Here is a 57,671-nt window from a genome sequence, read left to right on the forward strand (position 1 = left end):
AAAAAAGTTTGGTCGCAAAGACTAGCTTTGCTGACCTGCGAAGTTAAAAATGGTCGGCTTAGCTCTAGCGAAGTAAATATTTAAGCAAGAAGGGTTATTATTAGAATACTAGTTATTTCTTATAATGATTTATAAATATTTATCGTGAAATTTAATATCAAATTCCAGTATAAATATAATCACTCATAACCGGCGTTAAACCAGCATTTTTAATGGCTGTTTTCATCTGATTTACATCTCTATTATCGCTGATTTCAAACTGACCATCGCCTTTATCTTCATCATCTTTGCCGCCGTGTTCGCCGATACCGACACTTACTCCAGCTGATACTTTAGTAATGCCAAGAGCCATAGCATTATCCCTAAAATACGCACTCTCACGACTACTAAGCGTGATATTAGCATATGGTAAAAATAGTCTATAAGCAGCGATTACTTGGAGCAAGGCACGCTCGGTTACATCTTTTGTATTGATTTTGTTATTATTTATAATCGGTCTTAGGCGTGGGACGGAGATAGAGATCTCTGCGTGTGGGTATTTGGATTGGATTAATGAGGCGTGAAGGGCAGTTGCCATAGCATCTTTACGCCAATCATCAATCCCAAGAAGTGCCGCAAATGCCACTCCACGCATACCGCCTATTAATGCTCTTTCTTGAGCGTTAAATCTATATGGAAAGACCCTTTTATTGCCGTAGAGATGAATTTTGCCATATTTTATAGGATTATAGGTCTCTTGGAAAACTGTGACAAAATCCACGCCGTTATCGTGTAAAATTGCGTATTCATCACTATTTAATGGGTAAATTTCAACCCCAACTATATCAAAATACTCTTTGGCTAATCTACAAGCGTTTGCGATATAATTTAGCGGTGTTTTGGTTTGGGATTCGCCAGTTAATATAAGTATCTCTTTTAATCCAGTTTTGGCGATATTTTTTAGCTCTTTAATGATGTCATTCTCATCTAATTGAGCCCTTTTGATATCATTACCCACCTTAAAACCGCAATAAACGCAGTTATTATCGCAGTGATTGGCTATGTATTGTGGGGTAAAAAGGTATATATTTTTACCAAAATATCGCTCTTTTATAGCCTTAGATTTTGCTACCATCTCTTCAAGGAAATTCGCAGCTACAGGGCTTAATAGAGCTTGGAGATCTCTTAAATTTAGATTATCTTTATCTAGGGCTTTTTGGACATCAAAAGCGTTAAATTCATCGAAATTTACATTTTTGTGCGCATTTAAAACTTTTAGCATTATATCGCTATCAATTCGCTCTTGCGATGGTAGATACTCCATTGGGTCTGTTTTTTGTATAAATTTCATCTATTATCCCAAAAATCCAGTCAGTGGCGAGCTAGCTTGAGCGGTATTTAAAACTCTTCCAAATCCGGCTAAATAGGCATCTCTACCGGCTTTGACGGCATTTTTAAACGCTCTTGCCATAGATCTTATATCCTTAGCAGTGGCAATAGCGGTATTTACCATCACAGCAGCACACCCCATCTCCATAGCCTCACACGCTTGACTAGGGCGACCAATCCCCGCATCTACGATTATAGGTAGGTCTATTTCATCTATTAAAATTTGAATCATATCTTTATTGCTTAGACCCTTATTTGACCCAATTGGTGCAGCTAGTGGCATAATGGCAGCCGCTCCGGCATTTGCCATATCACGAGCAACGACAAGATCTGGCATCATATAAGCAAGCGGGATAAATCCATCACTAGCTAAAAGCTCTATGGCTTTTAGTGTTTGATAGTTATCTGGTAGTAGAAATTTGCTATCTTTAATTACTTCTATTTTTATCATATCTCCACACCCAAGCTCTCTGCCTAAACGGGCGATTCTTAGGGCTTCACTAGCGTCCCTTGCACCGCTTGTATTTGGTAGTAGGGTGATATTTTTGGGGATAAATTTAGTTATGCTTATATCGCTATCTTTATTTACTCTACGAATTGCTAGGGTGATGATTTGAGCGTCTGCTTCTTCTATACAAGCGGTAATTAGCTCTGGGTCAAACTTCCCACTACCCATAATAAATCTAGAATCAAATAGCCTTCCACCTAAATTTAACTTATCCATTATCTACTACTCTCTTTATTAAAATATCCAAAATTTGATTTGCTTGTTGCATAGCGCAAATTCCAACTCTAGGTGCCATTAGCCCATTACCTATACTAGCAGCGCTTTTTAGATCTCCGCAAATATAGAGATTTTTTGCCATTTGAATTGTCTTTATCTCATCACTTCTGCCATATCCTGCCATACCGCTTGCTGCTACTATTGTTTTGTTTTTAAGATTATTTATTAGCATGGCTTTGGATTTTGGATTATCGAAGCATTCAGCTACTATATCATAGTTTTGAAATACCAAATTTACATTATTTTCATCTAGCCTTATAGTCTCTATCTCTACGCTAACAAATGGATTAATCTTAGCGATTATATCTGCTAGGGCTGTGGTTTTGTATTTACCAATATCATCAATGAAATATTGTTGGCGATTTAAATTTGATGGATCAATGGTATCAAAATCAACTAATTTTAAAGAGCTTACCCCAACCCTAGCTAAAGCTATAGCCACGCTACTGCCAAGCCCCCCAAGCCCAGCTACTCCTACTTTGGCATTTTGCAATGCTATATTTACCTCAGGGCTATTTCTAGCTGCCATCATCTCTTTTAAACACTCTTTTGATGGGAATTCACCTTTGTTTATAAAGACTACACTATCGCCATCATTTAGCTCTAAATCATCATTAGTAGCAAAGCCTTTATATATGGTTATTACGCTATCATCAAAGCCAAGCTCGGTGCGTAGTTTAGAAAGGGTGTTTGAATTTACATCTTTTATGATTGAATTTACTTTTATCTTTTTCATAAGCGTGATTATAGCCTAAAAAGGCAAAATAGCTATTAAATGCGTATTAAAATTTTGTAAAATTTAAACTAATGATTATAAAAATTTGGCTAAAATTTCAGCCTTATATGGATTTAAGGCTAAAAATATGTTTGATACGATATTTAGAGAGTATGATATACGAGGGATCTATCCAAAAGATTTGAATGAAAAAAGCGTAAAAGCTATTGGTATATGCCTTGGGCGAGTGATGAAAAGTCGCGGGGTAAAGAGCGTAAGCGTTGGATATGATGCTAGGGTTTCGGCTAATGCGTTGTTTGGCCATTTAGTAAGTGGATTTAACGCGGCTAAAATAGAAGTTTATGATATAGGAATGTTGCCTACGCCAGTTGGGTATTTTAGCGTTTTTACAGATAAATTTGATGCTAATGTGATGATTACAGGTAGTCATAATCCAAAAGAGTATAATGGATTTAAGATCACAATTAAAAAAGATAGCTATTTTGGCGATGATTTACAATCTTTAAAAAATGAAGTGAATAAATTTATAGCTAGTGGCGAGGTGGTTGAAGATAATTTTAAGGCTACTAAATTTGATATTTTAAGCTCATATGTGGATTTTTATGCTAAGGAATTTTCCCACCTTAAAGGACTAAAGACAAAGATTATTTGCGATGCTGGAAATGGCGTGGCTGGTATAACTCTAAAGCCGATTGCTAAAGCACTTGGCTTGGAATTTAATCTACTATATCCAGAGCCTAATGGGGAGTTTCCAAATCATCATCCAGATCCAAGCGAAGAGGAGAATATAAAAGAGCTAAAACAGGCTTTAAAAAATGGCTATGATATTGGATTTGGCTTTGATGGGGACGCTGATAGGATCGCAGTTTTAACTCCAAAACGCACTATAAAAGGCGATGAGTTAGCATATTTATATGCTAAAAATATGAAAAATCCTAGAGTCTTAGGCGAGGTCAAATGTAGCCAAAATATGTATGATGAGATAGATAAAATCGGCAAAAGCTTTATGGGAAAAACTGGTCATAGCAATATCAAAAAAGCGATGAAAGAGCTAAATATCGATATGGCAGCTGAGGTTAGCGGACATATATTTTTTAAAGAGAGATTTTTTGGTTTTGATGATGCTGTGTATGCTATGATAAGGGTGCTTGAGCTAATAGCAAATGGATTTGATCTAGATGCTGAGCTAGATAGATTGCCTAAATTATACTCAACTGATGAGATGAAGATAAAAACAGATGATAGTAGTAAATTTAAGATTATAGAGGCTTTAAAAGTTGAGCTAAATAGAGATGGTAATGGACTTCCAAAGATTATTGATATTATAGATATAGATGGAGTTAGGATTAAATTTCAAAATGGCTGGGGACTAGTAAGGGCGTCTAATACAACTCCAGTTATTGTAACTAGATTTGAGGCAAATTCGCTAAAAAATATGCAAGAAATTCAAGATGGCGTGATCGCTTTGGTAAATAAAATTATGGTAGATTGTAATGCGTAAGGCCTTGTGTATCATTAGCGGTGGCATGGATAGTGCGGTGGCGGCTGCTACTGCTAAGAGCGATGGGTATGAGATCGTAGGGTTGCATTTTGATTACTCTCAAAGGACAATGCAAAAAGAGCGTGAGTGCTTTGAGAAAATTTGCGATGATTTGGGGGTTATTGATAGATTTGTGATTAATGCGGATTTTATAGCTGATGTAGGTGGCAATGCTTTAACTGATAGAAGCGTTGAAATACCAAAAAATTCGCTAAATTCTACTGATATGCCAGTTACTTATGTGCCTTTTAGAAATGGAGTATTTTTATCTATCGCAGCTAGCGTGGCTCAAGTGCAAAAATGCGAGGCTATATATATAGGATTAGTTGAAGCTGATGGGAGTGGCTATCCTGATTGCAAGCTTGAGTTTTTAGAAGCTATGAATAAAGCGGTGAATTTAGGCACTAATTGCGAATTTATTTTCAAAGCGCCGCTAATTGGCTTATCAAAAGCACAGATTGTAGCTAAGGCTTATAAATTAGGCGTTGATCTATCTAATACTTGGAGCTGCTATGAGAGTGGAGATTTGGCTTGTGGAGAGTGCGATAGCTGTCTGCTAAGGCTTAAGGGATTTAAAGAGAGTAATTTAAACGACTCTATAGAGTATAAAAAAAATTAAATTTAAGGATTAAAATATGTATCGTTTTGCACCATCGCCAACTGGAGATATGCATATTGGGAATTTAAGAGTTGCGATATTAAACTATATATCTTCACTTCAAGATAAAAGTGGCTTTATACTTCGTATAGAAGATACTGATAAACAAAGAAATATAGATGGTAAAGACAAAGAGATAATGGAGCTTTTAAAGAAATTTGGAATTAAGTGGGATACTCTTTATTATCAAAGTAAAAATCTCAAATTTCATCAAGAATTTGCCTCTAAGCTTTTGATAGATAAGAAAGCTTTTTTATGCTTTTGCGATGATGAGACATTGGATAAAAAAAGACAAGAAGCAGTAGAAAATGGGGTGGCATATAGATATGATGGGAGTTGTGAAAACTTAAGCGATGAAGAGATTTTAAATAATCCACGCCCAGCAGCCATAAGGCTAAAATCGCCTAAAACTACACAAAAATTTGTTGATAAGATTAAAGGCGAGATAGTATTTGAGCCTGAAAATATCGATAGTTTCGTGCTTTTAAGAGCGGATAAGACGCCAACATATAACTTTGCTTGTGCGATTGATGATATGCTTGAGGGTGTAACGATGATTATTAGAGGTGAAGATCATGTAAGCAATACTCCAAAGCAAAATTTGATTAGAGAAGCATTAGGATATACTCAAGAGATAAGCTACGCCCACTTGCCTATAATATTAAATAGTGAAGGCAAAAAGATGAGTAAAAGGGATAATAGCTCTTCTGTTAATTACCTTTTAAAGAAGGGTTATATGCCTGAGGCGATAGCAAATTATCTTATATTAATAGGTAATAAAACTCCATGTGAAATTTTCACTTTAGAGCAAGCAGCTAGTTGGTTTGATATAACTAATATTTCACACTCGCCAGCTAAATTTAGCGAAGAGAAACTAGCTCAAATAAATAGAGAACATATCAAACTTGCTAGTGATGATAGGCTAGTTGAGCTTGGATTTAGCTCGCCTGATTTGGCTAGATTTTATACTCAAGAAAGTAGCCTAATCCCTGAAATAATGGCTAAAATTGACGCTATGAATTTAGCAAAGATAATCCCACCGCAGTGGCAAAAAGAGGCAGATGAGATACGCAAAGTTATATTAAATATGCAAATTCCAAATAGCTTTGATGAGTTTAAAATTGTTATCTCTGATGAGACAAATTTAAAAGGCAAATCGCTATTTATGCCTCTTAGGCTACTTTTAACAGGCGCTCAGCACGGTCCTGAGCTTAAAGATCTATACCCATTAATCAAATCAGATATTAAGGAGATTGTAGCCAAATGAATGTTTTAACATATTTTATTATCTCTGTAGTTGATATTTTAGATATAGTTATTAAGGCCTATATGTTTGTCATTATCGCAGCAGCCCTTATAAGCTGGGTTAGACCTGATCCTTTTAATCCAATTGTCCAGCTACTATATCGCCTTAGCGCTCCAGCTTATGGGCTTATTAGAAAGCTTAAAATTCCAACGGCTTTTGGTGGAATCGATATAGCACCAATTATTATCTTGCTTAGTTTGGAGTTTATAAGTAGATTTGTATTAGGATATATTCGTGTTGTTGCTTATCAAATTTAGTCTATTTTTACTCTTTTTGGCTATGCCACTTTGGGCTGGAGTGCCAAGCTATGAGAAGTTAAAATCCTCTCCAAAAGGATTAGCAAAAGACTATTATATATATAGATTTGCTAAAGAGAGTAAGGCTAGTAAGGCTGAGCTAAAAAAGCTTAGAACGCAAATTTACCGCTATCAAGGTAGCATTAAGACACTATTTGATAATAAATTAGGTGCTATACAAAAAAGTATAAATAACTGCTCTAAATATAATCTATCAAATATCGATAAAGCCGATGAAATGTGCCAAAATATGCTCCTTAGTATTAATTTTGTCAAATCCCTAAATCCTACACAAAGAGCTGATTTATTTGAAAGATTAAAGATGGCAAATTCGAAATTTTTAAATTTCGTCCAAGGATTTAGCAAGGATGACCCACTAGCATACTATATTAAGATTGGTGATACTACTGGATATTTTAAATACTATTTTAACGCCAAGGATAAAGATGAATTTCTAAATAGATATAAATTGAGCCAAAAATTAATCGCAAATAGCATAAATCATTGGCAGTTTAAATCAATAGTTCAAGAATCTATAATTGGCAAGAAAAATGAAAAATTTAGAAGAGTATTACTAGAGGCTAATCCAAATTCTCTTAGTGGGGATATGGCGTTTTTGTTTGGATTAAATGCTATATTACTTTATGAAGATGAGAAGGCGGTTAAATTTTTTGAAGTGGCAGCTAAGAGATCAAAATTTGCTAGTAATAAAGATAATGCTAATTTTTGGATATATTTAATCACAAAAGATAAGGAGCTATTAAAAAGCATAGCAAATAGTGCTGATATAAATATTTATAGCCTTTTTGCTAGGGAATTTAGTAGCGATGAAAAGATCAAAATCGCAGTGCCAAAACCATCCACTAAAGAGCTATTAAAATATGATTACACAGATCCATTTACATGGCAAAGGACTAGAGAAAAAGTGGCAAATATGCCTAGCTCAGAGCTGATCTCATATGCTTCAAGATTTTATACTCAAAGCACCCTTGGAGAGTATAGCTATATAATGGAGCGAGCACATAATCATAAAATTCACTTCTATCCAATGCCATTTATGGAGTATATCGGCACTGATGATGTAAAGCGTCAAGCGTTGATTTTGGCTCTTGCTAGGCAAGAGAGTAGATTTGTCCCTAGTGCTATATCTACCTCATATGCACTTGGTATGATGCAGTTTATGCCATTTTTGGCTATAGACATTGCAGCTAAGCTTGGTATGAGCGGATTTGATATAGATGATATGTTTAAGCCGCAAATTGCCTATAAATTTGCTAATTTCCACTTAGATTACCTAGAGAAATATCTATACAATCCGCTATTTATAGCATATGCTTATAATGGCGGGATTGGCTTTACTAAGCGTATGTTGCTTCGTGGAGATCTATTTAATCGCAAGGGTGAGTATAGCAAATATGAGCCGTTTTTATCTATGGATTTAGTCCCATATGCTGAGAGTAGAATATATGGCAAGAAGGTCTTAGCAAACTATATAATCTACCTAGCAGCCTTAGGTAAAAGCACTAAAATATCGCACTTTTTTGACGCTACTTTGATTCCAGAGTTAAGCGATGGATTTAGGGATAAGCTAAGCTTTTAAACTTGCCTTATTTGGTATTCCAATAAAGCGATCTAGCTATTTTTTGAAATTTGAGCCTAGCTGTAGAGTTGTCATCTAGGGATATTTCTAGATTTAAAATATCTATATTTTGAGATGGGGTTGTGATTTTATAGTGATTGCTCCAAGGTAAATTTATAGATGTTAGATTAGTTAGGTTATCATCTGCGTTTAATTTTTGGAATTTTGAATTTACCGCATTGATATTTATATAATTTGGCGATATATTGGTTGGGTAGATAGAGAGGATAAACACCTCACTCCCTTCAAAATCACTTACAAACTCGCCTTGATATATAGGATTTAGGTATGTAACTACTAGCAAAATTCCATCTTTATCATACTTTTGCGTGTAGGCTAAAAGCTCATTTTTAAGATTTGCTTGTGAGTGTAAAGAGCTCTTGCCCCAGCACCCAGCAAAAACTAAAGCTATAAAAATTAGAGATAAATTTTTAATCATATTTTGCCTTTTTATTAAATTATACCATTTATATTTTTAATCTTTAAATTGTATTATATATATTTTACTAAAATATATTTTGAATTTATCTAAAAATTTACTTTTAAAAATCAATAATAATTTAAGTTGAATTTAGATATATTTTTTATCTAAAATATTTATGTCTTAAAAATATAATAATATGGAGAAAAATATGGAAAATTTATATGATGTAGTAGTCATCGGTGGTGGGCCATTTGGTATAGCTTCAGTAGTTGAGGCTAAAAGAGCAGGATTTGCTAATGTTTTATTACTAGAAAAAGGGGATAACCACTCTCAAACAATTCGCAAATTCTACAAAGATGGCAAACGGGTAGATAAGGTCTATAAAGGTCTTGATAGTGAGACAAAGGGTAGTGTGGAGTTCTTTGATGGGACTAAGGAGAGCACGCTAAACTATTTTGATAAACTCTTAGATGAAGGTGAGATTGAAGCTATATTTAACGCTGAGGTTGAAGGGGTTAAAAGAGATGGTGAAAATTTGGCAGTTACTACGGCAAAAGGCGTATTTAAGGCTAAAAATGTGATGATAGGTATAGGTAGAATGGGTAAGCCAAATAAGCCAGATTATAAAATTCCACCATCACTAATCCAAGTTGTAAATTATAATCTAAATAGCTGTAATTGCGGCGAAAAGATTATCGTAGTAGGTGGGGGAAACTCAGCAGCTGAGTATGCTGTGGATTTAAGCGGCTGTAATGATGTAACTCTAAATTATAGACGCCCGACTTTTACAAGATTAAACGATATAAATTTAGCCGCAGTAGAAGATAGTGCTAGAGATGGCAAATTGACCTTAAAATTAGGCGTAGATATTACTGGAATAGAAAATGATAATGGTAAGGTGTCAGTAAGCTATAGTGATGGAAGTGTCGTGGTTTATGATAGGATTATATATGCAATTGGTGGCTCAACTCCGGTTGATTTCTTACAAAAATGCGGCATAGAGTTAGATAACGATACCAAACCAGTTGTAGATGAGAATTTACAAACAAATGTCAAAGGACTGTATGTAGGTGGCGATATAGCTAGTAAAAATGGTGCTAGTATCGTCTCAGCACTAAATAATGCGCATAAAATTATCAATTATATAGTAAATAATAAGGCGTAGTAGTGAGTAAAATTTGGTATTTTCTAGTTGGTGCGTTGCTGGTTGGATGTGGTGATGAAAGGGCAATTAGCTTTAGTGATTTAAACTCTAGCGAGCAAGATAAATATATTTTAAAATCTAAATATGAGGCACTTTCTGATTATTTTTCGTGGTTGGAGCTTCGTGATTTTAATATTCAAAGTGATATGCTAGAGATACCAAATGATATAGATACCCTTAAAAAGAATTTAGAAGTCGCCATAACGGATAATAGAGTCTTGCTTAGTGATAATGCTCAGTTAGTTAGGCAAAATTTGGAATTAGCCAAAGAGATAGAGAGCCAAAAAATAGCTATATCAAATGCCAATGAGAGCTCTAAAAATGCCTATAATGAGGCGATTAAGTCATCTCAAGCTCAGCACTATGATAATATAGCTGAGCTAACAAAGAGAATTAATGAGCTTGAAGTTGATAGTGTTGAGAGCATTAAGAGATATGAGCAAAAGATAGTAGATTTAGAAAACAATATCGATAAGCTAAAATTGGAGTTAGAAAAAACCAAAACTATAGCTGATGAGAGGGTTAAAAATAGTGCTAATAAAGCTACTCAAGAGAGTATAAATCTACAAAATATCAATAAAAAATTAAGCGATGAATTAAATGCTTTAAAGGCTCAAAACTCTAAATTTAATGCTGAATTTAGTAGTAATTTAAATGCTAAAGATAAGGAGATAGAGAGCTTAAAATCTCAAATAAATAGTAAAAATGATGAGCTAAGCAAATTAATGCACTCTCAAACCTTAGCATTAATAGAGTTGCAAAACAAGAGTGCTAAGAATGTAGATGAGCTAAAATCAGAGATTGATAGACAAAGAAATGAGTATTTTGCCGAAATAAATAGCAAAAATGATCAGATAAAAAAGCTAAATTTAACTATTCAAAATTTAAATAATCAAAGAGATAAAGAGATAAAAAATATCGAAAATCAGATATTAAACAACTATAAAAAGAGTCAAGAAAATAGGGATAAACAGCTTAAAGATAGGTATGAAAACAGCCTAAAAGAGCAAAATATGACTATAGCTGGGCTTAATGCTAAATTAATAAATCAAGAGATAAATTATAAAAAAGAGTTAAAAAATAGAGAAAAAGAGTATAAAGACTCTATTTTGGATTTAAGAAAAATGGTTGAATTTAGTGCTATTGACGCAAATAAAAGTATGCAAAAAATCAGCAATCTACAAAGAGATGGGGCTATTAAAGATAAAGAGATAAAGGAGTTAAAAGATCAAATTTTAACTCTAAAAAGCGATATGAATAATAGCAAAAAGTTGGCAAATTATGAGCTATTAAATTCCAAAATCACAGAATTAGAAGTTCAAAATAGCCAGTTAAATTCCAAAATATTTGCCATAATCCAAAGTGCCAAAGAGGGCTTAGAATCAACTAAACAAACATACATAAAAGAGTTAGAAAACCAAAAAAAATATTATGAAGAGATGATAAAAAATATCAAAACCCAAGAGATAAATAGAGATAGCAATGGATCAGCTTGAGCTTTATCAGCTTAAAGATGGGTATAGATATAATAGCGATACTCTATTTTTATATGATTTTATAGGTAATAAACTAAAGGGCGAGATCTTAGATGTTGGTTGTGGATGTGGTATCTTAGGGTTTTTGGTTGCTCGTGATAATAAAATAAGCTTAAGTGGGATTGATATTGAGCCTTTAAATATTGAGATTAGTAGGCATAACTCTAGGATAAATGGTATTAAAGCAAATTTTATAGTTGGCGATTTTGCCGAGTTTAGAAGTGAGGTTAAATTTGATTTTATCATATCTAATCCCCCATTTTATCACGCAAATGTGATTAAGAGTCAAAATAGCCATATAGCAAGATCTAGATACTCAAATTCTCTTAACTTGGAGCAATTTTTGGCTAGTTGTAATCGCAATTTAAAGCCAAAAGGGGTTTTATATTTTTGTTATGATGCTAAGCAGATTAGAGAGATTTTTGCTCTATTTGATAAATTTAAGATGAATGCTACTAAGCTTAAATTTATCCATTCTAAGCATAATCAAAGTGCCAAATTAGTGCTAATTGAGAGTAAAAAAAGTAGCCGCTCTATGTGCGAGGTGGTGCCACCTTTGGTTGTTTTTGATAAAGATGAGTTTAGCATAGGGGCAAAAGAGATTTTTAAAAAAGCAAATACTATAAGCAAGGTTTATGAGTGATAAAGCAAGATGGGTTTGATTATGAGTTTAATCCTAGCAAGTGCGATGAGTGTGGTGGCAGGTGCTGTACTGGAGAGAGTGGATATATATGGATTGATGAGGGCGAGATAGATGAGCTTGGTAGATATTTAGGGTATAAATCAGAGCTGGTTAAAGAGATATTTTTAGAGAAATTTGGCAATAGATATAGCATTAAAGAAAAGCCATACCAAAATGGCTTTGCTTGTATGTTTTTTGATGAAAAAAACAAAAATTGCTCCATATATGAGTATCGGCCAAAGCAGTGTAGGAGCTTCCCATTTTGGGAGCATTTTAAGAGTAATTTTAAAGAGCTGGAGATGGAATGTATTGGCGTAAAGCGATTGTAGCTTTAGCATTTGTATTGTATGGTTGTGGCGGTATAGAGCCAAATTTTGGTCCTATTTATCAAGCTAAGCCAAATGGTGATTTGGATATAATGAATGCTTATTTTATGATAGAAAATGGCGATACAAGCAAAGCTAGTGAGATATTTTATACTCTTTATAAAAATAGCGGTAATGAGCTATTTTTAAAAGAAGCAGCTAGATTGGCTTTGAGTGCTAGATCAAATTTATTATATCAGATAATGGGTGAATTAAATGGAAATGACGCTCAAACTTTAAGGCTAAAGATTAGCTATGCTATATTAATTTATGAGCTAGATGAGGCTAAAAAATTAGCTTTAAAGCTCATAAAAATGGATAAAAGTAGCCAAAATTATATATTATTAGCCAATATATATGCTTTTGAAGATGATATAAATAAATCAATTGAGTTATACAAAAAAGCTTATGAAATCGATAAAAGCGAAGATAATATGATACGAGTTATCACTATTTTTAATGATTTTTTAGGCGATAGCAAGAGTGCTATAAGGATAGCTGATGATTGGGTTAGGCAAAATGGCTGTTCTAGTAGGGCTTGTTATATTTTATTAGATTTATACTCAAATTCATCTGATTTTGATAATATTGTGCGAATATATGAGAAGTTGTATTTAGAAAATGAATCTACTCAATATTTAGTAAATGCCCTTGAAGTGCATCTTTATCAAGGGGATTATCAAGGGGCTAAGAGATTGCTTAAAAAGTATGAATTTAACGATGATTTGCTATCTCAAATTTACGCTCAACTTGGTGAGTATAATGAGGCTTATGAGGTTGCTAAAAGGCTATTTGAGCTTACAAATAGTGTTGAATATAAAGCCAAAATGGCAATATATAAGTATGAATTAAGCAAAACAAAAGAGCTAAAGCTTATAATTAATCTCTTTGAAGAGTCCGTTTATAAGCTTGAAAATCCCGTGTATTATAACTATTATGGCTACTTGCTAATAGATCATAATATTGATGTGAAAAAGGGATTAGAGCTAGTTTTAAAGGCTCATTTTCTTGATTTTAAATCTGCTTATATTATAGACTCTGTGGCGTGGGGGTATTATAAGCTTGGGAATTGCGATATGGCTATGGAGTGGATAGAGAAAATCGGCGCTAAAGATTTAGAGCAAGGGGAGTTTAAAATTCATTATGATAAGATTAAAAAGTGTATAAAAGGCAAAAGATGATATTAAAGCAAATTATAGATAAAACCAAATTTGAGCTTCAAAACCAAAAACAAAAGCTCCCTTTTGATATTTTACAAAGAGCCATAAGTTACTCACGCACTCCGCTAGATCCATTTAAAATGCTTAAAGATGGGATAAATATCATAGCTGAGGTTAAAAAGGCAAGCCCTAGCAAAGGGGTTATAAGAGATGATTTTGATCCGTTAAAAATAGCCTTAGAGTATGAAAGAGCCGGAGCGTGGGCGATAAGCGTTTTAACTGAGCCATACTATTTTTTAGGAAGTATTGAGTATTTGGGATTGGTGCGTAGATTTGTGAATTTACCTTTGCTTAGAAAAGATTTTATCATAGATAAATATCAGATCGCTCAAGCTAGAATTTATGGTGCTGATATGATTTTATTAATCGCTAAGGCTTTGGATATAAAGAGTTTAAAAGAGCTATCAGATTATGCTAATGAGCTAAATTTAACAGTATTGATGGAGATTCATGACGAAGAAGATTTAGAAAAAGCTCTACAAACTAATGCTAAGCTAATAGGGATAAATCATAGAAATTTAGAGACATTTAAGATGGATATGGAGCTTAGCTTAAGGCTAAAAGAGCAGATTAAAGATGATAGGATTGTGGTGGCTGAGAGTGGATTATACTCATATGAGCAAATTTTAAATTTAAATCAAAATGGCATTAAAGGCTTTTTAATTGGTGAGCATTTTATGCGTCAAGATGATATTTATCAAGCTGTAATGGATATAAGGGGCGCTAGATGAGAGATGAATTTGCCCCTTGGAGGGCGCAGTATTTTGCCCGTCCAAAAGATAGCCAGTGCGTATTTTGCAAGATTGCTAGTGAGAATAGAGATAGTGAGAATTTTGTGCTATTTAGGGCTAAAAACTGTTTTGGTGTGATGAATAGATACCCATATACTTTGGGTGAGTTTATGGTAATTCCTTATAAGCATATAGATAATATCGAGAGCTTAGATACTCAAATTTGGCTAGAGATGAGCCAAATAGTCCAAATCGGCGTAGCGGTTTTAAAAAGAGTTTTAAATGCTAGTGGCGTTAATATCGGTATGAATTTAGGAGCAGCCGCTGGTGCTGGTATAGCTGAGCATATACATTATCATCTTGTGCCAAGGTGGGAGAGGGATACAAATTTCATAACAACCATAGGATATACTAGAGTTCATGGCGTTCCATTTATGGAGCAATTTGAGAGTTTAAGAGATGAATTTAAAAGGCTAAGTAGTGAAAATTCTATTTTCTCCAAGTGAGAGTAAAAAGCCAACCCCAAATCCACTTGATCTTGCTTCATTATCGATAAATTGCGATAGAGATGAGATTTTAAAGAGTTATTATGATATATTAAATAGTGGTGATGAGACTACTTTAAGCAAGATATTTGGGGTAAAAAGCAGCAAAGATATTGCTAATATAGTAGATCTATCTAGTAAAAAACTCTATCACAAAGCTATACAAATGTATGATGGCGTGGCATATGATGCTTTGGATTATCTAAATTTAGATGAAAAATCAGCTAAATATATAGATGAGAATTTATTGATATTTTCTAATTTATATGGTGTTTTAAGAGCTGGGGATTATGCTAGGTTTTATAAGCTAAAGCAAGGTCAGATGGTTGCTAATATAGATAGCATAAAATATTATAAAGGTCGCCTTGATAGGGCTTTAGATGAGTTTTTAGATGGTGATGATATAGTGGATCTTAGGGCTGGATATTATGATAAATTTTACACTATTAAATCTCCATATATGACTATGAAATTTCTAAAAAGTGGTAGAGTTGTTAGCCATTTTGCTAAGTATTATAGGGGGCTTGTTTTGCGTCATTTGGCACTAAATGGGGCTGGTAGCTTTAATGATTTGATGCAGATTAAATTCCCAAATCTAAGCTTAGTTAGCATTATAAAAACTAAATTAAAAAGTGAATTAATCTTTGAAATTAATAGCGATTAGATCAAAATTATTCAAAATAGGGTATAATTTTAGTTTAAGGAGATATTTATGAAAATTTTATATAGTAATCAAGCAAATTTTAAAGATGAATTTGACGCATTAGTAAATCGCTCAAATATGGATATACAAGGCGTAATGCCTATTGTAAATGGTATTATTGATGATATTAAAAAGCATGGAGATGAGGCTTTAAAAGAGCAAATCGCTAAATTTGATAGGTGGGAAGTAAATAATAATCTAGCTATAACTACTGATGAGATGAAAAGTGCTTATGAGGCTTTAGATAGTGAGTTAAAAAGTGCTTTAGAAATAGCGTATAAAAGAGTTAAGAGCTATCACCAAAAGCAAGTAGAAAAATCTTGGATAGATTTTGAGCCTAGTGGCGCACTACTTGGTCAAAAGGTCACCCCAGTAGATAGAGCAGGGCTATATATCCCAGGTGGCAAAGCAGCCTATCCTAGCTCTTTAATAATGAACGCAGTCCCAGCAATAGTAGCTGGAGTTAAAGATATAGTAGTTTGTACTCCAGCTGTTGGCGGGGTGGTAAATTCACTACTACTTGGGGCTATGCATCTTTTAGGTATTAAAGAGGCTTATAAAGTAGGCGGTGCTAGTGCGATTGCTACTATGGCGTATGGGACTAATAGCATTAAAAAAGTAGATGTAATTACTGGGCCAGGAAATATCTATGTAGCAACGGCTAAAAAGATGGTTTATGGCGATGTAAATATAGATATGATAGCAGGACCAAGCGAAATAGGCGTAATAGCCGATGATAGTGCTAATCCTACTCACATAGCCATTGATTTGCTAAGTCAAGCTGAGCATGATGAGATAGCAAGTAGCTTTTTAATTACTTTTAGTGATGAGTTTGCCACTAAGGTTAATAGCCAAATTCAAAGATTATTGCCAAATTTAAAAAGATATGAAATAGCAAAAGCAAGTATAGAAAATAAAGCCGCCATAATCGTAGCTCGTGATATGAATGAGTGCGTGGAGCTGATGAATGAGCTAGCTGTGGAGCATTTAGAGATAGCGTGTGATAATGCGTATGAGTATCTACCACGAATCAAGCACGCTGGGGCGATATTTTTAGGTCATTATACTCCTGAGGCTATAGGGGATTATCTAGCTGGGCCAAATCACACGCTACCAACAGGCGGTAGCGCTAGATTTTTCTCCCCTTTAAGCGTGAGTAATTTTATCAAAAAAAGCTCTATAATCTCTATGAATAAATGTGCTATTAGTGAGCTTAGCAAGGCTTGTATGGCTCTAGCTGATGCTGAGGGGCTAGAGGCTCATAAGCTTTCAGTTGAGTTTAGAATTTGATTTTATCTATCATGCGTGGCTTGGATATTGATATAGTCATGCTTGATAGCTCCACCATCTAGCCAGTAGTGATTTTTCTCTATGGCTAGTATCTTTAGACCAGCTTTTTGCATAAGCTCTTTAATCATATCTAGATTATAAAATGTAAAAATCAACCCCTTATGGGTATGCTCTGTAATCTCATATAAATTCTCGCCAATTAGCTTTGCATCGCTCTTTAGGCTATCATCTGTGGATATGAAATTTATTAATATTTTGCCATTTGGATTTAGATGGGATTTTAGTGATTTTAATAGATTTAAAGCGATATTTGGAGTATATAAATAGGCTATCTCCCAAGCTACTATCGCATCAACTTTAATATCTTTTAAAATTTCATTAATATCTCTATTTTTATTGCTATATAGCTCTAGTGTGCCACCACGACTATTTATGATATGCTCTAATCTTGATTTGGCTAAATCAAGTGGTTTTTGGTTAAGATCAACTCCTATTAATTTAGTAGCCCCAGCCTTGCTAAAGCACTCTAAATGCCTACCATTAGCACAGCCAAAATCTAGCACACTTTTAAATTTATTCTTAAAGGCAAAACGAACAACAAACTCACTAGGGTAAATTCTATCTCCGCTTAATACCAAATCCTCCCATAATTCAAAGTGCTCTTTATAGTCATTTACGCTATTTATCATTAAATTTCCTTTATACTTTCTTAGCTTCTATAATATGCCATGAGTTTATAATCTTGCCATTATCAGTAGTAAATCTCTCGCTATCTATGCTTATAATCTCTAAATTCGCACTCTTATAAATTGCCTTTATATCATCTAAATTTGGGATATAGTATAGCATTCCTTTGTGGCTATCTCTTTGTATTATGAATGTATCTTTTTGTATCTCTTTGCCATCGCCATATAAGGAGTCATCTTGCGCTCTCCAGTTAGCTATCACCTTGCCATTTGGCTTTAATATTTTAGCAAATTGCTTAAAAATATCGCTTATGGCGTAATAGGCATTAGTAAGGGTTATCCCCCAGCAAACCACGCAATCTAAATTATCTCTTTGGATTAGATCTTTTAAATTTGAGTTTTGATTGTTTTGATATAGTTTAATGCTATATTTTTGACATCTATTTTTTGCTACTTCTATTGCGGTGCTATTATAATCCACTCCTATAATATCTTTAATCCCAGCCCTAGCTATCATTTCTAAGTGTCTTCCATCACCGCAGCCAAAATCCAATATACTATTAAAATCTCTTTTATTAGCATAGATATAGCGAGTCAAATACTCATTTGGGTATAGTAGCATTGAGTTAGATATATGTTGCTCCCATAATTTATATGAGTGCTCTTGAGCTTTTATTATCTCATCCATCTATTTTCCTTTTAAAATTTGATATTAATTTTTGTGTGTTTATAAGTGATTGTTCCTTTGAGTTGGTTTGTATTATCGCATAGCCTCTATCCATTATGGTAGAGCCATCTATAACTTTTGGTAGTGTCGAATTAATTTCGCACCTATAATCTACAATCCCTAAGCTATCTTTAAGCAAGTCAAAATCAGCCGCTATCCAGTCGCCTTCAAAATCAAAATAGCGTATTATTGTATTTTTTCTAAATTTTGGTTTGAAGTTATATGGTAGATTTAGGCTCTTGTTTATCCACTCTTTTGTAGGATTTATCCCAGTTGTAATCTCTATAAATCTGCTTAGATAATGCCCGCTTGGGCGAGTAGATAGCTCAATTATAAATGGCTTACCATCTTTAGTGATGATAATATCAGCGTGTATTAAGGCACTATCTATATTTAATTTATTTATAATCTCTTGCATATACTCACTTACGCTAGGGATCTCATCTGTGCTGATATAGGCTATAGCTTGTCTATATGGTATAGGCGTTATGAGCTTTTCTCTTAGTAAAATGTGATTAAATTTACCATCCATTACGGCTGCGTCGATACCATACTCTACGCCATCTATAAACTCCTCTATCAAAAAATCCTCTTGTTTGAATTTCTCATTTTTTAAAATATTTTTAAGTTGATTTTTTGTAGAAATAACCAAGGTATCTCTACTACCGCTACCAAATCTTGGTTTTATAATAATGGGAAATTTAAACTCATTTAGATCTAAATCAGGCTTAAATAGGGAGAAATTAATCTCTCTTAAATTTCTCATATTTAAGCTTACCCCCCCCCAATTTTTAGGCGAGTTAAGGGCGTTAGCAAATTTGAGTTTATCAGTACATATATCGGCTATATCGTAGCTAAAGCCACTTAAATTATAGTAATCATTTAACGCTCCAATGCTAATTAGACAGCGACCAATTAGCGTTGGCAAGATTAAATTTGGGATAAATCCATCGCTATTTAGCTTAGAGATTATAAGTTTTGGCTGTGATATATCAACTATATAGGAAATATCAGCTTCTCTAAGCCCCAAAGCAGACGCATCTCCATCAAATGCTATGACCTTTAGACCAAGTTTTTTGGCATATCTTATAGCTATTAAACTCTCACTACCAGCTCCAATTGCTAAAGCGATTTTGCTTTTATCCACATTTTGCCTTAAATTTTTGTTGAATTATAGCTAAAATCGGTTAAATTTAGAATTCTTACGCATTAATTAGCTATTTTTTACTATATTTTATTGTAAATTTAAGTGATATTAAATGTAGTAAATTTCTAGTTTTGATAATATTAGTAATGATTATCAAAATTTATAATAAATTAATATTTCTTTTGTTATTATTTTGCTTTTAATAATTATTATTAAGGATAAACTTATGTTTAACAGACTTTTTTTGTAGCTGTAGCTACTGCTTTAGGGGGGGGGGAGCACTACAAGCTAATGATGTGGCAGTGCTGGATAAATCTGTAGTTTCAGATAGCGGATTTGCTCAAAGCATCAAAGACGCCCCAGCTACAATTAGCATTATAGGTGGCGATGAAATTCAAAATCGCCCCATAAGAGACCTAGGTGATATCGTCCAAGATATCCCAGGCGTTAGCACCGAGATTAGCAAAACCGGCTCTTCAGCTATAAAAATGCGTGGTATGGCTAGTAAATATACCCTGATATTAGTAGATGGCAAACGCATCAATATGGATGCGGCTTTTGATGGCAATGGATTTGACTCTACTAGTGGATTTTTACCTCCGGTTTCTATGATAGAAAAAGTTGAGATAATCCGTGGCCCAGCATCGCTCATATATGGTTCAGATGCGATGGGTGGGGTTATCAATATAATTACTAAAAAAAGCGCCGATAAAGCATCAGCGACAATCTCTTTAGAGTCAAGACTCCAAGAGCACCACGATACTTGGGGTAATATGTATGGATTAAATGGTAATGTATTTGCTCCGCTTGGCAATGGCGTTACTCTTAGTTTGCGTGGGAAGTATTATGATAGTGATAAAAATGAATTCCTTAAAAAAGATATCCCAGGATATACCGAAGCTCGCCCAAGTAACAATCCATATACCTCTCACAGCCCAACTGCGTATGTAAATTACTCATTAGGTGGTAAGATCAATTATGATATTGATGGGGCAAATTCGATATATTTAGATAGCGAATATGGATTTCAACGCTTAGGGACGCTAAATACTAGTAGCTCTCAAGTAACAGCAGTAAGAGAGTATCACAAATACGATAACTCAATTGGGCATAGCGGTGAATACTCATGGGGTAAGACAAACTCATATATCCAATACGCCCTAACAGAAAGAATACCACACATAATAGCAAATGTCGGCGATGAAAAGGGCAATAAAAACAGAGCAAATAGGGTAAAATATGATAATCTAATTTTTAGTAATCAAAATATGCTAGATTTTGATTATGGCTCTTATGGCTCATTGATTTTGAATTTTGGTCCATATCTATCATTTGAAAGCTTAAATAATCACCAAACAAATTATAGTGCCAATCAATACACAATTGCCGGATATGCTGAGGGTGAATATCTATTTAACGAGTATATTAGCTCTACTTTAGGCGGTAGGGTAAATCACATAGAGACTTATGGGACATTTTTTAACCCAAGATTTTATCTAAATTTATATCCAACTCAAGATTTGACATTTAAATTTGGTATTAGTAGTGGTCTTAAAGCGCCAGATTTAGGTAGTAGATATGATGGATATTATAGCTCTCGTGACACCGCAGATCAATACGGCAATAATGGATTAGATGTAGAAAGAACCCTAAGCTATGAGATAAGCACCATATATGAGTGGATATGGGCTGATATCAGCGCAACTGCGTTTTATACGCAATTTAGCGATGCTATCTCAACTCAAACTTATCAGAGCGGTCAGCAATTGCCAAATGGATATGGAGATTGTGGCGCCTATGGTGGGACTGCTTGCTCAATATATGAAAATGTCGATAAGGCTATATCAAAAGGCTTTGAGCTAGGTATCCAGTCTAAGGCGCTTTTTGAAAATATAATTCCAAGGGGAATTTACGCTGATTTCTCATATGGATATACTAAAACAGAGAAAAAAAGCGGACAAGATAAGGGCAAAGCTCTAAATGATATCCCACTTCACAATCTATCTACTAAGCTATCTTATAAAGCCAAAAGTTGGGATACATACCTTAGATGGAGTGCAAAGCTAAAAACTCCAACAGATAACGCAAATATCGCTAACTCTGGCGTGGGGGATTATTATAAAGATATGCATGTGGTTGATTTGGGGGTAAATTATAAATTTAGCAATGGAATTACCATTGGTGCGGTTATTAATAACTTGCTTGATGAGAATTTTGTAGATTATGTTACATATACTAGCGGTAGAGGACTATCATACACAAATCAATATCAAAGAATAATTCCTGGTAGAAATTTCTGGCTAAATGTTAGAGCTGATTTTTAATTAAGGCAAATTTTAATACTTTAGTAGTAGAATTCGTTAAATAACAAAATAAAGGAGTATGAGATGAAGATAAATGACTACTCAAATAGTATGCAAAATTACTATCTAAATAACGCTCAAAATAGTGCAAATAAGGCTTTAGATAATATCTCTGCAAATCGTGCTATAAGCGGTAGTGATAGTGCTAATATGGTTATAGCAAATGCACTTTTAAGCAATGCAAATGCCATCTCTCAAGGCGTTAGCAATGCAAATGACGCAATTGGGGTATTGCAGATTGCTGATGGTGCGTTGCAAAATTTAACAAGTGGTGCTGATAGATTAAACGAGCTTTCAATTCGCTCAACTAGTCTAGCAATGGATAGCAATGCAAGATCGGCCATCACAAGTGAGGCTGAAGCACTAAAAACATCTATGCAAGATACCTTAAATTCAACTAGCTTTAATGGCAATAATATCTTTGGTTCAACTTTAAATTTTCAAACTGGAAGTTCTGAGACTAGAATTTCGTTAAACGCTCCAAATATCAGCTCAATCGATATTAATTCTCAAGATAGCATAGCTGCTTTTAGAGATAGCGTTAATGCTATGAGAGCTGATATCGGTAGCACTCAACAAGGGCTTTTAAGCAATATCAACTCTTCTATCACAGCAGCAAATTCAGCCAAAGCTAGTGAATCACAGCTACAAAATAACGATATAGTAAAAAATTTAAGTGATTTAAATAACGCAAATTTACAGCTCAATAGCACGACTTTGGCGGCTGCTCACAATATGAGTTTATTAGCTCAACAAGTTTCATCGCTACTAAGATAAGCAAGATAGCCATTTTGGCTATCTTATATCATATATTCTATATTTTCTATTTCACCATTAATTAGCTTATATATTACAGATTTTAGCTCAAAATATTTTGGAGTATTTGGGGTAAATTTGGGATTTTTAATCTCTTTTATTATCTTGCCATTATGTAAAACGACAATCTTATCACCCAAAAGTATAGCCTCATCTATATCGTGAGTTACAAATATTACTTGCTTGTTTTTAGTTAGATCCTTAAGCTCATTTTGTAAATTTGCTCTAACTACTGGATCTAAAGCACTAAATGGCTCATCTAAAAATAGCACTTGCGGATCTAATGCTAAAGCCCTAGCTATAGCTACTCTTTGGCATTGACCGCCACTTAGTGAGTGGGGATATTTTTTAGATATATTTCCCAACCCAACTAGGCTAAGATACTTTTTAGATATATTTTCTAGCTTATTTTTATCCTTTATCCCAGAGCATTTTAGAGCAAATTTGATATTGTCTTCTGCGTTTAGCCACGGCATTAGCGAGTAGTGTTGCATTATGATTTGTCTATCTTTAGAGCTTGGGATTTGATTTTTAAACTCAGAATTATCAAATTTAATACTCCCACTATCAAAACTCTCAAGTGAGCTTAATATCTTTAAAATTGTGCTTTTGCCACTTCCACTAGCCCCTAAAAGAACGCAAAACTCACCATCATCAACACGCAAATTTATATCATGAAGAACGCAAATATCTTTAAAAGATTTTTTTAAATTACTAATTTCTATCATAGCCATACTTCCTTGATACTACTTTTTCTATATAGCCAAATATAGCATTTATCGCCATTCCTATAACGCCAATTGTGATGATAGTAGCTATTAAAATATCAATTCTAAGCTGATTTCTACTATCTATGATGATATATCCAAGCCCAGTTTGAGCCCCTAGCATTTCGCCAACGACTAAATTTATCCACGCTAGAGCTGCTGCTAATCTAAGGCTAGATATAAGGGATAAAAAGCTAGATGGAAATATCACGCTTTTTAAAATTTGCCACCTTGATGCGCCAAAGTTTTTAGCCACTATAATCAGCTCACTAGGAACATCTTTAATGGCTTTTGTAGAGAGCAAAACCATAGGGAAAAAGACAGAGTAGGCTATGATAAATATAGTTGGCAAATCTCCAATCCCAAAGATGATTAATATCATAGGAACCCACGCTATAGGAGAAATGGGACGCAAAAGGTTAAATAATGGATCAAATGCCTTAGCGAATTTGGGATTAAACCCAAATATAAAGCCAATTAAAATACCAAAACCCACACCAAATATTAGCCCCAAAACATATCTATATAAAGAGTCGATTATCCCTATTGGAAGGCTATTATTAGCTATTATTAGCCTAAATGCCTCTATAGTTTGAGCTGGTGATGCGACAAGATCTGAGCTTAAAAAATGCCACAACAATATCACTATAATCAAAACTAATATTTGATAGATATATCTCATATTTGCTCCACCAAATAGCTATCTATATCTAGATTTTTTAGCCCATCATTAGCTAAATTTTGTGATATTAAAAACTCTTTTAAGGCTATTAAATCCTCTTTTTTAACCATTAAATCATTATAAGATACTATATTTTCTTCTACAATTTTGCTGATGATATTAGCATCTTGGGCTAGGATTTTTGAGCCTATTATGGCAGCTTCTTTTTGGTTTTTTTCTATGAAATTCGCAGCTAATTTAAATGCCTTAGTTAGCTGGTCTGCTATATTGGAATTTGCTAACTCACTAGAGTAGTTTAGTAAGCAGCAAATATGATCTGGCGTAATATCCTTGCTTAATATCAAATTTCTAGCTCCTCTTTGGACGCCAAGCTGACCAAAAGGTTCAGCAACGATATATCCATCAATTCTATTTGTTAGCAAGGCAAAAGGCATCTCAGTAGGTGCCATATCTACTAAATTTACTTTTATATTATTCTTGCTTAAAAGCTTGTGTAAGATATAGTAGTGGCTAGAAAATCTAGATGGAATTGCTATATTTTTGCCTTCTAATTCATTGATTGTCTTAATGCTGTTATTTACCACCAAAGATGAGCCGTTTTTGTGTGCGGCCATAATGGCTTTGATATCTACGCCACTACCTTTTAGCATAAGCCCAAGCGGAGCTAATAGAAACGCCCCATCAACTGCTTTAGCCCTTAGAGCCTCGCTCAAATCCGCCCAATTAGCAAATTTAATAGGAACAATATCAAACTCATCACTACTAAAGATATCTTTAGCGATTATGATTAAGTGGTCGCAAATCGGTAAATATCCAACTTTTATCCCCTTTTTAAATTTAGAATTCGCCACGCTCTTAGTAGCGCTAAGAGCCAAAAAACCAGCTAAAAATCCAAGTGCATATCTTCTATTCATATCTCATCCTTTTTATAATTTTTCTCGCCATGATTTTATGCAGCCACGCCCAGCTTCTGCTTTAGCCCTTAGAGCCTCGCTCAAATCCGCCCAATTAGCAAAAATTATTGGCTAAGCAAAATACTTAGTCAAACTCTAAATTATGCGCTTAGGCCGAGATTGTATTTATAATTTGTCCTTTTTCATTGTATACATAGATAAAAGCACCTTTTTTTATAGAGTAACTGCTACTAGTGTATCCTTGTAAACTACCACTACCCAAAGACTCAACGCGAATTTGGCGACCGCGTTCATCATATACATAGGCAAAATTGCCTTTTACCACTACTGCTGATATTGCCATTTTTCATCCTTTAAAATTAAAAATTTGATTAAAAAATTCTAGAATTTTAGAATTTAAACCTATGCTCGATATTTTGAAATTTCACTATTTATTCACACCTCCCCTTTTAAATTTAGAATTTGCCACACTCTTAGTCGCACTAAGAGCTAAAAAACCAGCTAAAAATCCAAGCGCATATCTTCTATTCATATCTTATCCTTTTTATAATTTTTCTCGCCATGATTTTATGCAGCCACGCCCAGCTTCTACTTGAGCTATCTCTTTTAAAAGGTGCTTTATGCTAGGAGTTACTATAAGGACGAAATTGCCCTCTCTTTGCAGTCTTGCTACATGAGACTTCTCAAAATATCCCTTAGCACCACAAAACAACACTGCAGCGCTCGTGACCTTTTGAGTTAGTAGTGAGCCATTTAACCTAGCTTTTAAAACCCTAATCGGCTCTATGTTTTCGATATTTTCTGATATAAGCTTAATCTCATTTAAAAGACTGTTAAATTCGCTTTTTAACTCATCTAAATTTATATTTAGATATGAGTTTATATCAGCGTGAGTTTTGTTTGATTTTTCTATCTCATCTAAGGCTGCTTGTATGATGCCAGCTGCTATGCCTGTTTGTAAGAGTATAAATCCGGGTGTTATTTTGATTAGATACTCATAGATATTAGTAGCCAAAATATCACTACTAGCTAAAAAATAATCTTTTATAGCCACGCTTTTTGTAGCTGAGCCCTCAAGTGCGGCGTATTTGATATTTGATTTTAAAGTAGCATTTTTGCCAACTCTTATTACGCCCATTACAGGCTTATCATCTTCATCTAAGGCTATAGCGCCAAATACGCTATCTTCAGTGATATTTGATACCCATGGTAGATTGCCATTGATGATATATCCGCCTTCAACTTTTTTAGCACTTAGATGGTTTTTCTCTATCCCAGCAAAGGCCTTCATAGGATTTGATAGTGCAGTACCGCCTAAAATTTCACCACTATATAGCTTTGGTAATAGCTCGTTTTTTAGCTCTTGATTATCACTATTTATCAAGTAGTAGATGATTGCAAATTGGCACCACATGCAAAATCCACTAGTTCCACAAATATTTGAAATTTTCGCTATATTTTCTATAGCTTTGTATATATCGCTTCTAGTTTTTAAAACAGCGAAATCACCATTTTGAGCTATTTGCTTTAATAACTCTTTTGGGTAAATTCCATCTTTATCTATGGAGTGTGCTAATTTTTCTAATTGTTGTAGTGCCATTTTGCATCCTTTTATTTAACTTCTAAATTTACATTTCTAAGCAAGGTATTTGCAACCGGTGAGTATTTTAAAGCGTGAGCTATTAGGGCGTCTTGTTTAGCCTTATCAGCGTTGCTTTCTAATATCACATTTACTCTTACATCTGTAAATCCAAGTGGCTTCTCGCTTAGATCGCCAGTTCCCCAAACAGCAGTTATATTTAGATCACCTTCAAGCTCAACTTCAAGCTTTGTGATAACTATATTTTGAGCGATCGCATTTGCGTGAATTCCTACTGCTATACAACTTCCAAGAGCGGCTAAAACAGCTTCGCTAGGATTTGGTGCGGTATCTTCTCCAAGAAGTGTTGGCGGCTCATCTACGATATATGCAGGTAGATTTCTTATATAGTTTGCATGGCGGAATTTTCCCTCTGCGACTGTGCGACATTTAAGTGTCTTTATAACATCTGGATTCTCTTTTCCAGCTTTGATTAAAGCCTCTAAACCAGCCTTATCAATTGGGTCTAGTCTAGTGCAAGCATTTATAGCACAATTTGCCATTTTGTCTCCTTATTTTAAAATATAGTAAAAAGATATATTTATCTTTTAATATAGCAATTATATCAATAAACTAGATATTTGTCAATATAAAGCAATTAAATATATATTTAAATTATATAAATTAAATTTAATTTAAAAAATCAAATTTACCACTAAAAGCCCCTTAAAATGGATAGATTTAAGGCAAAATTAGTATAATTGAGCTTTAAATTATTTTTGTGAGAATTTATGGAAGAGCTATTTGAAAAGTTAGATTTAAGCGAGTATTTGAGTGCGTATAATGGATTTTTAGCTAGACCTAAGCCGCTTTTTATCAGTGGCGATAGCAGGGCAAATTATGAGAAAATAGAGGAGATCTCCCAGCTTAATCTAAAGAGTCCAAAAGAGGTAGCAAATTTAGATGAAGCGCTAATGCGAATATCCAAACAAGCTATTTTACACATTAGCGAGATATATGAATTTAGCAAGATTATAGAGTATTTTAACTATCTAAAATCTCAAAATTTTGCTCCTAAGATGCGTGGTTATTTAGATAAGATTGAAATTCCATCTAGCATTGATAAAATTTGTGAGTATTTTGATGAAAATGGGGAATTTAAAGAGAGCATTGATGAGCGTTTAATATCGATAAATGAGGCCTACAAAAATAAAAAACAGCAAATAGATGAGAGTTTAAAAAGGCTAATTTATACAAAAAGCATAAGCCCATATCTAGTAGATACGCAAATTCACTATGTAAATTCAAATGAGGCTCTTTTAGTTCGTGGTGGATTTAACCACGCTTTAAAAGGTGCGGTAATAGCTAGAAGTAGTAGTGGATACTTCTATATTTTGCCTGATATTGTAAGCAAATTAAAGAGCGAACAGAGCGATTTATTAGATAAAAAAGAGGAAATTTTATTTGAATATGCTAAGGCAATTAGTGCGATTTTTAATAAAAATTTGCCATTTTTAAAATTTATAAATTCAGCCTTTGATTATGTAGACAGCTTGATTGCTAGGGTGAATTTTGCTAAGAGTAGGGATTATAGCTTTATCTTAGCTAACTCTAGTAAAGATATAATTTTAAGCGAATTTGCCCATCCAGCGCTTAAAAATCCAAAGCGAGTAAGCGTGGATTTTCGTGGGAAAATTCTCTTAATCACTGGGGTTAATGCTGGCGGTAAAAGTATGCTATTAAAGAGCATAATGAGTGCTGCAATGCTAGCTAAATACCTACTTCCAATGAGTATAAATAGTGCTAAATCTAGCATTGGTAGCTTTAAGGAATTTCAAGCAATAATCGAAGATCCGCAAAATTCTAAAAATGATATATCAACTTTTGCTGGTAGAATGCTTGGATTTGCTAAGGTTTTATCTAAAAAACAGATATTAATCGGAGTTGATGAGATAGAGCTAGGAACGGACTTTGAAGAGGCTGCTAGTCTATATAGTGTACTGCTTCAGACAATGATGAAAAATGATATAAAGATGGTTATCACCACTCACCACAAACGCCTTGCTATGTTGCTAGCTAAAAATAGCGAAGTTGAGCTAATAGCAGCACTTTATGATGAGACAAACTCATGCCCAAAATATGAGTTTTTAAAAGGCATTATAGGCAAATCTTACGCTTTTGAGACTGCTAGTAGATATGGAATTCCAGCAAATATCGTAGCTAGTGCAAAGAGTGCTTATGGCGATGATAAAGAGAATTTAAATGAGATGATCTCTAAGGCTATAAATTTAGAATTAGAGTTAAAATTAAAGCTTAAAAGCACAGAAGAAAAAGAGTTAAGATTAGATGAGTTATTGAATGAGGCTAAAGAGGCTAAAATCAGAGCTGATGAGACGCTAAGAGCTAGATTAAGCTCATTAGAAAATGAGTTTTATAAGGCTATAAATGAAGCTAAAAGAGGCATAAATCTCAAAGATATAAAAGATAAACAAAGAAGCTTAAATAGCGCAAATTCCATAGCAAAGGCTATCCAAAAGCCTGAGATTATAAGCCAGCCTTTAGAGTTAAAAGTAGGCGATAGGGTAAAATATGATAAGATTAAAGGGGTGGTTTTAAGCCTTAGTAAAAATCATGCAATTATAGATAGCAATGGGGTTAGCTTTAGAGTGCCAATATCGCTTTTAAAGCTTACAAATCAACCACTTAATAACCCAAAAAGTGTAAATATAAGCTTGTCTAGCCCTAAATCAGCTAGTGTGATGATTGACCTTCATGGTCTTAGGAGCGATGAGGCTATTTATAGATTGGATAAATTTATCTCTGATGCGTTAATAGCGGGATTTGATGAGGTTTTAATAAAGCATGGCATTGGCACAGGAAAATTAGCTTATGCGGTAAAAGAATTTCTAAAATCCCACCCAAGCGTTAAAGCCTTTAGAGATGGGACGCCAAGTGAGGGTGGCTTTGGCTCAAAGGTAGTAAAATTATGACAGAAAATATCCAAGGATTTATACAAGGGGCTATATTAGGCTTTGGTGCGGCGGTGCCTATTGGGCCTGTGAGCATTTTGATTATGAGCTATGCTTTGGTTAAATTTCGCCTTGGTTTAGGAGTGGGGCTTGGAGCGATGACTGCGGATATTATATATTTGTTTGCTATTAGCTTTGGCGTTTTGAAATTTAGTCAAAATGAGCTACTAACGCAAATTCTAGCTATTTTTGGGGCGATTTTTTTATTATATATTGCCTATTTGACCTTGAATGGGGCTAAAAGATTGATTAGTCAAAAGCGGGGTTTAGATGGCTCCTTTTGGAGCTGTTTTATCAAAGGTGCGTTTATGAATATTGTAAATCCATATATAATTGGCTTTTGGGTTTCAGTTAGTGGTGTTGTGGCGGTTTTGCCTAGTGCTATGATGGGTATTGCTGGGCTTTTTGTAGCTATTTTTGTTTGGGTGGTTTTCTTATCATTTATAGTTAGTCGCTCACGCAAATTTATAAGCCAAAAAGCTCAAATAGCATTTGCTTATATCTCAGCAATTTTGATGGCTGGATTTGCTATTATTCTTATATTTAATACATTTTTAAAGGGTTAAAATGGAAGTTATAAAGCTTTTAAAAGAGTTGCTTAAATTTAGGAGTATCACGCCAGATGATGATGGTGCGATGAGCTATATTGAGCGATATATGAGTGGGTTTGAAGCTAAATTTTTAGAGATTAATGGGGTAAAAAATCTCATTCTTACTAAAAAATTTGGCGATGGGGTAAATTTATGCTTTGGGGGTCATATAGATGTAGTTCCGCCAGGAGATGGGTGGAGTAGCGATCCATTTAAACCAGTTGATAAAGATGGATATATTTACGCTCGTGGCGCTCAAGATATGAAAAGCGGAGTAGCAGCTATGCTACAAGCTTGTAAGGATAGTAAGAATTTTAATGGAACTTTAAGCTTGATTATAACAAGCGATGAAGAGGGCGATGGAATTTATGGGACTAAAGAGGCGTTAAGATATTTAAAAGATAATAATGCTTTGCCAGATTTTGCTATAGTGGCTGAGCCTACATCTACTAATGAGATTGGCGATATGATAAAGATAGGTCGCCGTGGCTCTATCAATGGTGTTATCACTATTAAGGGCGTCCAAGGCCACGCAGCCTATCCATCTAAATGCGTAAATCCAATCCATCAAGTAAGCCAAATTTTGCCTAAATTTGCTGGATATGATATGGATGCTGGAAGCAGATATTTTGACCCATCAAAGATAGTAATCACTGATATTAGAGGCGGTATGGAGGTGTGTAATGTAACTCCAAGTGAGCTTAAAATAATGTTTAATATCAGAAATTCAGACCAAACTAGCTACGAAGATGTAAAGGGGTATTGTGATGAAATCTTTAATGGGCTTAGGTATGAGCTAAGTCTAAAAGAGAGCTCAAAGCCATTTTTAACTGATGATAACTCTAAGATTGCTATAAATTTAAAAAATAGCATTGAGAGAGTTTGTGGGATTACGCCTGAGTTTAGCACCACTGGTGGGACAAGCGATGCTAGATATTTTGCTGCTTTTGGCATTCCTGTGGTGGAGTGCGGAGTCGTAAATGATAGAATTCACGCAGTAGATGAGAGAGTAAGCGTAAGTGAGATAAAGAAGCTTTATGAGATTTTTAGCGATTTGATTTTACATTTTAAATGATTTCGTTTTTTAAGATTTTTTTGGCTAAAATTATGGGAAATTCAAAAAGGAAATATCATTAAAAGATTAGCTGTAGCCTTCAGTGGGGCTAGTGGAAGTGGCAAGACAACGCTCATATCTAAGGTGGCAAAGGAGCTTATATCTCGTGGATTTAAAGTAGCAATAACCAAGCACGATCCAGGCGATAAGGCGAAATTTGATTATCCTGGCAAGGATAGCTATATCTATAGTAGCATTGGTGCAGATGTAGCAGTAGTAAGCCCAAATAGAACATCGATTTTTTTAAAAAGTGGGCTTTTTGGCGGTAGTGATAGGATAAATTCGCAATTACACAAAGATAAAAATGAGAAATTTGAGCCAAATTTAGATAATTTTGGTAGTGAATTAGAGATTTTGGCGGCTTACTTTGGTGAGTTTGACTATTTGTTAATTGAGGGGTTAAAGAGCTTAAAACTTCCTAGAATTACGATTTTTAGAAATGAGGTTATAGATGATTTTATTCCATTTAGTGATGCATTTGCGACTAATATAGCAGAGTTTAGTGCTGATGGGGATAAATTTGGTCTTGATGATATAGATGATATTATAAAATGGATAGATAAAAACGCAAAAAGGGTATAAAATGCAAGAGATTATAAAAGCAGTACAAGATATAGCTATTAAGATTAGCGAAGTATTAAAATATGGGGATTTAGGCTATGCGACAAGCTCAAATGCTACTGGCGATACTCAGCTAAAGCTTGATATTTTAAGTGATGAGATAATAGAAAATAGGTTAAAAGAGCTTAGCAGCATAAAAGCTATAATTAGCGAAGAAAAAGATGCTCCTTTGAGCGTAAATGATGGCGGTGAGTATATCATCGCTTATGATCCGCTTGATGGAAGTAGCTTAGTGGATGTAAATTTCGCCGTTGGATCGATATTTGGGGTTTATAAAGGCTCTTTGGAGGCTAGGAATTTAGTAGTTGCTTTATATAGTGTTTATGGGCCAAGAGTGGAGCTAGTAGTGTGCGATGATAGCGTGAAATTATTTAGGTTAAATAGAGATAATGAGTTTAAATTTATTAAGAATTTAGAGTTAAATCAAAAGGGCAAGATAAACGCTACAGGTGGCACTCAAAAAGGTTGGAGCGACTCTCATAGAGCTATGATAAAATCGCTGTTTGATGATGGATATAGGCTTAGATATAGCGGTGCGATGGTTAGTGATTTACATCAAGTTTTATTAAAAGGTGGGGGATTATTTAGCTATCCAGCTACGACTGATGCGCCAAATGGCAAGCTTAGAGTTGCCTTTGAGGTTTTGCCATTTGCCTATATATATGAAAAAGCTGGTGGAGCTACGACTAATGGGGTAAATGATAGTTTATTGGATATTAAAATTGAGCAAACTCATCAGACTACGCCTTGCTATTTTGGTTCTAAATTTGAGATTGATAGAGTAAAAAATGGCTAAGATTGCTGAATTTAAAGGTGTTGATGAGCTTGAGAATAAAAAAATAGCACTAAATAACTGTATCGCTCAAAACTCATCTGGAGATAGCTGTTCAAAGTGCCAACGAGTCTTTGGCTGTGATAGGATTAAGGAGTTTGTAATTTTACAATTTGATATTGCCACAGCTATGCTCAAAGATTGCCAAAAGGCAAATAATCTAAGTAGTTGTATGAATTGTGATAGAATTTTTGAGTGCGATATAAGGGAAAATTATGTCAAATCCACATATGAAAAGATGAATGAAGGCCGTGGAGGTCAGTTTGATTTTTAGTAAATTTAAAGGAAAATGATGAAGAAATTTATAACCACACCAATATATTATGTAAATGATGTCCCGCATATCGGACACGCTTATACTACGATAATTTGCGATACCTTAGCTAGATTTTATCGCTTAAGGGGCGATGATGTCTTTTTTTTAACAGGCACAGATGAGCATGGCCAAAAGATAGAAGAGGCTGCTAAAGCTAGAGGCAAAAGCCCAAAAGAGTACGCAGATGAGGTAAGTGCTAAATTTAGGGCTTTATGGGATGAATTTGGCATTAGCTATGATTATTTTATCCGCACTACTGATGATTATCATAAGATAACTAGCCAAAATGTTTTTTCTAAAATGCTTAAAAAAGGGGATATTTATAAAGGGGAGTATGAGGGTAGCTACTGCGTAAGCTGTGAGAGTTTCTTTGCTACTAATCAACTAATAGATGATGAGTGCTGTCCTGATTGTGGTAAAAAGACTAGGTTGGTAAAAGAAGAGAGCTACTTTTTTGCTCTTTCAAAATATCAAGATAGATTATTAAAATGGTATGAAGATGATAAATGCGTCCTTCCAAAAGGCAAAAAAAATGAGGTAATAAGCTTTGTCAAAGGCGGACTTAAGGATTTATCTATTACTAGGACTAGCTTTGAGTGGGGGATTGGGCTACCAAAAGAGCTAAATGAGCCAAAGCATGTAATGTATGTGTGGCTAGATGCGCTAGTTAATTATCTCTCAGCCTTAGGATATACTAGAGGTGAGGAGAATATGGAGTATTGGGGAAATACCTTGCATATGGTAGGTAAGGATATTTTGCGTTTTCATGCGGTTTATTGGCCGGCGTTTTTGATGAGTCTTGATCTGCCTATGCCAGTTAGCGTAGCAGCACATGGCTGGTGGACTAGAGATGGGGTTAAGATGAGTAAGAGTCTTGGCAATGTCGTAAATCCAAAAGAGGTAGCCGATGCGTATGGTCTAGATGCGTTTAGATATTTTCTATTAAGAGAGGTGCCATTTGGTCAAGATGGGGATTTTTCTCAAAAGGCTTTAATAGATCGCATAAATAGTGAATTAAGCAATGATTTAGGAAATTTGCTAAGTAGAATAGTAGGTATGAGCTCCAAATACTCAAATAATATTATTAATTCAGCTGATGTTAAGAAATTCTATTTAAGTGAGTTTGAAGCGGCTAAAATACATATAGATCAAGCAGTTGCTAGTCTAGATGAGATCGCTCCAAATAGATATTTAGAGGAGCTTTGGAAAGTTTTAAATATGGCAAATGCTTTAGTGGCTAAGTATGAGCCTTGGAATTTGATTAAGAATAATAAATTTGATGAGGCAAATGCCTTGGTGGCCTTGGTGGCAAATCTTTTGGCTAAGGTTGCTATTTTGCTAAGTCCAGCAATGCCAAATACAGCTCAAAAAATAGCTGAGACTTTGGAGTTTAAAATTGATACTAATAGCTATAATGAGCTTATAATAAACCCAAATTTAAGCAATTTTAAAGCTAACTCTACCACTCCTTTATTTGCTAAAATAGAGCATGAATTAATCTCTCCAGCTCCAATGGTAAAGATTGATGAGGTTAAATCCAAAGATGAAGAGATTAAAATAGATGATTTTAAAAAGTGCGTTATCAAAGTTGGCACTATTTTAGAGTGTGATAATATCGAAGGTAGCGATAAATTGCTTAAATTTAAAATTGATTTAGGCGAGGAAAATCCAAGGCAAATTATCAGCGGTATAGCAAAATATTATGAGCCAAAAAGCTTAATAGGCAAGCAAGTTTGCGTCTTGGCTAATTTAAAACCAGCTAAGATATTTAAGCATTTAAGCGAGGGTATGATACTGAGCGCAGAAGATGGAAGCTTAACTCTTTTAGGCACTCATGCTAATGTAAAAAATGGAGCGATTGTCGGATAAATGAGAATAGAAAACCTAACCACGCTAGTAAATGGCGAACTAAAAAACAACCCTAAAATCAGTATGATAAATGGATTTTGCCTAGATCCAAATTTAATAAAAGTCGGTATGGCATATCTAGCTTTAAATGCTACGATAGATGACGCTCTCCTTGCTATTAAGAGTGGGGCTTATGCGATTATAACTGATTTGAGTTTAAATAGCAAAGATGATGAGATAGCTATAATTAGGGTTGATAGTGTGGTTATGGCTATGATAAGATTGATGAGGTTTTTCTCAGCACAAAAAGAGCTTAAATTTATCCATCTTACAAGACTAGAAGGCTCAATTTTAGAGTGTTTGTATCTACCTAGATCTCTATGTTTGCTTAGTTGCGATCTAAATCAAGCTTTTATGCAGATCATAGAAGCCGATAATAACGCATATATTATGAGTATTGATGAGACAATGATAGATAAGTTGAGCTTTTCTTACTCTAGCTTAAATGATGATAGTTTGAGTGATTTACACTATAATTTGATAGATAATGGATCGCTATTTTACACTACAATTTTGTTTAAAGATAGCTACTATAATGAGCTTAAATTCCCAAATATCTTTATCAAAGATCTAGTCAATATAATGAGCTTTTTTGATAAATGTGGCGTGGGATTTAGGATTAATAGCTTTGATAAATTTAACCATTTTAGGGCTATTTTTGTGGATAGATTTTTTAATATTCAAGAATTTGGGCAAAGCCATAGGGCTATAATTTGCGAGAGCGATGAGGAGCTTTTTAAGATTGAAGCAAGCAGCCTAAGAGCGAAATTTAGCGACGCAATTATCTGCGCTAAGGCCGGTAGTAGCGTGGCTTTTATGGCTGATTTTATATATAGTGATATTGGCGATATTAAGAAGCTAGATGAGTTTAGATATGCTTTGATTTTAGAAGATTATCAAGATGTGGAGATGGCATTAAATCAAGGCTTAGTAGAGCCAACGCTATTTTAATTATTAAATTTACAAAAAGGAGATGGGTATGCAAATTCCGATATTGGATCTAAATGAGCTTGATAGTAATAGGGATAAATTTATATCTGATTTAAAATCTATATTTACTACTTTTGGGACTTGTTATTTGATAAATCACGGCATTGATTTAGAGCTTTGTAAGGAGCTACAAAGGCTTAGTAAGGAGTTTTTTGCTCTAAGCTTAGAAGAAAAAGAAGAAATTTCAATGCTAAAATCACCGCAATTTAGGGGTTACTCGCAAGAAGGTGGCGAATATACAGCCGGCGGTAAGGATTATAGAGAGCAAATAGACGCTGGTAGTGATAAAGAGGCTCTAGATTGGGATGAAAACTCGCCTATTTGGATGAGAATTCAAGGTCCAAATCTATTTCCAAAGCAGATCCCGCAGCTTAGAGATAAATTTAATGCTTGGTTTGACCAAACTAGCCTAGCTACGCTAAAACTCCTTAAAGGCTTTGCTATGGCACTTGAGTTGCCTGAGGATTCTTTTGATAAGCTTTATGGGGAGAATTCATACGCACATGCTAAATTACTTCGTTATCAAGCGGCATTTGATGGAAATACTCAAGGCGTTGGGGCGCATAAAGATGGTGGATTGATTACTTTTGTCTTTCAAGATAGGGAGTCAGGATTACAAGGTTTGCTAAACTCAGAGTGGATAGATGTGCCACCAATGGATGGATCTGTGGTTGTAAATATAGGCGAATTTTTAGAACTTGCTACAAATGGCTATCTAAAAGCTACAATACATAGAGTAAATTTAACCCCTAATGAGAGATTTTCTATAGCATATTTTTTAGGCGTTCAGCTTGATAAGGATATACCAATTTTAGAGCTTCCAGAGCATCTTAAAAAAGAGAGCACAGGAGTAGATACAGATCCTAAAAATCCACTTCTTAGAAATGTGGCTCAAAACTACTTTAAAAGAATGATAAGATCTCATCCAGATGTGGCTAAAGTCCATCATAGCGATCTTGTGGATAAATTTAGTTTTTAAATTTCAAAGGCGTGGTTTCGCCTTTGGAATTCTATTGCTATATTAATCAATATGTCATATTAAATAATAAAAATTATTATTTAAAGCTAAAATTCAGCTAATTTATTGTTTAATAATAAAAATTATTATTTAGGTGTTTAAATGGAATTTCAATTTAGTCAGATATTTTATGCGTTTTTGCTTACGCTTTTTGCTGGATTTTCCACTTCTATTGGTGCGATTATTGCATTTTTTAGCAAAAAAGATGATTTTAGGCTACTTAGTGTGGGGCTAGGATTTAGTGCTGGTGTTATGATTTATATATCATTTATGGAGATTTTGCCTGATTCTATGAGTGAATTTGCTAGAATTTATGATAGCAAAAATGCTGAATTTATAGGGCTTTTAGCATTTTTTGGTGGGATTATATTTACTGCTTTGATAGATAAGTTTATACCAAGTGATTTAAATCCGCATGAGCCAAAAGATAGCCTTGATGAGCTTAAATTCTGCCCTTTGCCTAGCCATAATGAGCCTCGCCCCACCTATCACCCTGGTATAAGCAATATAGGGCTAAAACGCCTAAAGCGAACAGGGATTATGACCGCTTTTGCCATTACTTTACACAATTTTCCAGAAGGTTTTGCGACATTTATTAGTAGTATTGACTCTCTTAGTTTTGGACTAGCAATTGCTATAGCCGTAGCACTGCATAATATACCTGAAGGCTTGGCTGTATCACTACCTATATATCACGCTACTAATGATAAAAAACGAGCCTTTGCCTACTCATGTCTGTCTGGACTTGCTGAACCAATTGGGGCTATTGTGGGAGCAATTATTTTAATGCCATTTTTAAATGAAACATTAATGGCTATTATATTTGGTGTGGTAGCTGGAATTATGGTATTTATCAGCTTTGATGAGTTGCTCCCTGCTGCTAGAAGTTATGATAAAGCACACGATAGTTTATATGGGTTAGTTGGCGGTATGGCTGTGATGGCTGTAAGCCTTATTTTACTTGGAATTTAGTGCTTTAGCTTTGTAGTGCGATATAAGAAGCTAAAGACCTCTGCAACTGCCTTATAGAGATTTGGCGGGATCTCTTGGTTTATATCTACCTTGCTTAGGATCTCGACTAAATCGCTATCTTCTTTGATTGGTATTTTATATATTTTGGCAGCTTCTATTATCTTTTGAGCGACTTCGCCTTTGCCACTAGCTAGGACTTTTGGAGCATTGTCTCTATCTTTATTATATCCTAAAGCAACGGCTTTTTTAATCTTTTTTGCCATATTTACGCCTTTTTATTAAAGCCAAAATCAAATGCTCTATCTATTTGGCTATATGGAGTTTTTTTAGGTTTGTGAGCTAGGGTAAAGCTACTTACTATAAGCCCAAGAGATGTAATCGCTGTTTTTAGCTCCTTACTAGAGCTTAAGATTAGATCTTTAAATTCCGCTGTTCCAGTAGCAATGCTAATATCTATATATTTATTATCACTTAGAGCAATTACTATATCTACATTTCCAAAATGGGTAAAATTTAGATCGATTTTAGCATAAAATCTCTTTTTTTTGCCTTGTTTAAAGGCTATATTACTACTTTCTAAAGCGTCCCACGAGTATGGTAAGTAGGTTTGGATTGAGTTTTGTGCGTAGCTAATTAGCTGGTGCATCTCAATTTGAGTTAGAAGTCTATTTATATTTTGATTTAATGCAGCTTGGTTTGACTGGTTAGCCGTAGCGTCTTTTAGGGCTAAAAGCGTGGCTTTAAGATCGTTTTGTAGTGATTGGGCTGAGATATTATTATCATTTGGAGTTATATTTGATATTTCACTCTTAGCTAAATTTGTAGCTTTAATCAAGCTTTTTAGCTCTGTTAAATTTTTTTTAGCTTCTAAGCTATTTTTATCAAAAAAGTTAATAATATTTGAGAGCTTTCTAGCAGCCATTGATAGCTTATCTTGTAAATTTAGATTATTAGCATCGGTGTTTATATATTGGATAAAATTATTTAAATTTATGCTATTTTGGTTTGGATTTATAGCGTTTGTTAGGCTTTGTATATCTGGTATGCTTTGAGATGTTTGCTGTATAGATATGCTATTTGGCTCTTGATTTAGTAGGTTGATTTGGGATTTGCTATTTTGGAGATTTTGGCTTAGCTTTGCTGATATTGCTGGGTCTAAATTTTTTATAATATCTATTGCTTGATTGTTGCTTGGAGTGGCTTTGATTGGTGTGGTAAGCTGAGATTTTATATTTGATAGAGTATCTTTAATATCTGTAATTATCTGATTTAGTTGATTATTTAGCGGTTTTATGCTTTTTAAATTTGCATTATTAAAATTAATTTGCGATAGATTTGCCTCCATATTTTTTATTATGTTTTGAATTTGATTTATAGCTCGTGAAATGTTTTGCTCTATTGAGATTGGATTTTTGGGGTTGGTTTGAATTTGATTGGCGATTTTGTCTAAAAATTTAGCCGTATATTCAAGCTTTGTATTAGCGTCTAAAAGGGGCTTGAAATTTGAATTTTTCAATATTTGGCTATTTTTTAATCTATTTTGTTGCAAAATATCTAAAAGGGCATTAAGGCTCTGCTCTGGGTCGCTTTGGGTATTAGCTAGCGCCATAAAAGCTATGGATAGATCCTTATTTGCTGTGTTTTTCATCTGCGATAGTAGTGATTTGATGTTGGCTGGGAGCACCTCTGGGCTTAGGGTTTGAGCTAGTTTAGCCTCCAGTAAAACGCCTGTATCTTTGATAGTTTGAGCTATATTTGTCGCTTTGATATGTTCAACTGGCTTAATGAAATTTTCAAGCTTAGCACCTAACTCATTTAAAGATGGGTCGGATTTTATAGATTTTAATATGGCGGTTAGATCTTTGGCTAAATTTGGAGCTACTTGAGAGGATTTGATCTGCGATAGGGCATTTTGCTTATATGAGCCATCATCTAAATTTGATTTTAGAGCATTTAATAGCTTTGATGAAAATTTATTTAGCTCCAAATCAAGCTTGGTTTGTTCGATTGCTATATTTGGCTTTTTTAAGATGGTTTTGCCATCATTTAGAGCTGTTGTTGAGCTATTTTCTTTAGAAGTGGTCTTTTTCTCATCTTTATTTTGAGATGGTTGCTGGGTTGGGGTATTATTTACTATTATCATTATTTAACTCATCAAATATTATGCTATGACCGCTATGACGGGCAAATGCCACCTCTTGAGCTTTTGGCACACTTTTTTGAAAAATAGCAAAGATTATCAAAAAAGCTAGTAAGGCAATGTAATAAAAAATAAAGGCTATAAAACCAAATTGATTTATCAAAAATCCTATTATAATAGTGGATAAGAATGAGCCAATCAAGTAGCTAAATAGCAAGGCTCTTACCACCTCTACATAGGCGTTTTTGTCGCTTAGAACATCATTTGCTCTAGCTAGGGCTAAAGCGTATAACACAAATATACCAAACCCTAAAAAAAATACTATAATATACTGCATTATTATAGAAGGATTGATAAGCACAAAAGCGCTAGAGGCTAAAAATGCTATACTAGAGGCTAAAATTATGGCTAATTTTCTACCAAATTTATCTGAAATCACTCCAAAAATAGTGTGAGCTATAAAGCCTCCGCACATTCCAACTATGATAAATATCCCAGCTTGAGCCGTAGTGTAGCCTTGCGTTATTATAAATAGCGATGCCATTGAGAAAAATCCATTCATACTAAGACCAGCAATTATGCTAGTAGCAAGCGCTAATGGGGCGATATTATAGATTTTAGGTAGGCTTATATTTATGGATTTTGGAATTTTAGGGGATTTGATTTTAAGAAAATTTAGTGGAATTGAGCCAATTATAATTGATATAGTTCCAATGATAAATACCTTTGTAACGCTTAAATTCATACTCATAATCACCGCACCAATGGCAAAAGCTGTGTAAAATACAATCTCATAAAACCCCAAAACTCTTGATCTAATGGAATTTGGAGTTTTCTCATTTAGCCAGCTCTCTACAATTAATACAATACTATAGTAGCAAAAGCCAAGCATAAATCTTAAAATTGCCCAAAATATGAGATTATCACTCATATCATGAAGCAACGCGCAAATAGCAAAAAGAGCCGTAAAAATCGCATAAGCTCTCATATGACCGACCTTAGAGATAAGCCTATGAGAGACTATGGTACAAGTAAGTGCGCCAAGGAAAAATAAAGATGTAATAAAGCCAATTTGCGTCTTTGAAGCGCCCATATCATTGAGTAAAACCCCACCTGAGCTAACTACTAAGCCACTAGCGATAAATATAAAGCTAACGCCGATAAATAAGGCGCTTAGGGATATTATAGCTCTTTTACTTCCTCGCATAAAATACCCCCGCACAAAACACCCCAAGTGGCATTAAAGCAAGTCCCATTAAAAATGATATAGGCTCGAAAATCCCAGCTCTAAGCAGGGCAAAAAACGCTACAATCAATATAAGATAGCTAATTAATCTAAGTGGTTTAAAAGCACCTAAAATATCGATTTTACGAAATTTAATGCTATTTTTATCATCTTTGATATTTTGATTATTCTCATTTTCTTCATCTTCGAAAATTTCAAGCTCTTTATCGCTTAATTCATAGTTTATACTTCTATTTTTAACCCTATTTTTATAGCCAAGATAACTAGCAAATAGTATTAAATTCGAACAGATAAAGGCAATTTGCGAATTTAGAAGCTCCACAGCACCATAAGCTGAAGTAATGGCAATTAACAGAGCATCTAAAATCAGATAAAAAATAGCTAAATTTTTAAATTTCATCTTTTTTCTTTATTAAATTCTTCATAGCTTTTAACTTGAGATTTATAGGCTTTGTAGATATTATTTATCGCCGCACCAACGCCTATGAAAATACCAACTCCAAGCCCCCAATTTGAGCTAGTTAGCTCTTTTAGCCCCCAGCCAATTCCAAATCCTATAAGCACCGCAACTACAATTGATATACCAAGGCTTAGGCTATCAGCGGCTTTTATGGCTGTGTTTATCTTTTTACTTTTTTTGCTCATAGCTCTTTAAAACTCTCTTTTATAGCTTGTGCGGTCTTATCTAAGCTTGTTTGACTTAGTGGCTTACAAACAAAGCAAGTCTCAAACTGGCTTGGTGCTAGATATACGCCTCTTTTAAGCATTTGAGCGTGGAATTTAGCAAATCTATCTGTATCGCTTTTTAGTGCTTGGGCGTAGTTGGTAACTGGATTTTCGCTAAAGAAAAATCCCCACATGGATCCACGCACTTCAACTTGTAATCCAATCCCACTCTCTTTAGCAGCTTGTAGCATACTATTTGTGATAAATTTACTTTTTTGCTCTAGCTCATCATATAAATTTGGCGTATTATAAATTTTATTTAACGCAGCCAGTCCAGCGGCCATAGCAACGGGATTTCCACTTAGCGTTCCAGCTTGATACACCCCACCAAGTGGGCTTATAAGCTCCATTATCTCCTTTTTACCGGCATAAGCAGCACATGGCATACCACCGCCAATAACCTTGCCAAATGTAACTATATCGGCCTTAATCTTATTTAATCCATAGCTACCAGTGGCACTAGCTCTAAATCCACTCATAACTTCATCAAAGATTAGCACCGCACCCTTTTCATCGCAAATTTTTCTAAGACCATTTAAAAACTCATCGCTACCAGGGACTAGACCCATATTTCCAGCAATTGGCTCAACGATTATAACGCCAATATCGGCATTTTTAAAGCACTCTTCAACGCTATTTAAATCATTATATTTTGCTAGGTGGGTATTTTTTATTATATCATTTGGGACACCAAGACTGCTTGAGTATCCAAAGGTCGTAGCACCGCTTCCAGCCTTGACTAATAATCCATCGCTATGGCCGTGATAGCACCCTTCAAATTTGATAATTCCATCTTTTTTGCTATATCCACGAGCTAGTCTAATGGCACTCATAGTAGCCTCAGTCCCACTACTAACAAAGCGAATTTTATCAAGATGAGGAAATTTAGATAAAACCAATTTAGCTAGTTTAGTCTCTAGTAAGCATGGTGCGCCAAAGCTTAAACCCTTTTTAGCTGTTGATATTACCGCATCTTCTATATCCTTATCGCAGTGACCAAAGATGAGTGGCCCCCAGCTTAAAACATAATCAATATACTCATTATTTTCAATATCATAGATAAACTCACGCTCACCTCTATCGATTATTAACGGAGTAGAGCCAACTGAGCCAAAGGCACGCACTGGAGAATTTACCCCACCTGGGATATACCTTTGTGCTTCTAGAAATTCATCTTTATTTCTCATCTTTTTTATCCTTATTAAATGAAGTTATGTATTCAAACAAATTTAAAATCTCATTTTGAGTAAGAAAATATGATGGCATAATGCCCTTAGAGTCCGTAACGGCTGATTTAAATCTATCAAAATCAAGATTATTTATCCTTGGTGCTTTTAAAGATCTCTCCTCATATTTATTACTTTTTTTATTAAATGCTTTATATTTGACGATTAATGCTCCCTCTCCTTTATCGCCGTGGCATTTATTACATCCTATGCCTCTTGGATTTTGGTATAGCATTTTGGCGTATTCATTTTTGGTGATAAACTCACTACTAAATGCAAAAGTAGTAAAAATTAAAAAAAAAGTAATAAATTTCATATATCTCACTTGAATTTAATTTGAATTTAGGTATGATACAATTTTTGTAATTAAAAAATACATAAAAGGACTAAAAATGCAGATAATTGATGGCAAAGAGATAAGCAATAGAGTAAAGCAAAGGGTAAAAGATGAAGCCTTAGCCCTAAAAAGCAAAGGAATTACGCCAACCTTAGCAGTTGTACTAGTAGGCGATGATAAGGCTAGTCAGACATATGTAGCTAGTAAAGAGAAAGCAACAATCGCTTGTGATATGGGTTCAGTGGCTCATAAATTACCTGCATCAACTACTCAAAGTGAGCTTTTGGCTTTAATAGAGCTATTAAATGCTGATGATAGCATAGATGGAATTTTAGTCCAATTACCACTTCCAAAGCATATAGATACAAATTCAATTCTTGAAGCGATTGATCCAAATAAAGATGTAGATGGATTTCATGCTATAAATGTAGGCAAGCTAAATAGCGGTCTTGATGGATTTGTGCCTTGTACCCCACTTGGGATAATGGAGCTTTTAAAAGCCTATAATATCGAAGTAAGCGGTAAAAATGCTGTGGTTATAGGAAGGAGCAATATAGTAGGCAAACCAATGGCGGCACTACTGCTAAATGCTGGGGCTACTGTTACTATAGCTCACTCTAAAACAAAAGATTTAGCAAAAGTTTGCCAAAATGCTGATATAGTAGTGGTGGCTGTGGGTAAGCCAAATTTCTTAAAGGCTGATATGATAAGAGATGGAGCTATAGTCATTGATGTAGGGATAAATCGCTTAGATAATGGTAAATTAGTTGGTGATTGTGATTATGAGAGCGTAGCCCCAAAATGCTCTATGATAACTCCTGTGCCAGGTGGAGTGGGGCCTATGACAATTGCAATGCTGCTTAGCAATACGCTAAAATCTGCTAAAAATAGAAAATTAAAAGGTTAAGCTTTGAGAAGAATTTTTTCTAAATTCTATGATTTTTGTAGTAGTTGGACGGGGACTATAATTATAGTTTTGTTTATCATATTTTTTATAGCTCAAGCCTTTGTAATACCTAGTGGCTCTATGAAAAATACTCTTTTAGTTGGAGATTATCTCTTTGTTAAAAAATACTCATATGGAATTCCCACACCACATATTCCATTTATAGAAATTCCAGTGCTTCCTGATAGCGATGGCGATGGTCATTTGATAGCTAGTGATGGACCAAAGCGTGGAGATATAGTGGTTTTTCGCTATCCAAAAGATCCTAAAATTCACTATGTAAAGCGTAATTTTGCCACTGGGCTTGATGAGGTGATATTCGCTCCTGGGGCTATGTATCTGCGCCCAAGCGGTGGAGATGATGAGATAGCAAGGGAATTTAAAGATGCTAATATCGTGATTTTAAGCGGAAAGAAATTTATAAAAGAGCCATATAAGATGGCTGGAATTCACTATGATAATAACACTGATAAAGATAATTATGGTGGGTTAAGAGCTGATACATTCACAATTGCTGGTATGGTGGATTTTGCTATGAGTAAGATTATGGTGCCAGAGCTACCTAGAATTGGCGGGTTAGATTTTAATGCATACTACTTTAGAGTGCCACAAAATGAGTATTTTATGGTAGGCGATAATAGAGAAAATAGCAGTGATAGTAGGTTTTGGGGGTCAGTGCCTTATAAATATATAGTTGGGACGCCGTGGTTTGTATATTTAAGCTATGATGAAAACTACAAAATCCGATGGGATCGCATAGGTCGCTTAGCAAGTAGCTTAGAGGATATGGCAAAATAGTTAAATTTATATTATTTAATATGATATAATCAAGGAATTTTAATTAAAGTAGGTTTAGATGAATATTTCTAAGGTTTATATAGCTAGTGATCACGCTGGATATGAAGCAAAAATGCAGACAAAAAATATATTAGAAAATATGGGATTATCTGTAGTTGATCTAGGCACCAATAGTGCTAGTATTAGCGTTGATTATCCAGATTTTGCTACCTTGGTAGCTAGTAGCATTAAAAGTAGCGATGAGTTTGGCGTATTGATATGTGGTAGTGGAATTGGTATCTCCATAGCTGCAAATCGCTTTTCTCATATACGATGTGCATTAAGCTATAATGCCACAACAGCAAGGCTATCAAGAGAGCATAATGATGCAAATGTATTATGCTTTGGTGCTAGGGTGGTTGGTAGTGATGTTATTAAAGATATGGTGGAGGTGTTTTTTGCTACTGAATTTATTGGTGGTAGGCATCAAAGACGAGTTGAAAAGCTAGGAGCGTGTCAATGTTTTTAGATTGGATTTTTTATACATTTTTTATCTGTTGTAGTGTATATTTGATTGTTATGGTATTTTACTATAAAACTTTGCTTAAAAAAGAGCGTTCTATGCGTGATTTTGTCAAAAATAATTTAGATGATACTGAGATAATCATTCGCAAACTCCAAGTTCAACTCCAAAGAAGTCTTGGAAATATAGATATATTAACCGATGAATTAAATAAAATTAAAGGCGATGTTACTGGTCTTAGGACTAGAAATTCACAATATAGAATTGAAAATGATAAATTAAGGGCTAGAATAAAAGAGCTTGAAGGCAAGATTGAAGCGCTACTATAGATTAAATTTAATAAGGAAAAGTATGGATAGTTTATCACAAGAGCAAAAAGAGTATTTAAAATCAACCATTAGAAAGATCGCTGATTTTCCAAAGCCTGGAGTGTTATTTAGCGATATTACTACGCTTTTAAGGGACTCAAAGGCGTTTAATCTTTTGATGGAGCATCTCTATCAAAGATATAAAGATAGAAATTTGGATTATGTTGTAGGGATTGATAGCCGTGGATTTATCTTTGGTGCTGCTTTGGCTGATAGACTTGGGGTTGGATTTGTCCCTGCTAGAAAATCAGGTAAGCTCCCATATACCACTATTTCGCAAGAGTATTTGCTAGAGTATGGATCTAGTAAGCTTGAGATGCATATTGATGCTTTTAAGCCAGGGGCAAATGTGTTATTAGTAGATGATGTAATCGCCACCGGCGGCACGGCTAAGGCAGCTTGTGAGCTGATATTAAAGCTTGGGGCAAATTTAGTTGAGATGGCTTTTGTGATTGATATTGGGATTGGTGGATTAAAAGAGCTTAAGGGTTATGCGCCAATTTATGTAGCATTAGAGGATTAGAGTATGGAAGAGTTTTTAAAAAATCTACTATATGAGTATAAAAATTTTGCATATCTTATAATATTTTTATGGTGTATTGCTGAAGGGGAGTTGGCTCTTATTTTGGGTGGTATATTTGCTCATGAGGGGCATGTGAATTTAGCTCTTATCATATTTGTAGCTGGGCTAGGAGGCTTTGTAGGGGATCAAATCTACTTCTATATTGGTCGTTATAATAAAAAATATATCCAAAGAAAATTAGTCAAACAAAGGCGTAAATTTGCAGTGGCTCATCTACTACTTCAGAAATTTGGCTGGCCGATAATCTTTATTCAAAGATATATGTATGGATTTCGCACTATTATACCAATGAGTATAGGAATTACTAGATATAGTGCTAAAAAATTTGCTTTTATAAATTTAATTAGTGCTTGGGTTTGGGCGGCCATTACCATACTTTTGGCGTGGCATTTTGGTCAGCTTATATGGGCTGGTATAGAGTGGGCGGAGTCTCATTGGTATTTTGCCGTGCCGATTATAGGTGGGTTTTTGGCCATTTTGTTTTTTGGTTTAAAATATATGGAAAAAAGAATATTAAATGAAAGGAAAAATAGACTAAATGTTTGTTGAATTAGTAGATAAAAAATTAGTCGATATTCAGGCTGATTATGAGGTGATTTTTATTGTTGATAAGAATTTAAGCCATAGATTTGTAGGTGATTTGGGTGAGTTTGATTTTTACTCTTATAAGGGTGATGGCGTTTTAAATTTGCCTAATAAAAGACGAATTTATGTAGGTGTTAAAAATCTTGATTTAAACTCTCTTAGGCTAGCAAGTGCTAAGGCATTTAACGCTATTAAAGAGTTAAATATTAAAAGCGTAAAAATTGCTAGTTATGTTGGTGAGTGCGTTAAGATGAGCTTTGAGGCTATTGCTGAAGGGTTTTTACTAGCTAATTATAAATTTGATCGTTATAAAAGCGAAAAAAAAGATAGCAAAATAGAGAAAATTCTAATCTCAACTGAGGATTACAATAGCAAAAAAATCGCTATAGATGAAGCACAAATTGGCATTGATCATGCTCATATCATAGCTGAAGCTGTCAATTACTCAAGAGATATTGTAAATGAAATTCCAGAGATTTATACACCGCAAAAGATGGCTGAAGATGCTAAAAATCTAAGCCTAAGCTACGCTAATATAGAGTGCGTTATACATGATGAAAACTACTTAAAAAGCCAAAATATGAACGCCTTTTTAGCTGTTAATAGAGCCTCTATCCACCCGCCACGCCTAATCCATCTAAAATATACGCCAAAGCAACAAAGTATTAAAAGAGTTGTATTTGTCGGTAAAGGCCTTACATATGATAGTGGTGGATTAAGCTTAAAACCAGCTGATTATATGCTAACTATGAAGAGCGATAAAAGTGGCGCAGCGGCTGCGATGGGTATTATAATGGGTGCGGCTAAGATGGAGTTGCCATTTGAAATTCACGCAGTTTTGGGGGCTACTGAGAATATGATTGGTGGAAATGCCTATAAGCCTGATGATGTGCTAATTACTAGAAGTGGGGTAAGTGTTGAGGTTAAAAATACAGATGCGGAGGGTAGATTAGTTTTAGCTGATTGCTTGGATTGGGCGCAAAGTGAGCTTGACCCAGAGCTTCTTATCGATATGGCGACACTTACTGGTGCTTGTGTTGTAGGTCTTGGAGAATATACAAGTGGAGTTATGGGCAATAGCTATGAATTACAAAGTGAGTTTAAAAATTATGCTAGTAGAAGTGGCGAGTATTTGACTATTTTGGAATTTAATGAAGAGCTAAAAGAGCTGATTAAAAGCGATATAGCTGATATTTCAAACACCTCTTCAAGTAGATATGGTGGGGCTATTACGGCTGGTATATTTTTAGATAAATTTATAAAAGATGAGTATAAACATAGGTGGCTTCATCTTGATATTGCCGGACCTGCTTATGTGAATAAGGCTTGGGGTTACAATCCATCTGGGGCAAGTGGCGCTGGAGTTAGGGCGTGTTTATACTACTTACAAAAATTAGCTAGAAATTATCAAAAAGGTGAGAAATAATGGGCTTATCAGTAGGTATTGTAGGTTTGCCAAATGTGGGTAAATCTACTACATTTAACGCACTTACAAAAGCTAGTAATGCTGAGGCTGCTAACTATCCATTTTGCACGATTGAGCCAAATAAAGCTATAGTCCCAGTCCCAGATCCTAGACTTGATGAGTTAGCTAAGATTGTCAAACCAAATAAAATTCAGCACTCTGTGATTGAATTTGTCGATATAGCAGGTCTTGTAAAGGGTGCTAGTAAGGGTGAAGGTCTTGGGAATAAATTTCTTTCAAATATTAGAGAGACTGAGGTAATTTTACACATTGTAAGGTGCTTTGATGATTCTAATGTCACCCATGTAGAAAATAGTGTAGATCCAATTAGAGATATTGAGATTATAGAAACAGAGCTTATTTTAGCTGATATAGAGCAACTTGCTAAAAAGATAGATAGATTAACCAAAGAAGCTAAGGCAAATGTAAAAGGGGCTAAAGAGAGCCTAGAGTGCGCTAAAGCTTTAGCTACTCATCTTGATAGCGGTAAGAGTGCGGCTACTTTTAGTGAGTTTCATAGCGATGTTTTTACTGCTTTAAATAAAGAGCTTAGACTTCTTTCAGCCAAAGAGGTAATATATGGTGCTAATGTGAATGAATATGAGATCTCAATCGATAATGAGTATGTAAAAAGTGTAAAGGAGTATGCCAAAGAGCGTGGAGCTGAAGTTATCAAGCTTTGTGCGAAGATAGAAGAGGAGCTAATAGGGCTTGATGATGATGAAGCCAAAGAGATGCTAGAGAGCTTAGGAGTAAATGAGAGTGGGCTAGAGAGCATTATACGAACGGCATTTGCGAAGCTTGGGCTTATTAGTTATTTTACAGCTGGAGTTGTAGAAGTAAGGGCTTGGACAATCTCTAAAGGGTGGAAAGCTCCAAAGGCAGCTAGTGTAATTCATAATGATTTTGAGCGTGGATTTATCAGAGCCGAGATAATTAGCTATGATGATTATATCGCTTGTGGTGGCGAAGCTAAGGCTAAAGAAGCTGGTAAGATGAGATTAGAAGGTAAGGATTATATCGTAAATGATGGCGATGTAATCCACTTTAGATTTAATGTATAACTCTATTTATCCTAAATTTGAAATGAATTTGGGATAATTCTTATATAAATAAGAAATATTAAACTAAATTTAAAAAATCATTTTATAAATATTATAAATTAATCAATTTTTGTTTATATCTATATAAAAACTATTTATTTTAATAAATATAATTTTTTAATTTTAATCAATATATATGATAATAAATATCAAATATATTTTAGGATAAAAATTATTAAATTTAAATTTATATAGATTAAATAGTGATTTTATCATATTATTTTAAATTCTATTAAAAAGATATTAAGAGTATTAAACTCTAAATTTCCCTAAAATCTATAATATAAATAATAATATAAATAAAATAAATTTAAGTCGCAAAATATGAATAAATGTATATAATAACGCCAATTCTACATTATTTCAGAAAGGTTAGATATGGATAGACGAGATTTTATTAAGAGCTCAGCCATTGCGGCTGCTTGTTCGGCTGCTGGTCTTAGTGCGCCTAGCTCATTAGGTGCTGCTAATAAAGATCAAAATTGGCGTTGGGATAAATCAGTGTGTAGATTTTGCGGTACTGGTTGTGGTATTGTTGTTGCTACTAAAGATGGCAAGATAGTTGCTGTAAAAGGTGATCCGCTAGCTCCAGTAAATCGTGGTCTAAACTGCATTAAAGGCTATTTTAATGCTAAGATTATGTATGGCGAAGATAGGATTACTAAGCCACTTTTAAGGGTTAATTCTAATGGTGAATTTGACAAAAAGGGTAAATTTGTCGAAGTTAGCTGGAAGCGTGCATTTGATGAGATGGAAAAACAATTTAAAAAAGCTTATAACGAGCTTGGACCAACTGGTATTGGTGTATTTGGCTCTGGACAATATACTATCCAAGAGGGGTATTCAGCTGTTAAGCTAATCAAAGGTGGTTTCCGCTCAAACAATATTGACCCAAATGCTAGACATTGTATGGCTAGTGCGGTTGTGGGCTTTATGCAAACTTTTGGTATAGATGAGCCAGCTGGATGCTATGATGATATAGAGCTAACTGATACAGTGGTTTGCTGGGGTGCTAATATGGCAGAGATGCACCCAGTTTTATGGGCTAGAGTAAGTGATAGAAAACTTCAAAATCCAAATAATGTAAAAATTATTAATCTATCTACATTCTCAAATAGAACATCAAATATTGCTGATATGGAGATTGTCTTTAGACCTCAAACAGACTTAGCTATATGGAACTATATTGCTAGAGAGATTGTATATAATCATCCAGAAGCAATTGATGAAAAATTTGTAAAAGAGCACTGCGTATTTACAACTGGTCCAGCTGATATCGGTTATGGTATGAGAGCAAATATTAATCATCCTAAATATCTACCAAGTGAGCTAGATACTGCTGCAAAAGAGAAATCAAAAGTATTAACCGAAGCTGAAGGCGTAACACTAGCATATCTAGGAATGAAAGCTGGAGATACAATGGAGCATAAACACACAGCCGCTCCAGATGCTCACTGGCAAATTTCATTTGATGAGTTTAAAAAAGCCTTAGCTCCTTATACGCTTGATTTTGTCGCAAAATTAGCTAAGGGCGATGATAATGAAGATTTAGAAGAATTTAAAACAAAACTTCAAACTCTAGCAAACTACTATATAGATAAAAAACGCAAAGTAGTGAGCTTTTGGACGATGGGTATGAATCAACATACTCGTGGTACATGGGTAAATGAGCAAAGCTATATGGTGCATTTCTTACTAGGCAAACAGGCTAAACCAGGTAGTGGAGCATTCTCGCTAACAGGTCAGCCAAGTGCTTGTGGTACAGCTAGAGAGGTTGGAACATTCTCACATCGCTTACCAGCAGATATGGTGGTTGCAAACCCTAAACATAGAGAGATTACAGAGAAAATTTGGAAACTTCCAGCTAAAACTCTAAATCCAAAACCAGGTGCTCCATATATGAAAATTATGCGTGATCTTGAAGATGGCAAGATTAAATTTATATGGGTACAAGTAAATAACCCATGGCATAATACAGCAAATGCTAATCACTGGATTAAAGCAGCGCGTGATATGGATAACTTCATAGTAGTAAGCGACCCATACCCTGGCATTAGTGCTAAAGTAGCTGATCTTATCTTGCCAACAGCTATGATTTATGAAAAATGGGGAGCTTATGGTAATGCTGAGCGTAGAACTCAACACTGGAGACAACAAGTCCTTCCAGTAGGCGAGGCTATGAGCGATACATGGCAGATGATGGAATTTAGCAAACGCTTTAAACTAAAAGAGATTTGGGGTGAGAAAAAAGTAGATGATAAGCTAACTCTACCAAGCGTTTTAGATGAGGCTGCTAAATTTGGCTATACTCCAGAATCAACTTTATATGATGTATTATTTGCTAATGCTGAGGCTAAATCATTTAGTGCTAATGATGCTATTATAGATGGTTTTGATAATACTGAAGTATTTGGTGATAGTAGAAATGTAGTTGGTAGCGATGGTGAAGTATTTAAAGGCTATGGCTTCTTTGTTCAAAAATATCTTTGGGAAGAGTATCGTAAATTTGGTGTAGGTCATGGTCACGACCTAGCAGATTTTGATACATATCATAAGGTAAGAGGATTAAGATGGCCAGTTGTAGATGGCAAAGAGACACAATGGAGATTTAATACCAAATATGATGTATATGCTAAAAAAGCAGCTCCAAATAGTGACTTTGCATTCTATGGCAACGCAGGTGCGGCTTTGCCAAGCGGGAATTTAGTTAAAGTTACTAATCAAGAAAAAACATCTATTAAAAATAGAGCTAAAATATTCTTTAGACCATTTATGGATGCTCCAGAAACTCCAAGCAAAGAGTATCCACTATGGCTATGTACTGGTAGAGTGCTAGAGCACTGGCATAGTGGCACTATGACTATGCGTGTTCCTGAGTTATACCGTGCTGTTCCAGAGGCACTTTGCTATATGAATGAAGAAGATGGTAAAAAAATTGGCGTAGCTCAAAACGATATTGTATGGGTAGAGAGTCGCCGTGGTAAAGTAAAAGCTAGAGTGGATTTCCGTGGTAGAAATAAACCACCAGTAGGACTGGTATATGTGCCATGGTTTGATGAGAATGTGTATATTAATAAAGTTTGCCTAGATGCTACTTGTCCATTGTCTAAACAGACAGACTTTAAAAAATGTGCTGTAAAAGTTTATAAGGCGTAAAAATGCAAAGGCGAGATGCTATAAAGACGGGTTTTAGTTTAGTTGGACTTTTGGCTGCAAGCTCTTTTGTGTATAAAGAGTATGCAAATGCTAAGCCTGTGCTTAAACTGCGTCCGCCTGCAGCTTTAGATGAAGATGAGTTTTTAACTCGTTGCATTAGATGCGGGCTGTGCGTTGAGGCGTGTCCTTTTGATACGCTAAAATTAGCTGAATTTAAAGATAGCGGAGTTGGAATTGGAACTCCATTTTTTACTCCAAGAGATATACCTTGCTTTATGTGTGAGGATATTCCTTGTGTGGTTGAGTGCCCAACTGAGGCGCTAGATCCAAAGCTAGTTACAAAAGATGGAGCTTTAGATATTAATATGGCTAAAATGGGTGTAGCAGTTGTCGATGAGAAAAACTGTGTAGCGTATTTTGGAATTCAGTGTGATGCGTGTTATCGTGCGTGTCCGTTAATAGATAAGGCTTTATTGATAGATTATAAACGCAATGAAAGGACAGGCAAACACGCTTTTTTACTACCAATAGTAGATAGCGATTACTGCACTGGATGTGGTAAGTGTGAAATAGCTTGTATAACAGATAAAGCCGCTATAACCGTGCTTCCAAGAGATATGGTTATTGGTAAAGTTGGCGATAACTATGTAAAAGGCTGGGTAGAAGGTGATGATGCAAAGCTAAAAGATGCAGATACTAAAATGCATCTAGATAGCAAAAAGGGCATGAAATATCTAAACGGAGATGAGCTATGAAATTCACAATTGCTAGAAGAGTAGTTCAATTAGCCATTTTAGGATTATTTATAGCTGGTAATATATATGGCGTTAATATCCTAAAGGGAAATTTAAGTAGCTCAGAGCTATTTGGTGTAATAGGTCTTAGCGATCCATATGCATTGCTTCAGCTATTTTTGGCTGGATTTAGTATAGGTAGTGCTAGTGTGGTTGGAGCTTTGATTGTGGTTATTTTCTACGCTCTTATAGCACCTAGGGCGTTTTGCTCTTGGGTTTGTCCTATTAATATCTTAACAGATCTTGGTGCTTATATAAGAACTAAGCTAAAAATAGGCAAAAATCTAGTTAATATAAGTTCAAATTCAAGATATTATCTATTTGCGCTTAGCTTGGTGTTTAGCTTCGCTTTTAGTATAGCGGCTTTTGAGAGTGTAAGCTATATTGGGGCATTTACTAGAGGTGTTGTATATCTTAGTGGTTCAGCAATTAGTATAGCTATTATAATTATCTGTATTGAGGCTTTTGTCGCTAAGCGTTTGATATGTGGCCATATATGTCCTTTGGGGGCTTTTTGGGCGTTGATTAGTAGATATAGCTTAATACGCATATATCATAATAGCAAAAATTGCACCCATTGTAATAAGTGTAAAGCCGTTTGTCCTGAGATACAAGTTTTAGACATAATAGGCAAAGAGAGTAAAAATATAAGAAGCGAGTGTATAAGTTGTGGGCGTTGTGTTGAGGCTTGCAATGATGATGCGCTTAATTTTAGCATATTAAAATTTAGGAGAGAAGAATGAAAAAGGGTTTGCAAAATATTTTACTTAGTGCGACTGCGGCACTAGTTTTAGCAGCTTGTAATCTAAGCACCGCACAAAACTCAGCAGTAGAAGATACACAAATTGGTCTTAGAAATGTAGAGCTTAAAGATGAAGCAAATGTAAAAAATCCATTGATTACTTGGAAGGGTGATTTGCCAGGTAGTAATGAGGTATTTGAAAGGAGCTATGAGAATGCTCCACCGCTTATTCCACATAGCTTAGATGGTTTATTGCCTATTACTTTAGAATCAAATGCGTGTTTGACTTGTCATACTATAGAGGTAGCTAAAGAGATGGGGACTATCCCAGCTCCACAAAGCCACTATATGTATCTATCAACTGGCAAAAAGACAAAAGAGATAAATACAGAGAGATTTAACTGCGTCCAATGCCATGTCCCTCAAGCAAATGCTGAACCGCTAGTGAAAAATAACTTTAAGGCTGATTTTAGAAACACAGAGAGCAATAGAACATCTAATCTTGTTGATGTTTTAAATCAAGGTATTAAATGATAGATAGGCAAAATCTCTTTGCTAAATTTAGGCAAAGAGAGCCTAGAATAATCCCGCCACCATACTTTAGTGGTGAATTTGACTGCGTAGATTGCCACTATCCTTGTGTTAGTAGTTGCCATAGAGAACTTCTTGAGTTTGATGGTGGTAGGATTAAATTTATCCCTGATAAGCTTGGTTGTGATTTTTGTAAAGAGTGTGCTGTGGCGTGTGAGTCTGCTGGTAAGAGTGTTTTAAATTTAAGTAATCCTGCGGTGGTTAATGCTAATGTGCAGATAAATAGTGCTACTTGTCTAGCGTGGAATGAGGTTATATGCTACAACTGCTTGGATATTTGTAAATTTAGGGCAATTGAGTATCTAGGTATGTTTAGACCTACTATTAATGATAAGTGTGTAGGGTGTAGTGAGTGCGTAAGCGTGTGTGTAAATAACTCTGTTATTGTAAAGGGAAATTTATGAGATTTTTTGTAGTTTTATTTATGAGTATTGCATTTTTGTGGGCTGATTTTGAGCTGAAGTTACCTGCAAATTCTGTAAGTATAAAGCTTGATAATAATAGCTTGTTAATAGGACTTGATAATGGCGAATTATATAATTATGATATAAAAAGCAAAGAGTTAAATAAGATAATAGATCTACCAAAATTCTCAAATTATTTTGATAATGATGTCGCTCCAAAGATTTTTAGTATTGATAAATTGGGCGATATTATAGCGATTTTATATGAGAGTGATAATGGTGCTAAATCCCTTGGGATTATACAAAATGGAAATTTAAAAAGCTTTAAAATGCCAACTGATGGGGTAAAAAAGATATTTTTGCTAGATAGTAATCATATAATATTTGTAACTTTAAGTAGCGAAGTGGAGTATTATGATTTTAAAGATGGTAAGGTTGTTTTTAATACCAAGCTTAGCACATCTAGCACAGGGGACGCAGCTTATGATAGAAAAAGTGGAATTTTAGCTACTGGGATTGAAGGTGGTGTGATTTTTTATTTTGATACTAAGCTTAAAAAACTTATAAAGCAGATAAACGCTCAAAAAGATACGATTTATAGCGTAGGATTAAATGAAAAGCTATTAATAAGTGGCTCAGCAGATAAAAAAGCATATTTTAATAATGGCTCAAAAGAGTTTTATTATGATGCTAAATTTTTAGTATATTGCGTAGGTGTAAATAGCAATAATGCCGCATTTAGCACAGAAAATATGATAAAAATTATAGATAAAAGCGGTAAGATAGTAAAGGATATTGAGTATAATGGTGCTTCACTAAATAATCTAATATTTAGTAGTGAGTATTTAATAGGCTCAAGCTATGATAATAAGATATATTTTTGGAGTGTGGAATGAATAATATCTCAAGTGTGGTTATAAATTTGATGAGTGCTGAAATTTGCGATAAAGTAGTTAGTAAGGTGGCTAAAATTTCAAATTGCGAAATAGCTGTTAAAGAGGGCGATAAGATAGTAGCTTTAATAGAGAGTGATAATTTAGATAGTGAGTTAGCTGCGTTTAGAGCTTTAGAGAGTATAGATGGGGTAAGCAGTGTAGCAATGATATATAGCTATCAAGATTTAGATAGCGACATCTCTAAAGCCAATTCAAATGATATAGGCGAGATTGTCCGTAAAATAGACGAAATGGATCCTAAAGATATAAAATATAATGGCAATCCAAATATATAAATTTATCTAAAAAATATCTTTTTTAGATATAGTCCATTTGGTGGGGCTGGTATTTTGGTAAGTGGCTTTTGAGATTTATAAAGCTTATCAAATTTGGCCAGTTCCATATCGCTATTTGCGGCTTTTAAGGCGTTTGCTACCATTAGTCTGATTTGTGCTCTTAAAAATCCGTTGGCTTTGAATTTGATAATGGTTAAATTTGGATTAAGGCTACGCCTTTTTAGACTTAGTGGGGTTTTGTAAATTTGATACGCATAGGCTTTATAAATCTCTCTAATTGTGGATTTTTCGCCACTTCCGACCTTATAAAATGGCTTAAAATCTTGTATGCCAATGAAGTAAGATAGCGCTAGATTTAGCCTTTGTAAATTTAAATTTGGATAAAAATATACAAAATCGCTTAAAAATGGCGACTTTTTGCCGTGGTAGATGATATATCTATACTCCCTAGCCACTGCACTAAATCTAGGGTGAAAATCCTCATCTACAATATATATATCCTTAAGCGATATATATGGACTAAGATGGCGATTAATCTGCTCTTTTAATCTATCTAAATCCCAAAAATCCCCACAATGAACGGTTGAAATTTGATTTGATGAGTGCACACCCTTATCAGTCCTTGAACCAG

General features: G+C 34.6%; 62 protein-coding genes (1 of these 62 running past the window's edge). 41 read left to right on the forward strand and 21 right to left on the reverse strand.

Translation table 11 applies throughout. The features are described from left to right. Positions 1–157: 157 nt before the first annotated feature. The 3 genes from thiH to thiF are packed head-to-tail and all read right to left on the reverse strand — an operon-like array spanning position 158 to position 2,888. Entirely contained in the window at positions 158–1,330 is a 1,173-nt protein-coding gene (gene thiH, locus CSUIS19072_RS00005; protein WP_086292806.1) for a 2-iminoacetate synthase ThiH, read from the reverse strand. Between the two features lie 3 nt (positions 1,331–1,333). Continuing rightward, a complete protein-coding gene (locus CSUIS19072_RS00010) occupies positions 1,334–2,092 on the reverse strand; it encodes a thiazole synthase (RefSeq protein WP_086292804.1) in 759 nt (252 codons plus the stop codon). After that, positions 2,085–2,888 (reverse strand): sulfur carrier protein ThiS adenylyltransferase ThiF, encoded by an 804-nt coding sequence (gene thiF / locus CSUIS19072_RS00015; RefSeq protein WP_086242042.1) that lies wholly within the window; start codon positions 2,886–2,888, stop codon positions 2,085–2,087. Before thiF ends, CSUIS19072_RS00010 begins: the two co-directional genes overlap by 8 nt. A 127-nt stretch (positions 2,889–3,015) precedes the next feature. On the opposite strand from thiF, the gene CSUIS19072_RS00020 reads away from it, so the two are divergent. The 5 genes from CSUIS19072_RS00020 to CSUIS19072_RS00040 are packed head-to-tail and all read left to right on the forward strand — an operon-like array spanning position 3,016 to position 8,288. Further along, a complete protein-coding gene (locus CSUIS19072_RS00020; protein WP_086242043.1) occupies positions 3,016–4,389 on the forward strand; it encodes a phosphomannomutase/phosphoglucomutase in 1,374 nt (457 codons plus the stop codon). After that, a complete protein-coding gene (gene queC, locus CSUIS19072_RS00025) occupies positions 4,382–5,047 on the forward strand; it encodes a 7-cyano-7-deazaguanine synthase QueC (RefSeq protein ID WP_086292802.1) in 666 nt (221 codons plus the stop codon). The genes CSUIS19072_RS00020 and queC overlap by 8 nt, the downstream gene beginning before the upstream one ends. A 16-nt stretch (positions 5,048–5,063) precedes the next feature. After that, a complete protein-coding gene (gltX, locus tag CSUIS19072_RS00030) occupies positions 5,064–6,353 on the forward strand; it encodes a glutamate--tRNA ligase (protein ID WP_086242044.1) in 1,290 nt (429 codons plus the stop codon). Continuing rightward, entirely contained in the window at positions 6,350–6,649 is a 300-nt protein-coding gene (locus CSUIS19072_RS00035; protein ID WP_086236528.1) for a YggT family protein, read from the forward strand. Before gltX ends, CSUIS19072_RS00035 begins: the two co-directional genes overlap by 4 nt. After that, positions 6,627–8,288, forward strand: a complete 1,662-nt coding sequence (locus CSUIS19072_RS00040) for a lytic transglycosylase domain-containing protein (protein ID WP_180380995.1) — start codon at positions 6,627–6,629, stop codon at positions 8,286–8,288. The genes CSUIS19072_RS00035 and CSUIS19072_RS00040 overlap by 23 nt, the downstream gene beginning before the upstream one ends. Positions 8,289–8,295: 7 nt before the next feature. Here CSUIS19072_RS00040 and CSUIS19072_RS00045 read toward each other — a convergent pair whose 3' ends face one another. Further along, positions 8,296–8,766 (reverse strand): hypothetical protein, encoded by a 471-nt coding sequence (locus CSUIS19072_RS00045; RefSeq protein ID WP_086242045.1) that lies wholly within the window; start codon positions 8,764–8,766, stop codon positions 8,296–8,298. Positions 8,767–8,959: 193 nt separating this feature from the next. Between CSUIS19072_RS00045 and CSUIS19072_RS00050 the strand changes: the two genes are divergently transcribed. From CSUIS19072_RS00050 to hisD, 9 genes are read left to right on the forward strand one after another with little or no spacing between them, the layout of a single operon-like run. Continuing rightward, positions 8,960–9,916, forward strand: coding sequence for an NAD(P)-binding domain-containing protein (locus CSUIS19072_RS00050; RefSeq protein ID WP_086242046.1), 957 nt, complete (start codon positions 8,960–8,962; stop codon positions 9,914–9,916). 2 nt (positions 9,917–9,918) lie between these two features. Next, positions 9,919–11,451 carry a hypothetical protein gene (locus tag CSUIS19072_RS00055; protein ID WP_086242047.1) on the forward strand — a complete coding sequence of 511 codons (1,533 nt, stop codon included), beginning with the start codon at positions 9,919–9,921 and terminating at the stop codon, positions 11,449–11,451. Then, positions 11,438–12,133, forward strand: coding sequence for a tRNA1(Val) (adenine(37)-N6)-methyltransferase (locus CSUIS19072_RS00060; RefSeq protein WP_086236532.1), 696 nt, complete (start codon positions 11,438–11,440; stop codon positions 12,131–12,133). The genes CSUIS19072_RS00055 and CSUIS19072_RS00060 overlap by 14 nt, the downstream gene beginning before the upstream one ends. Continuing rightward, a complete protein-coding gene (locus CSUIS19072_RS00065; protein ID WP_086236934.1) occupies positions 12,133–12,501 on the forward strand; it encodes a YkgJ family cysteine cluster protein in 369 nt (122 codons plus the stop codon). The genes CSUIS19072_RS00060 and CSUIS19072_RS00065 overlap by 1 nt, the downstream gene beginning before the upstream one ends. Then, on the forward strand, positions 12,477–13,718 hold the full coding sequence (locus CSUIS19072_RS00070) for a tetratricopeptide repeat protein (protein ID WP_086236533.1): 1,242 nt from the start codon (positions 12,477–12,479) through the stop codon (positions 13,716–13,718). The genes CSUIS19072_RS00065 and CSUIS19072_RS00070 overlap by 25 nt, the downstream gene beginning before the upstream one ends. Next, entirely contained in the window at positions 13,715–14,488 is a 774-nt protein-coding gene (gene trpC, locus CSUIS19072_RS00075; RefSeq protein ID WP_086236534.1) for an indole-3-glycerol phosphate synthase TrpC, read from the forward strand. The genes CSUIS19072_RS00070 and trpC overlap by 4 nt, the downstream gene beginning before the upstream one ends. Then, positions 14,485–14,994, forward strand: a complete 510-nt coding sequence (locus tag CSUIS19072_RS00080) for an HIT family protein (RefSeq protein ID WP_086236535.1) — start codon at positions 14,485–14,487, stop codon at positions 14,992–14,994. The genes trpC and CSUIS19072_RS00080 overlap by 4 nt, the downstream gene beginning before the upstream one ends. Then, positions 14,969–15,697 (forward strand): YaaA family protein, encoded by a 729-nt coding sequence (locus tag CSUIS19072_RS00085; RefSeq protein WP_086236536.1) that lies wholly within the window; start codon positions 14,969–14,971, stop codon positions 15,695–15,697. The genes CSUIS19072_RS00080 and CSUIS19072_RS00085 overlap by 26 nt, the downstream gene beginning before the upstream one ends. A 48-nt stretch (positions 15,698–15,745) precedes the next feature. Beyond that, entirely contained in the window at positions 15,746–17,026 is a 1,281-nt protein-coding gene (gene hisD / locus CSUIS19072_RS00090) for a histidinol dehydrogenase (protein WP_086292800.1), read from the forward strand. 2 nt (positions 17,027–17,028) lie between these two features. Here hisD and CSUIS19072_RS00095 read toward each other — a convergent pair whose 3' ends face one another. Genes CSUIS19072_RS00095 through CSUIS19072_RS00105 form a run of 3 tightly spaced genes read right to left on the reverse strand, consistent with a single transcriptional unit; the run spans position 17,029 to position 19,586 of the window. Continuing rightward, positions 17,029–17,715 (reverse strand): class I SAM-dependent methyltransferase, encoded by a 687-nt coding sequence (locus CSUIS19072_RS00095; RefSeq protein WP_086292798.1) that lies wholly within the window; start codon positions 17,713–17,715, stop codon positions 17,029–17,031. A 10-nt stretch (positions 17,716–17,725) separates the two neighbouring features. Next, complete coding sequence (locus tag CSUIS19072_RS00100; RefSeq protein WP_086292796.1) at positions 17,726–18,400, reverse strand: class I SAM-dependent methyltransferase; 675 nt, start codon at positions 18,398–18,400, stop codon at positions 17,726–17,728. Beyond that, positions 18,393–19,586, reverse strand: a complete 1,194-nt coding sequence (locus tag CSUIS19072_RS00105; protein WP_180380994.1) for an ATP-grasp domain-containing protein — start codon at positions 19,584–19,586, stop codon at positions 18,393–18,395. The genes CSUIS19072_RS00100 and CSUIS19072_RS00105 overlap by 8 nt, the downstream gene beginning before the upstream one ends. A 296-nt stretch (positions 19,587–19,882) precedes the next feature. Here CSUIS19072_RS00105 and CSUIS19072_RS00110 point away from each other — a divergent pair, with 296 nt between their 5' ends. Beyond that, positions 19,883–21,910, forward strand: a complete 2,028-nt coding sequence (locus CSUIS19072_RS00110) for a TonB-dependent receptor domain-containing protein (RefSeq protein WP_086242049.1) — start codon at positions 19,883–19,885, stop codon at positions 21,908–21,910. Positions 21,911–21,973: 63 nt separating this feature from the next. Next, positions 21,974–22,726, forward strand: coding sequence for a flagellin (locus CSUIS19072_RS00115; RefSeq protein ID WP_086292794.1), 753 nt, complete (start codon positions 21,974–21,976; stop codon positions 22,724–22,726). Between the two features lie 23 nt (positions 22,727–22,749). On the opposite strand, the gene CSUIS19072_RS00120 is transcribed toward CSUIS19072_RS00115, so the two are convergent. From CSUIS19072_RS00120 to CSUIS19072_RS00145, 6 genes are all read right to left on the reverse strand, one after another. Then, on the reverse strand, positions 22,750–23,493 hold the full coding sequence (locus CSUIS19072_RS00120) for an ABC transporter ATP-binding protein (RefSeq protein ID WP_086242051.1): 744 nt from the start codon (positions 23,491–23,493) through the stop codon (positions 22,750–22,752). Then, entirely contained in the window at positions 23,480–24,214 is a 735-nt protein-coding gene (locus CSUIS19072_RS00125) for an ABC transporter permease (protein ID WP_086236544.1), read from the reverse strand. The genes CSUIS19072_RS00120 and CSUIS19072_RS00125 overlap by 14 nt, the downstream gene beginning before the upstream one ends. Beyond that, complete coding sequence (locus tag CSUIS19072_RS00130; protein WP_086292792.1) at positions 24,211–25,128, reverse strand: ABC transporter substrate-binding protein; 918 nt, start codon at positions 25,126–25,128, stop codon at positions 24,211–24,213. The genes CSUIS19072_RS00125 and CSUIS19072_RS00130 overlap by 4 nt, the downstream gene beginning before the upstream one ends. A 148-nt stretch (positions 25,129–25,276) precedes the next feature. Further along, positions 25,277–25,471, reverse strand: a complete 195-nt coding sequence (locus tag CSUIS19072_RS00135) for a hypothetical protein (protein ID WP_086292790.1) — start codon at positions 25,469–25,471, stop codon at positions 25,277–25,279. A gap of 201 nt (positions 25,472–25,672) precedes the next feature. Next, entirely contained in the window at positions 25,673–26,728 is a 1,056-nt protein-coding gene (locus tag CSUIS19072_RS00140; protein ID WP_086292788.1) for an acyl-CoA dehydrogenase family protein, read from the reverse strand. 11 nt (positions 26,729–26,739) lie between these two features. Then, positions 26,740–27,270, reverse strand: coding sequence for an OsmC family protein (locus CSUIS19072_RS00145; protein WP_086292786.1), 531 nt, complete (start codon positions 27,268–27,270; stop codon positions 26,740–26,742). 228 nt (positions 27,271–27,498) lie between these two features. Here CSUIS19072_RS00145 and CSUIS19072_RS00150 point away from each other — a divergent pair, with 228 nt between their 5' ends. The 10 genes from CSUIS19072_RS00150 (at position 27,499) to zupT (ending at position 38,097) form a co-directional block, all read left to right on the forward strand. Beyond that, on the forward strand, positions 27,499–29,697 hold the full coding sequence (locus tag CSUIS19072_RS00150) for an endonuclease MutS2 (RefSeq protein WP_086292784.1): 2,199 nt from the start codon (positions 27,499–27,501) through the stop codon (positions 29,695–29,697). Continuing rightward, positions 29,694–30,302 (forward strand): LysE family translocator, encoded by a 609-nt coding sequence (locus CSUIS19072_RS00155; RefSeq protein WP_086236549.1) that lies wholly within the window; start codon positions 29,694–29,696, stop codon positions 30,300–30,302. The genes CSUIS19072_RS00150 and CSUIS19072_RS00155 overlap by 4 nt, the downstream gene beginning before the upstream one ends. A 1-nt stretch (position 30,303) precedes the next feature. After that, positions 30,304–31,401: a succinyl-diaminopimelate desuccinylase gene (gene dapE / locus CSUIS19072_RS00160; RefSeq protein WP_086236550.1), complete on the forward strand. Its 1,098-nt coding sequence runs from the start codon at positions 30,304–30,306 to the stop codon at positions 31,399–31,401. Between the two features lie 57 nt (positions 31,402–31,458). Continuing rightward, a complete protein-coding gene (locus tag CSUIS19072_RS00165; protein ID WP_086292782.1) occupies positions 31,459–32,022 on the forward strand; it encodes a molybdopterin-guanine dinucleotide biosynthesis protein B in 564 nt (187 codons plus the stop codon). Between the two features lies 1 nt (position 32,023). After that, a complete protein-coding gene (locus CSUIS19072_RS00170) occupies positions 32,024–32,857 on the forward strand; it encodes a class 1 fructose-bisphosphatase (RefSeq protein WP_086292780.1) in 834 nt (277 codons plus the stop codon). Further along, positions 32,850–33,167, forward strand: coding sequence for a hypothetical protein (locus tag CSUIS19072_RS00175; RefSeq protein ID WP_086292778.1), 318 nt, complete (start codon positions 32,850–32,852; stop codon positions 33,165–33,167). Before CSUIS19072_RS00170 ends, CSUIS19072_RS00175 begins: the two co-directional genes overlap by 8 nt. Before the next feature lie 18 nt (positions 33,168–33,185). Continuing rightward, the gene (gene metG / locus CSUIS19072_RS00180) at positions 33,186–35,078 is read left to right on the forward strand and encodes a methionine--tRNA ligase (protein WP_086292776.1); all 1,893 of its coding nucleotides are present in this window, start codon (positions 33,186–33,188) and stop codon (positions 35,076–35,078) included. Continuing rightward, positions 35,079–36,068, forward strand: a complete 990-nt coding sequence (locus CSUIS19072_RS00185; RefSeq protein ID WP_086242057.1) for a hypothetical protein — start codon at positions 35,079–35,081, stop codon at positions 36,066–36,068. It abuts the gene before it with no gap. Positions 36,069–36,096: 28 nt separating this feature from the next. Continuing rightward, positions 36,097–37,086 carry an isopenicillin N synthase family dioxygenase gene (locus tag CSUIS19072_RS00190; RefSeq protein ID WP_086236555.1) on the forward strand — a complete coding sequence of 330 codons (990 nt, stop codon included), beginning with the start codon at positions 36,097–36,099 and terminating at the stop codon, positions 37,084–37,086. A gap of 141 nt (positions 37,087–37,227) precedes the next feature. Continuing rightward, the gene (zupT, locus tag CSUIS19072_RS00195) at positions 37,228–38,097 is read left to right on the forward strand and encodes a zinc transporter ZupT (RefSeq protein ID WP_086236556.1); all 870 of its coding nucleotides are present in this window, start codon (positions 37,228–37,230) and stop codon (positions 38,095–38,097) included. Here zupT and CSUIS19072_RS00200 read toward each other — a convergent pair. Genes CSUIS19072_RS00200 through CSUIS19072_RS00230 form a run of 7 tightly spaced genes read right to left on the reverse strand, consistent with a single transcriptional unit; the run spans position 38,094 to position 43,751 of the window. After that, the gene (locus CSUIS19072_RS00200) at positions 38,094–38,360 is read right to left on the reverse strand and encodes a FlhB-like flagellar biosynthesis protein (RefSeq protein WP_086236557.1); all 267 of its coding nucleotides are present in this window, start codon (positions 38,358–38,360) and stop codon (positions 38,094–38,096) included. The two genes, zupT and CSUIS19072_RS00200, sit on opposite strands and share 4 nt — an antisense overlap. Positions 38,361–38,362: 2 nt before the next feature. After that, positions 38,363–40,240: a flagellar hook-length control protein FliK gene (locus CSUIS19072_RS00205; protein ID WP_086292774.1), complete on the reverse strand. Its 1,878-nt coding sequence runs from the start codon at positions 40,238–40,240 to the stop codon at positions 38,363–38,365. Further along, positions 40,224–41,444, reverse strand: a complete 1,221-nt coding sequence (locus CSUIS19072_RS00210) for an MFS transporter (protein ID WP_086292772.1) — start codon at positions 41,442–41,444, stop codon at positions 40,224–40,226. The genes CSUIS19072_RS00205 and CSUIS19072_RS00210 overlap by 17 nt, the downstream gene beginning before the upstream one ends. Then, on the reverse strand, positions 41,431–41,883 hold the full coding sequence (locus tag CSUIS19072_RS00215; RefSeq protein ID WP_086292770.1) for a hypothetical protein: 453 nt from the start codon (positions 41,881–41,883) through the stop codon (positions 41,431–41,433). Before CSUIS19072_RS00215 ends, CSUIS19072_RS00210 begins: the two co-directional genes overlap by 14 nt. After that, complete coding sequence (locus CSUIS19072_RS00220; protein WP_086292768.1) at positions 41,880–42,128, reverse strand: AtpZ/AtpI family protein; 249 nt, start codon at positions 42,126–42,128, stop codon at positions 41,880–41,882. Before CSUIS19072_RS00220 ends, CSUIS19072_RS00215 begins: the two co-directional genes overlap by 4 nt. Continuing rightward, positions 42,125–43,396, reverse strand: coding sequence for a glutamate-1-semialdehyde 2,1-aminomutase (hemL, locus tag CSUIS19072_RS00225; RefSeq protein WP_086292766.1), 1,272 nt, complete (start codon positions 43,394–43,396; stop codon positions 42,125–42,127). The genes CSUIS19072_RS00220 and hemL overlap by 4 nt, the downstream gene beginning before the upstream one ends. After that, on the reverse strand, positions 43,386–43,751 hold the full coding sequence (locus CSUIS19072_RS00230) for a c-type cytochrome (protein WP_086292764.1): 366 nt from the start codon (positions 43,749–43,751) through the stop codon (positions 43,386–43,388). Before CSUIS19072_RS00230 ends, hemL begins: the two co-directional genes overlap by 11 nt. A 76-nt stretch (positions 43,752–43,827) precedes the next feature. On the opposite strand from CSUIS19072_RS00230, the gene folD reads away from it, so the two are divergent. The 15 genes from folD to CSUIS19072_RS00305 all read left to right on the forward strand — a co-directional run bounded on the left by folD (position 43,828) and on the right by CSUIS19072_RS00305 (position 57,040). Next, positions 43,828–44,679, forward strand: a complete 852-nt coding sequence (gene folD / locus CSUIS19072_RS00235; RefSeq protein WP_086292762.1) for a bifunctional methylenetetrahydrofolate dehydrogenase/methenyltetrahydrofolate cyclohydrolase FolD — start codon at positions 43,828–43,830, stop codon at positions 44,677–44,679. Between the two features lie 3 nt (positions 44,680–44,682). Next, positions 44,683–45,516, forward strand: a complete 834-nt coding sequence (lepB, locus tag CSUIS19072_RS00240) for a signal peptidase I (protein WP_086242059.1) — start codon at positions 44,683–44,685, stop codon at positions 45,514–45,516. A 58-nt stretch (positions 45,517–45,574) separates the two neighbouring features. Beyond that, the gene (gene rpiB / locus CSUIS19072_RS00245) at positions 45,575–46,024 is read left to right on the forward strand and encodes a ribose 5-phosphate isomerase B (protein ID WP_086292760.1); all 450 of its coding nucleotides are present in this window, start codon (positions 45,575–45,577) and stop codon (positions 46,022–46,024) included. Then, positions 46,015–46,347: a hypothetical protein gene (locus tag CSUIS19072_RS00250; protein ID WP_086236567.1), complete on the forward strand. Its 333-nt coding sequence runs from the start codon at positions 46,015–46,017 to the stop codon at positions 46,345–46,347. Before rpiB ends, CSUIS19072_RS00250 begins: the two co-directional genes overlap by 10 nt. Positions 46,348–46,369: 22 nt before the next feature. Next, complete coding sequence (locus tag CSUIS19072_RS00255) at positions 46,370–46,909, forward strand: adenine phosphoribosyltransferase (RefSeq protein ID WP_086236568.1); 540 nt, start codon at positions 46,370–46,372, stop codon at positions 46,907–46,909. A gap of 3 nt (positions 46,910–46,912) precedes the next feature. Then, on the forward strand, positions 46,913–47,518 hold the full coding sequence (locus CSUIS19072_RS00260; RefSeq protein WP_086236569.1) for a DedA family protein: 606 nt from the start codon (positions 46,913–46,915) through the stop codon (positions 47,516–47,518). Further along, the gene (locus tag CSUIS19072_RS00265; protein ID WP_086236570.1) at positions 47,508–48,980 is read left to right on the forward strand and encodes a leucyl aminopeptidase; all 1,473 of its coding nucleotides are present in this window, start codon (positions 47,508–47,510) and stop codon (positions 48,978–48,980) included. Before CSUIS19072_RS00260 ends, CSUIS19072_RS00265 begins: the two co-directional genes overlap by 11 nt. Continuing rightward, entirely contained in the window at positions 48,980–50,083 is a 1,104-nt protein-coding gene (gene ychF, locus CSUIS19072_RS00270; RefSeq protein ID WP_086292758.1) for a redox-regulated ATPase YchF, read from the forward strand. Before CSUIS19072_RS00265 ends, ychF begins: the two co-directional genes overlap by 1 nt. A gap of 417 nt (positions 50,084–50,500) precedes the next feature. Beyond that, positions 50,501–53,278, forward strand: a complete 2,778-nt coding sequence (napA, locus tag CSUIS19072_RS00275) for a periplasmic nitrate reductase subunit alpha (RefSeq protein WP_086292756.1) — start codon at positions 50,501–50,503, stop codon at positions 53,276–53,278. 2 nt (positions 53,279–53,280) lie between these two features. Beyond that, a complete protein-coding gene (gene napG, locus CSUIS19072_RS00280) occupies positions 53,281–54,033 on the forward strand; it encodes a ferredoxin-type protein NapG (RefSeq protein WP_086236573.1) in 753 nt (250 codons plus the stop codon). Beyond that, positions 54,030–54,815 carry a quinol dehydrogenase ferredoxin subunit NapH gene (napH, locus tag CSUIS19072_RS00285; RefSeq protein ID WP_086236574.1) on the forward strand — a complete coding sequence of 262 codons (786 nt, stop codon included), beginning with the start codon at positions 54,030–54,032 and terminating at the stop codon, positions 54,813–54,815. The genes napG and napH overlap by 4 nt, the downstream gene beginning before the upstream one ends. Then, positions 54,812–55,348 (forward strand): nitrate reductase cytochrome c-type subunit, encoded by a 537-nt coding sequence (locus CSUIS19072_RS00290; protein WP_180379352.1) that lies wholly within the window; start codon positions 54,812–54,814, stop codon positions 55,346–55,348. Before napH ends, CSUIS19072_RS00290 begins: the two co-directional genes overlap by 4 nt. Then, the gene (locus CSUIS19072_RS00295; RefSeq protein ID WP_086236575.1) at positions 55,345–55,809 is read left to right on the forward strand and encodes a 4Fe-4S ferredoxin; all 465 of its coding nucleotides are present in this window, start codon (positions 55,345–55,347) and stop codon (positions 55,807–55,809) included. The genes CSUIS19072_RS00290 and CSUIS19072_RS00295 overlap by 4 nt, the downstream gene beginning before the upstream one ends. Beyond that, a complete protein-coding gene (locus tag CSUIS19072_RS00300) occupies positions 55,806–56,705 on the forward strand; it encodes a hypothetical protein (RefSeq protein ID WP_086236576.1) in 900 nt (299 codons plus the stop codon). The genes CSUIS19072_RS00295 and CSUIS19072_RS00300 overlap by 4 nt, the downstream gene beginning before the upstream one ends. Further along, a complete protein-coding gene (locus tag CSUIS19072_RS00305) occupies positions 56,702–57,040 on the forward strand; it encodes a chaperone NapD (protein ID WP_086236577.1) in 339 nt (112 codons plus the stop codon). Before CSUIS19072_RS00300 ends, CSUIS19072_RS00305 begins: the two co-directional genes overlap by 4 nt. 2 nt (positions 57,041–57,042) lie before the next feature. Here CSUIS19072_RS00305 and truA read toward each other — a convergent pair whose 3' ends face one another. Next, on the reverse strand, positions 57,043–57,671 hold the 3' portion of the coding sequence (truA, locus tag CSUIS19072_RS00310; protein ID WP_086292754.1) for a tRNA pseudouridine(38-40) synthase TruA. 133 nt of this gene lie beyond the right edge of the window; 629 of the gene's 762 nt are visible here — the last part of the coding sequence; its start codon lies beyond the right edge, outside the window; it ends in the stop codon at positions 57,043–57,045.

The sequence above is a fragment of the Campylobacter sp. RM19072 genome, assembly GCF_024723485.1.
GTDB classification, from domain to species: Bacteria; Campylobacterota; Campylobacteria; order Campylobacterales; family Campylobacteraceae; genus Campylobacter; species Campylobacter porcelli.

Coding starts and splice junctions, on each gene's coding strand:
- thiH (WP_086292806.1), bottom strand. CDS start 1,330: ATGAAATTTATACAAAAAACAGACCCAATGGAGTATCTACCATCGCAA.
- CSUIS19072_RS00010 (WP_086292804.1), bottom strand. CDS start 2,092: ATGGATAAGTTAAATTTAGGTGGAAGGCTATTTGATTCTAGATTTATT.
- thiF (WP_086242042.1), bottom strand. CDS start 2,888: ATGAAAAAGATAAAAGTAAATTCAATCATAAAAGATGTAAATTCAAAC.
- CSUIS19072_RS00020 (WP_086242043.1), top strand. CDS start 3,016: ATGTTTGATACGATATTTAGAGAGTATGATATACGAGGGATCTATCCA.
- queC (WP_086292802.1), top strand. CDS start 4,382: ATGCGTAAGGCCTTGTGTATCATTAGCGGTGGCATGGATAGTGCGGTG.
- gltX (WP_086242044.1), top strand. CDS start 5,064: ATGTATCGTTTTGCACCATCGCCAACTGGAGATATGCATATTGGGAAT.
- CSUIS19072_RS00035 (WP_086236528.1), top strand. CDS start 6,350: ATGAATGTTTTAACATATTTTATTATCTCTGTAGTTGATATTTTAGAT.
- CSUIS19072_RS00045 (WP_086242045.1), bottom strand. CDS start 8,766: ATGATTAAAAATTTATCTCTAATTTTTATAGCTTTAGTTTTTGCTGGG.
- CSUIS19072_RS00050 (WP_086242046.1), top strand. CDS start 8,960: ATGGAAAATTTATATGATGTAGTAGTCATCGGTGGTGGGCCATTTGGT.
- CSUIS19072_RS00060 (WP_086236532.1), top strand. CDS start 11,438: ATGGATCAGCTTGAGCTTTATCAGCTTAAAGATGGGTATAGATATAAT.
- CSUIS19072_RS00070 (WP_086236533.1), top strand. CDS start 12,477: ATGTATTGGCGTAAAGCGATTGTAGCTTTAGCATTTGTATTGTATGGT.
- trpC (WP_086236534.1), top strand. CDS start 13,715: ATGATATTAAAGCAAATTATAGATAAAACCAAATTTGAGCTTCAAAAC.
- CSUIS19072_RS00080 (WP_086236535.1), top strand. CDS start 14,485: ATGAGAGATGAATTTGCCCCTTGGAGGGCGCAGTATTTTGCCCGTCCA.
- hisD (WP_086292800.1), top strand. CDS start 15,746: ATGAAAATTTTATATAGTAATCAAGCAAATTTTAAAGATGAATTTGAC.
- CSUIS19072_RS00095 (WP_086292798.1), bottom strand. CDS start 17,715: ATGATAAATAGCGTAAATGACTATAAAGAGCACTTTGAATTATGGGAG.
- CSUIS19072_RS00100 (WP_086292796.1), bottom strand. CDS start 18,400: ATGGATGAGATAATAAAAGCTCAAGAGCACTCATATAAATTATGGGAG.
- CSUIS19072_RS00115 (WP_086292794.1), top strand. CDS start 21,974: ATGAAGATAAATGACTACTCAAATAGTATGCAAAATTACTATCTAAAT.
- CSUIS19072_RS00120 (WP_086242051.1), bottom strand. CDS start 23,493: ATGATAGAAATTAGTAATTTAAAAAAATCTTTTAAAGATATTTGCGTT.
- CSUIS19072_RS00125 (WP_086236544.1), bottom strand. CDS start 24,214: ATGAGATATATCTATCAAATATTAGTTTTGATTATAGTGATATTGTTG.
- CSUIS19072_RS00130 (WP_086292792.1), bottom strand. CDS start 25,128: ATGAATAGAAGATATGCACTTGGATTTTTAGCTGGTTTTTTGGCTCTT.
- CSUIS19072_RS00135 (WP_086292790.1), bottom strand. CDS start 25,471: ATGGCAATATCAGCAGTAGTGGTAAAAGGCAATTTTGCCTATGTATAT.
- CSUIS19072_RS00140 (WP_086292788.1), bottom strand. CDS start 26,728: ATGGCACTACAACAATTAGAAAAATTAGCACACTCCATAGATAAAGAT.
- CSUIS19072_RS00145 (WP_086292786.1), bottom strand. CDS start 27,270: ATGGCAAATTGTGCTATAAATGCTTGCACTAGACTAGACCCAATTGAT.
- CSUIS19072_RS00150 (WP_086292784.1), top strand. CDS start 27,499: ATGGAAGAGCTATTTGAAAAGTTAGATTTAAGCGAGTATTTGAGTGCG.
- CSUIS19072_RS00155 (WP_086236549.1), top strand. CDS start 29,694: ATGACAGAAAATATCCAAGGATTTATACAAGGGGCTATATTAGGCTTT.
- dapE (WP_086236550.1), top strand. CDS start 30,304: ATGGAAGTTATAAAGCTTTTAAAAGAGTTGCTTAAATTTAGGAGTATC.
- CSUIS19072_RS00170 (WP_086292780.1), top strand. CDS start 32,024: ATGCAAGAGATTATAAAAGCAGTACAAGATATAGCTATTAAGATTAGC.
- CSUIS19072_RS00175 (WP_086292778.1), top strand. CDS start 32,850: ATGGCTAAGATTGCTGAATTTAAAGGTGTTGATGAGCTTGAGAATAAA.
- metG (WP_086292776.1), top strand. CDS start 33,186: ATGAAGAAATTTATAACCACACCAATATATTATGTAAATGATGTCCCG.
- CSUIS19072_RS00185 (WP_086242057.1), top strand. CDS start 35,079: ATGAGAATAGAAAACCTAACCACGCTAGTAAATGGCGAACTAAAAAAC.
- CSUIS19072_RS00190 (WP_086236555.1), top strand. CDS start 36,097: ATGCAAATTCCGATATTGGATCTAAATGAGCTTGATAGTAATAGGGAT.
- zupT (WP_086236556.1), top strand. CDS start 37,228: ATGGAATTTCAATTTAGTCAGATATTTTATGCGTTTTTGCTTACGCTT.
- CSUIS19072_RS00200 (WP_086236557.1), bottom strand. CDS start 38,360: ATGGCAAAAAAGATTAAAAAAGCCGTTGCTTTAGGATATAATAAAGAT.
- CSUIS19072_RS00205 (WP_086292774.1), bottom strand. CDS start 40,240: ATGATAATAGTAAATAATACCCCAACCCAGCAACCATCTCAAAATAAA.
- CSUIS19072_RS00210 (WP_086292772.1), bottom strand. CDS start 41,444: ATGCGAGGAAGTAAAAGAGCTATAATATCCCTAAGCGCCTTATTTATC.
- CSUIS19072_RS00215 (WP_086292770.1), bottom strand. CDS start 41,883: ATGAAATTTAAAAATTTAGCTATTTTTTATCTGATTTTAGATGCTCTG.
- CSUIS19072_RS00220 (WP_086292768.1), bottom strand. CDS start 42,128: ATGAGCAAAAAAAGTAAAAAGATAAACACAGCCATAAAAGCCGCTGAT.
- hemL (WP_086292766.1), bottom strand. CDS start 43,396: ATGAGAAATAAAGATGAATTTCTAGAAGCACAAAGGTATATCCCAGGT.
- CSUIS19072_RS00230 (WP_086292764.1), bottom strand. CDS start 43,751: ATGAAATTTATTACTTTTTTTTTAATTTTTACTACTTTTGCATTTAGT.
- folD (WP_086292762.1), top strand. CDS start 43,828: ATGCAGATAATTGATGGCAAAGAGATAAGCAATAGAGTAAAGCAAAGG.
- rpiB (WP_086292760.1), top strand. CDS start 45,575: ATGAATATTTCTAAGGTTTATATAGCTAGTGATCACGCTGGATATGAA.
- CSUIS19072_RS00250 (WP_086236567.1), top strand. CDS start 46,015: ATGTTTTTAGATTGGATTTTTTATACATTTTTTATCTGTTGTAGTGTA.
- CSUIS19072_RS00255 (WP_086236568.1), top strand. CDS start 46,370: ATGGATAGTTTATCACAAGAGCAAAAAGAGTATTTAAAATCAACCATT.
- CSUIS19072_RS00260 (WP_086236569.1), top strand. CDS start 46,913: ATGGAAGAGTTTTTAAAAAATCTACTATATGAGTATAAAAATTTTGCA.
- CSUIS19072_RS00265 (WP_086236570.1), top strand. CDS start 47,508: ATGTTTGTTGAATTAGTAGATAAAAAATTAGTCGATATTCAGGCTGAT.
- ychF (WP_086292758.1), top strand. CDS start 48,980: ATGGGCTTATCAGTAGGTATTGTAGGTTTGCCAAATGTGGGTAAATCT.
- napA (WP_086292756.1), top strand. CDS start 50,501: ATGGATAGACGAGATTTTATTAAGAGCTCAGCCATTGCGGCTGCTTGT.
- napG (WP_086236573.1), top strand. CDS start 53,281: ATGCAAAGGCGAGATGCTATAAAGACGGGTTTTAGTTTAGTTGGACTT.
- napH (WP_086236574.1), top strand. CDS start 54,030: ATGAAATTCACAATTGCTAGAAGAGTAGTTCAATTAGCCATTTTAGGA.
- CSUIS19072_RS00290 (WP_180379352.1), top strand. CDS start 54,812: ATGAAAAAGGGTTTGCAAAATATTTTACTTAGTGCGACTGCGGCACTA.
- CSUIS19072_RS00295 (WP_086236575.1), top strand. CDS start 55,345: ATGATAGATAGGCAAAATCTCTTTGCTAAATTTAGGCAAAGAGAGCCT.
- CSUIS19072_RS00300 (WP_086236576.1), top strand. CDS start 55,806: ATGAGATTTTTTGTAGTTTTATTTATGAGTATTGCATTTTTGTGGGCT.
- CSUIS19072_RS00305 (WP_086236577.1), top strand. CDS start 56,702: ATGAATAATATCTCAAGTGTGGTTATAAATTTGATGAGTGCTGAAATT.